General features: G+C 62.8%; 54 protein-coding genes and 1 tRNA gene (2 of these 55 cut by a window edge). 24 read left to right on the forward strand and 31 right to left on the reverse strand.

Annotated elements, in window-relative coordinates; all coding sequences use genetic code 11:
• A protein-coding gene (locus tag ACP15N_RS04455) for a pentapeptide repeat-containing protein (protein WP_425091010.1) crosses the window boundary here: on the forward strand, positions 1-236 show its end. It extends 1159 nt beyond the left edge of the window; only the last 236 of its 1395 coding nucleotides appear in the window; its start codon lies beyond the left edge, outside the window; the stop codon is at positions 234-236.
• 104 nt (positions 237-340) lie between these two features.
• On the opposite strand, the gene ACP15N_RS04460 is transcribed toward ACP15N_RS04455, so the two are convergent.
• Positions 341-1528, reverse strand: coding sequence for a CAP domain-containing protein (locus ACP15N_RS04460; RefSeq protein WP_425091011.1), 1188 nt, complete (start codon positions 1526-1528; stop codon positions 341-343).
• A gap of 210 nt (positions 1529-1738) precedes the next feature.
• On the opposite strand from ACP15N_RS04460, the gene serS reads away from it, so the two are divergent.
• Entirely contained in the window at positions 1739-3034 is a 1296-nt protein-coding gene (gene serS / locus ACP15N_RS04465) for a serine--tRNA ligase (protein ID WP_425091012.1), read from the forward strand.
• A 78-nt stretch (positions 3035-3112) separates the two neighbouring features.
• Here the strand turns inward: serS and ACP15N_RS04470 are convergent, their stop codons facing one another.
• Both ACP15N_RS04470 and ACP15N_RS04475 read right to left on the reverse strand, forming a co-directional pair.
• Positions 3113-4375 (reverse strand): PQQ-dependent sugar dehydrogenase, encoded by a 1263-nt coding sequence (locus ACP15N_RS04470; RefSeq protein WP_425091013.1) that lies wholly within the window; start codon positions 4373-4375, stop codon positions 3113-3115.
• A gap of 149 nt (positions 4376-4524) precedes the next feature.
• The gene (locus ACP15N_RS04475) at positions 4525-4833 is read right to left on the reverse strand and encodes a c-type cytochrome (RefSeq protein ID WP_425091014.1); all 309 of its coding nucleotides are present in this window, start codon (positions 4831-4833) and stop codon (positions 4525-4527) included.
• Positions 4834-4985: 152 nt separating this feature from the next.
• On the opposite strand from ACP15N_RS04475, the gene ACP15N_RS04480 reads away from it, so the two are divergent.
• Positions 4986-6374, forward strand: a complete 1389-nt coding sequence (locus tag ACP15N_RS04480) for a multicopper oxidase family protein (protein ID WP_425091015.1) — start codon at positions 4986-4988, stop codon at positions 6372-6374.
• 46 nt (positions 6375-6420) lie between these two features.
• Here the strand turns inward: ACP15N_RS04480 and ACP15N_RS04485 are convergent, their stop codons facing one another.
• The 5 genes from ACP15N_RS04485 to ACP15N_RS04505 all read right to left on the reverse strand — a co-directional run bounded on the left by ACP15N_RS04485 (position 6421) and on the right by ACP15N_RS04505 (position 10543).
• On the reverse strand, positions 6421-7608 hold the full coding sequence (locus ACP15N_RS04485) for a vWA domain-containing protein (RefSeq protein WP_425091016.1): 1188 nt from the start codon (positions 7606-7608) through the stop codon (positions 6421-6423).
• Positions 7609-7612: 4 nt separating this feature from the next.
• A complete protein-coding gene (locus tag ACP15N_RS04490) occupies positions 7613-7786 on the reverse strand; it encodes a hypothetical protein (RefSeq protein ID WP_425091017.1) in 174 nt (57 codons plus the stop codon).
• The gene (locus ACP15N_RS04495; protein WP_425091018.1) at positions 7786-9162 is read right to left on the reverse strand and encodes a DUF2927 domain-containing protein; all 1377 of its coding nucleotides are present in this window, start codon (positions 9160-9162) and stop codon (positions 7786-7788) included. The genes ACP15N_RS04490 and ACP15N_RS04495 overlap by 1 nt, the downstream gene beginning before the upstream one ends.
• Positions 9159-9617 carry an N-acetyltransferase family protein gene (locus ACP15N_RS04500; RefSeq protein ID WP_425091019.1) on the reverse strand — a complete coding sequence of 153 codons (459 nt, stop codon included), beginning with the start codon at positions 9615-9617 and terminating at the stop codon, positions 9159-9161. Before ACP15N_RS04500 ends, ACP15N_RS04495 begins: the two co-directional genes overlap by 4 nt.
• An 83-nt stretch (positions 9618-9700) precedes the next feature.
• The gene (locus tag ACP15N_RS04505) at positions 9701-10543 is read right to left on the reverse strand and encodes an AAA family ATPase (protein WP_425091020.1); all 843 of its coding nucleotides are present in this window, start codon (positions 10541-10543) and stop codon (positions 9701-9703) included.
• Positions 10544-10722: 179 nt separating this feature from the next.
• Here ACP15N_RS04505 and dksA point away from each other — a divergent pair, with 179 nt between their 5' ends.
• The 3 genes from dksA to ACP15N_RS04520 all read left to right on the forward strand — a co-directional run bounded on the left by dksA (position 10723) and on the right by ACP15N_RS04520 (position 13642).
• Complete coding sequence (gene dksA, locus ACP15N_RS04510) at positions 10723-11145, forward strand: RNA polymerase-binding protein DksA (protein ID WP_425091602.1); 423 nt, start codon at positions 10723-10725, stop codon at positions 11143-11145.
• A 112-nt stretch (positions 11146-11257) separates the two neighbouring features.
• Positions 11258-12427, forward strand: a complete 1170-nt coding sequence (locus ACP15N_RS04515) for an FAD-dependent monooxygenase (RefSeq protein WP_425091021.1) — start codon at positions 11258-11260, stop codon at positions 12425-12427.
• Positions 12428-12481: 54 nt separating this feature from the next.
• On the forward strand, positions 12482-13642 hold the full coding sequence (locus ACP15N_RS04520) for a WD40/YVTN/BNR-like repeat-containing protein (RefSeq protein ID WP_425091022.1): 1161 nt from the start codon (positions 12482-12484) through the stop codon (positions 13640-13642).
• Here the strand turns inward: ACP15N_RS04520 and xth are convergent.
• The 4 genes from xth to purM all read right to left on the reverse strand — a co-directional run bounded on the left by xth (position 13639) and on the right by purM (position 17434).
• Positions 13639-14418 (reverse strand): exodeoxyribonuclease III, encoded by a 780-nt coding sequence (gene xth / locus ACP15N_RS04525; RefSeq protein ID WP_425091023.1) that lies wholly within the window; start codon positions 14416-14418, stop codon positions 13639-13641. The genes ACP15N_RS04520 and xth overlap by 4 nt on opposite strands.
• A gap of 115 nt (positions 14419-14533) precedes the next feature.
• A complete protein-coding gene (rnd, locus tag ACP15N_RS04530; RefSeq protein WP_425091024.1) occupies positions 14534-15691 on the reverse strand; it encodes a ribonuclease D in 1158 nt (385 codons plus the stop codon).
• 91 nt (positions 15692-15782) lie between these two features.
• Complete coding sequence (gene purN, locus ACP15N_RS04535; RefSeq protein ID WP_425091025.1) at positions 15783-16388, reverse strand: phosphoribosylglycinamide formyltransferase; 606 nt, start codon at positions 16386-16388, stop codon at positions 15783-15785.
• Entirely contained in the window at positions 16385-17434 is a 1050-nt protein-coding gene (gene purM, locus ACP15N_RS04540) for a phosphoribosylformylglycinamidine cyclo-ligase (protein WP_425091026.1), read from the reverse strand. The genes purN and purM overlap by 4 nt, the downstream gene beginning before the upstream one ends.
• A gap of 125 nt (positions 17435-17559) precedes the next feature.
• Between purM and ACP15N_RS04545 the strand changes: the two genes are divergently transcribed.
• A tRNA-Ile gene (locus ACP15N_RS04545) sits at positions 17560-17636 on the forward strand.
• Between the two features lie 54 nt (positions 17637-17690).
• Here ACP15N_RS04545 and ACP15N_RS04550 read toward each other — a convergent pair.
• The 3 genes from ACP15N_RS04550 to ACP15N_RS04560 form a co-directional block, all read right to left on the reverse strand.
• Complete coding sequence (locus tag ACP15N_RS04550) at positions 17691-19490, reverse strand: ABC transporter ATP-binding protein (RefSeq protein WP_425091027.1); 1800 nt, start codon at positions 19488-19490, stop codon at positions 17691-17693.
• 556 nt (positions 19491-20046) lie between these two features.
• Positions 20047-21204: a BamA/TamA family outer membrane protein gene (locus tag ACP15N_RS04555; RefSeq protein WP_425091028.1), complete on the reverse strand. Its 1158-nt coding sequence runs from the start codon at positions 21202-21204 to the stop codon at positions 20047-20049.
• Between the two features lie 109 nt (positions 21205-21313).
• Entirely contained in the window at positions 21314-21613 is a 300-nt protein-coding gene (locus ACP15N_RS04560; protein ID WP_425091029.1) for a hypothetical protein, read from the reverse strand.
• A 225-nt stretch (positions 21614-21838) separates the two neighbouring features.
• Here ACP15N_RS04560 and phnC point away from each other — a divergent pair, with 225 nt between their 5' ends.
• From phnC to ACP15N_RS04585, 5 genes are all read left to right on the forward strand, one after another.
• Complete coding sequence (gene phnC, locus ACP15N_RS04565; protein WP_425091030.1) at positions 21839-22651, forward strand: phosphonate ABC transporter ATP-binding protein; 813 nt, start codon at positions 21839-21841, stop codon at positions 22649-22651.
• A gap of 58 nt (positions 22652-22709) precedes the next feature.
• Positions 22710-23618: a phosphonate ABC transporter substrate-binding protein gene (gene phnD / locus ACP15N_RS04570; RefSeq protein WP_425091031.1), complete on the forward strand. Its 909-nt coding sequence runs from the start codon at positions 22710-22712 to the stop codon at positions 23616-23618.
• Positions 23619-23681: 63 nt separating this feature from the next.
• Positions 23682-24560 carry a phosphonate ABC transporter, permease protein PhnE gene (gene phnE / locus ACP15N_RS04575; protein WP_425091032.1) on the forward strand — a complete coding sequence of 293 codons (879 nt, stop codon included), beginning with the start codon at positions 23682-23684 and terminating at the stop codon, positions 24558-24560.
• Positions 24557-25870, forward strand: a complete 1314-nt coding sequence (gene phnE, locus ACP15N_RS04580; protein WP_425091033.1) for a phosphonate ABC transporter, permease protein PhnE — start codon at positions 24557-24559, stop codon at positions 25868-25870. The genes phnE (ACP15N_RS04575) and phnE (ACP15N_RS04580) overlap by 4 nt, the downstream gene beginning before the upstream one ends.
• A gap of 1 nt (position 25871) precedes the next feature.
• A complete protein-coding gene (locus tag ACP15N_RS04585) occupies positions 25872-26489 on the forward strand; it encodes a chloramphenicol acetyltransferase (RefSeq protein ID WP_425091034.1) in 618 nt (205 codons plus the stop codon).
• Between the two features lie 3 nt (positions 26490-26492).
• Here the strand turns inward: ACP15N_RS04585 and phnF are convergent, their stop codons facing one another.
• Positions 26493-27224, reverse strand: coding sequence for a phosphonate metabolism transcriptional regulator PhnF (gene phnF, locus ACP15N_RS04590; protein ID WP_425091035.1), 732 nt, complete (start codon positions 27222-27224; stop codon positions 26493-26495).
• Between the two features lie 81 nt (positions 27225-27305).
• On the opposite strand from phnF, the gene phnG reads away from it, so the two are divergent.
• From phnG to ACP15N_RS04610, 4 genes are read left to right on the forward strand one after another with little or no spacing between them, the layout of a single operon-like run.
• Positions 27306-27761: a phosphonate C-P lyase system protein PhnG gene (gene phnG, locus ACP15N_RS04595; protein WP_425091036.1), complete on the forward strand. Its 456-nt coding sequence runs from the start codon at positions 27306-27308 to the stop codon at positions 27759-27761.
• Positions 27761-28336, forward strand: coding sequence for a phosphonate C-P lyase system protein PhnH (gene phnH / locus ACP15N_RS04600; RefSeq protein ID WP_425091037.1), 576 nt, complete (start codon positions 27761-27763; stop codon positions 28334-28336). Before phnG ends, phnH begins: the two co-directional genes overlap by 1 nt.
• Positions 28336-29427 carry a carbon-phosphorus lyase complex subunit PhnI gene (locus ACP15N_RS04605; RefSeq protein ID WP_425091038.1) on the forward strand — a complete coding sequence of 364 codons (1092 nt, stop codon included), beginning with the start codon at positions 28336-28338 and terminating at the stop codon, positions 29425-29427. The genes phnH and ACP15N_RS04605 overlap by 1 nt, the downstream gene beginning before the upstream one ends.
• The gene (locus ACP15N_RS04610) at positions 29424-30026 is read left to right on the forward strand and encodes an HAD family hydrolase (protein ID WP_425091039.1); all 603 of its coding nucleotides are present in this window, start codon (positions 29424-29426) and stop codon (positions 30024-30026) included. Before ACP15N_RS04605 ends, ACP15N_RS04610 begins: the two co-directional genes overlap by 4 nt.
• A 17-nt stretch (positions 30027-30043) precedes the next feature.
• Here ACP15N_RS04610 and ACP15N_RS04615 read toward each other — a convergent pair whose 3' ends face one another.
• Positions 30044-30268 (reverse strand): hypothetical protein, encoded by a 225-nt coding sequence (locus ACP15N_RS04615; protein ID WP_425091040.1) that lies wholly within the window; start codon positions 30266-30268, stop codon positions 30044-30046.
• Between the two features lie 77 nt (positions 30269-30345).
• Between ACP15N_RS04615 and ACP15N_RS04620 the strand changes: the two genes are divergently transcribed.
• The 4 genes from ACP15N_RS04620 to phnN are packed head-to-tail and all read left to right on the forward strand — an operon-like array spanning position 30346 to position 33212.
• A complete protein-coding gene (locus tag ACP15N_RS04620; protein ID WP_425091041.1) occupies positions 30346-31197 on the forward strand; it encodes an alpha-D-ribose 1-methylphosphonate 5-phosphate C-P-lyase PhnJ in 852 nt (283 codons plus the stop codon).
• Positions 31194-31970: a phosphonate C-P lyase system protein PhnK gene (gene phnK / locus ACP15N_RS04625; protein WP_425091042.1), complete on the forward strand. Its 777-nt coding sequence runs from the start codon at positions 31194-31196 to the stop codon at positions 31968-31970. Before ACP15N_RS04620 ends, phnK begins: the two co-directional genes overlap by 4 nt.
• Before the next feature lie 4 nt (positions 31971-31974).
• On the forward strand, positions 31975-32658 hold the full coding sequence (gene phnL / locus ACP15N_RS04630) for a phosphonate C-P lyase system protein PhnL (RefSeq protein ID WP_425091043.1): 684 nt from the start codon (positions 31975-31977) through the stop codon (positions 32656-32658).
• Positions 32655-33212: a phosphonate metabolism protein/1,5-bisphosphokinase (PRPP-forming) PhnN gene (gene phnN / locus ACP15N_RS04635; protein WP_425091044.1), complete on the forward strand. Its 558-nt coding sequence runs from the start codon at positions 32655-32657 to the stop codon at positions 33210-33212. Before phnL ends, phnN begins: the two co-directional genes overlap by 4 nt.
• Here phnN and ACP15N_RS04640 read toward each other — a convergent pair.
• Positions 33194-33865, reverse strand: coding sequence for a DUF1045 domain-containing protein (locus ACP15N_RS04640; protein ID WP_425091045.1), 672 nt, complete (start codon positions 33863-33865; stop codon positions 33194-33196). The two genes, phnN and ACP15N_RS04640, sit on opposite strands and share 19 nt — an antisense overlap.
• Here ACP15N_RS04640 and ACP15N_RS04645 point away from each other — a divergent pair.
• From ACP15N_RS04645 to ACP15N_RS04660, 4 genes are all read left to right on the forward strand, one after another.
• On the forward strand, positions 33864-35057 hold the full coding sequence (locus ACP15N_RS04645; protein ID WP_425091046.1) for an alpha-D-ribose 1-methylphosphonate 5-triphosphate diphosphatase: 1194 nt from the start codon (positions 33864-33866) through the stop codon (positions 35055-35057). The genes ACP15N_RS04640 and ACP15N_RS04645 overlap by 2 nt on opposite strands.
• A gap of 259 nt (positions 35058-35316) precedes the next feature.
• Complete coding sequence (locus ACP15N_RS04650; protein ID WP_425091047.1) at positions 35317-35832, forward strand: YHS domain-containing (seleno)protein; 516 nt, start codon at positions 35317-35319, stop codon at positions 35830-35832.
• A gap of 9 nt (positions 35833-35841) precedes the next feature.
• Positions 35842-36294: a rhodanese-like domain-containing protein gene (locus ACP15N_RS04655; protein WP_425091048.1), complete on the forward strand. Its 453-nt coding sequence runs from the start codon at positions 35842-35844 to the stop codon at positions 36292-36294.
• Between the two features lie 13 nt (positions 36295-36307).
• Entirely contained in the window at positions 36308-37156 is an 849-nt protein-coding gene (locus tag ACP15N_RS04660; RefSeq protein WP_425091049.1) for an alpha/beta hydrolase family esterase, read from the forward strand.
• 2 nt (positions 37157-37158) lie between these two features.
• Here the strand turns inward: ACP15N_RS04660 and mdoH are convergent, their stop codons facing one another.
• The 13 genes from mdoH to ACP15N_RS04725 all read right to left on the reverse strand — a co-directional run.
• Positions 37159-39045 (reverse strand): glucans biosynthesis glucosyltransferase MdoH, encoded by a 1887-nt coding sequence (gene mdoH, locus ACP15N_RS04665; protein ID WP_425091050.1) that lies wholly within the window; start codon positions 39043-39045, stop codon positions 37159-37161.
• Positions 39045-40571, reverse strand: a complete 1527-nt coding sequence (locus ACP15N_RS04670; RefSeq protein ID WP_425091051.1) for a glucan biosynthesis protein — start codon at positions 40569-40571, stop codon at positions 39045-39047. Before ACP15N_RS04670 ends, mdoH begins: the two co-directional genes overlap by 1 nt.
• Before the next feature lie 3 nt (positions 40572-40574).
• The gene (locus ACP15N_RS04675) at positions 40575-41777 is read right to left on the reverse strand and encodes an OpgC family protein (protein ID WP_425091052.1); all 1203 of its coding nucleotides are present in this window, start codon (positions 41775-41777) and stop codon (positions 40575-40577) included.
• Between the two features lie 21 nt (positions 41778-41798).
• Positions 41799-43160, reverse strand: coding sequence for a tetratricopeptide repeat protein (locus ACP15N_RS04680; protein WP_425091053.1), 1362 nt, complete (start codon positions 43158-43160; stop codon positions 41799-41801).
• A gap of 145 nt (positions 43161-43305) precedes the next feature.
• The gene (locus ACP15N_RS04685; protein WP_425091054.1) at positions 43306-44502 is read right to left on the reverse strand and encodes a CaiB/BaiF CoA transferase family protein; all 1197 of its coding nucleotides are present in this window, start codon (positions 44500-44502) and stop codon (positions 43306-43308) included.
• Positions 44489-46087: a thiamine pyrophosphate-binding protein gene (locus ACP15N_RS04690; RefSeq protein WP_425091055.1), complete on the reverse strand. Its 1599-nt coding sequence runs from the start codon at positions 46085-46087 to the stop codon at positions 44489-44491. The genes ACP15N_RS04685 and ACP15N_RS04690 overlap by 14 nt, the downstream gene beginning before the upstream one ends.
• Positions 46088-46199: 112 nt before the next feature.
• Positions 46200-47156 carry an L-histidine N(alpha)-methyltransferase gene (gene egtD / locus ACP15N_RS04695; RefSeq protein ID WP_425091056.1) on the reverse strand — a complete coding sequence of 319 codons (957 nt, stop codon included), beginning with the start codon at positions 47154-47156 and terminating at the stop codon, positions 46200-46202.
• A gap of 2 nt (positions 47157-47158) precedes the next feature.
• Complete coding sequence (gene egtB / locus ACP15N_RS04700; RefSeq protein WP_425091057.1) at positions 47159-48418, reverse strand: ergothioneine biosynthesis protein EgtB; 1260 nt, start codon at positions 48416-48418, stop codon at positions 47159-47161.
• 275 nt (positions 48419-48693) lie between these two features.
• The gene (locus ACP15N_RS04705; RefSeq protein WP_425091058.1) at positions 48694-49635 is read right to left on the reverse strand and encodes an AAA family ATPase; all 942 of its coding nucleotides are present in this window, start codon (positions 49633-49635) and stop codon (positions 48694-48696) included.
• A gap of 59 nt (positions 49636-49694) precedes the next feature.
• Positions 49695-50894, reverse strand: coding sequence for a hypothetical protein (locus ACP15N_RS04710; RefSeq protein WP_425091059.1), 1200 nt, complete (start codon positions 50892-50894; stop codon positions 49695-49697).
• 190 nt (positions 50895-51084) lie between these two features.
• Positions 51085-52128: a hypothetical protein gene (locus tag ACP15N_RS04715; protein ID WP_425091060.1), complete on the reverse strand. Its 1044-nt coding sequence runs from the start codon at positions 52126-52128 to the stop codon at positions 51085-51087.
• Between the two features lie 132 nt (positions 52129-52260).
• Positions 52261-56136, reverse strand: coding sequence for a CHAT domain-containing protein (locus ACP15N_RS04720; protein ID WP_425091061.1), 3876 nt, complete (start codon positions 56134-56136; stop codon positions 52261-52263).
• A gap of 68 nt (positions 56137-56204) precedes the next feature.
• Positions 56205-56314, reverse strand: partial view of an RNase A-like domain-containing protein gene (locus ACP15N_RS04725; RefSeq protein ID WP_425091062.1) — the 3' portion only. 508 nt of this gene lie beyond the right edge of the window; 110 of the gene's 618 nt are visible here — the last part of the coding sequence; its start codon lies beyond the right edge, outside the window; the stop codon is at positions 56205-56207.

Consider the following 56314-nt stretch of genomic DNA (forward strand, 5'->3'; position numbering starts at 1 on the left):
CCCGACAGATCGTTGATTTGTCAGATAGTAAGGGCTTGACACAAAAAGCGATCAATTCGGCTTTTGGGGTCAAGCAAGGAATAGGGCGGGTTATCCTACCGCCCAACTTAGTCCTTCCTGATCACTGGCACGTCGCTCGAGAGACGGACACGCCGGGCAATGAAGACTGGCAAGCGGCTCGCGATGCGTACAATAAATGGGCTGAAGATTTGCGTGATCTTGACGCTTTTGACTGAGTTGTCCTAGCGAAGCCGCCGCGCTGCTCGCTTGACTCTAGCATTCAGTTAACAAAACCAAAGCCACTCGACTTCGAGAACAATGTTCTGCAAAAAGATCGACATTATACAAGTAGGAGGTCAGCTTCCTCCTCCACATTCTCTTCCAAAACCACCTCTTCCACCGGCACCTCCGGCAGGGGCATCGCGCCCTCTTCCGGCGTCTCCACCACTGCCATCTCGGCCAGCGTGGCGGAGGCTGTTGTGGGGTCCACTGGGGCGGCGCTGGTCAGGGCGACGGCGCCGCCTTCATCCTCGATCACGTCGAGCTTCACGTTGTCGTCGCCGATGGTGATGTTGCTGGCGTAGGCGCTCTTCAGCCCGCCGCCCTCGAACGTCACGTGGTAGCTGCCGGGGGGCAGTGCCAGGGTGTAGCCGCCCGCGTCCCATGTGGAGGTGGTATAGGTGTCCGCGCCGTCATCGGCCGTGACCTTCACGCCGCCCAGCCCCTCGCCCATGTCATAGAAGTCATCCGCGTCGCCGTCCTTGATGACCACGCCGGTCAGGTAGTTAATGCCCCGGTCGCCGAACATCTGGGTGACGTGGGTCGATCCGTTCAGCCCCTGTTGCGAGCCGTAGTCATAGCCCACGCCGATCTCGGAATGGCTGGCGTTCATCAGGTTTTTCTGGTGGCCGTCAGACTCCCACAGGTTTTCGTGGTGTGCCTCCACCCGGGTCTGTGCGGCGGCCCCTGTCGGTTTGCTGCCCGACGCGATCCAGCCGATGTTCTCGCCCACGTAAGGTTCCCCATGACCAGCATCGACCGCCCGGTCGCCCGGCGTCTCCCCCGAGGGGTTGGTGTGGGCAAAGAAGTTGCGGTCGTCCATGTCCTGCGAGTGCGCGCGGGAGGCCGCACTGAGTTCCGGCGTGACGGCCAGCGGCTCTGCTGGGGCGGACGGGATACCCGAGGCCAGCGGTTCGTTCAGGCGCGCGACCTCCGCCTGCGGATCGATGCGCGCGCGGTTGATCAACTCGACGACGAGTTGTTCTTCCTCCGTCAGGCCCGCCCAGGACAAGGCGTAGGCATTCGGATCAGGAGCCGCAGCGGCGGGCGAGAAGGCGAGCGCGCTGACCGGTGTTGCCGTCAGCGCAGGAGACGGGGTCGCGCCACCCGTGGGTGCGAACGGTTGTGGACCGCCGGACGCGGCGCCGTCACCGTTGGCGGTGTCATCGTCGGAAGAAGAGGAAGAAGAGCCGCCGCCAGCAATCGCAGCAAAGCCGCCTGCCAGCAAAACAAGAACAATTTGAAACATCGTGTCGTCCTAACGATGCCCCCGAAAAGGTTAATGCCGCGTTTTGCAGCGCAAGTATACCCCCTGCGCCGGTGCATGCTGCGGCGTCGGCAAGGCTGTGCCGACAACAACTGCCGCGCAGGCCGCATTTTCCTGTGCCGCGCCCCTAGCCGCCTGTGCATTTCTAGGCCATACACCCTGCGCAACACGACCCGCCGCAAGAGGACCGACATGCACGATATTCGCCAGATCCGTGAGACCCCGGACGCGTTTGATGCGGCCCTGACCCGGCGCCCCGGGGTCGCCGCTGTATCCGCCGACATTCTAGCCGTTGACGCCGCGCGCCGGGCGAAGATTCTGGCGGCCGAGACCGCGCAGGCGGAGCAGAACAAGGCCTCCAAGGAGGTGGGAGCTGCCAAGGGGCGGGGCGATGAGGCGGAGTTCGAACGCCTGCGTGCGCTGGTGGCTGAGAAGAAGGCTGAGATCGCCCGCCTGAAGGACGAGGCGCAGGCCGAGGATGTCCGGCTGACGGACATGCTTATGGGGCTACCGAACCTGCCCTATGAGGACACACCGGAAGGAACGGACGAGGAGGACAACGTCGAGATCAAGCGCTGGGGCAGCCCGCGCAGTTTCGACTTTGCCCCCAAGGAGCATTACGAGTTGCCCTCCGTGTTGCCCGGCATGGATTTTGAGGTGGCTGCAAAGCTCTCGGGCGCCCGGTTCGTGGTTCTGCACGGCGCGGTCGCGCGGGTGCACCGGGCGCTGGCGCAGTTCATGATCGACACCCATGTCGAAGAAAATGGTCTTACCGAAACCTGGACGCCCGTTCTGGTGCGCGACGAGATGATGTATGGCACGGGGCAGTTGCCGAAATTCGGTGAGGACAGTTACCGCACCGAAGATGGCTGGTGGCTGGTGCCGACGGCCGAAGTGTCTTTGACCAACCTTGTGAACGGCGAGGTCGTGGACGCGGCCACCCTGCCCCGCCGATATGTTGCCCACACCCAGTGTTTCCGGTCCGAGGCCGGATCGGCCGGGCGCGACACGGCGGGCATGCTGCGCCAGCACCAGTTCGAGAAAGTGGAGATGGTCTCTATCACCCACCCGGATGAAAGCCGCGCGGAACTCGACCGGATGACGGGCTGCGCGGAGGGTATTCTGGAGGCGCTTGGCCTGCCCTACCGTACGGTTGTTCTGTGTACCGGCGACATGGGCTTTGGCGCGCGCCGCACCCACGACATCGAGGTTTGGCTGCCTGGTCAGGACACTTACCGTGAGATCAGTTCCGTGTCCGTGTGCGGAGACTTTCAGGCGCGCCGGATGAACGCGCGGTTCAAACCCGAAGGCAGCGGCAAGCCGGAGTTTGTGCACACGCTGAACGGGTCGGGCCTGGCCGTTGGGCGTTGCCTGATTGCAGTACTGGAAAACGGACAGGAGGCGGACGGATCCGTAACCTTGCCGGACGTCCTGCACCCTTACCTGCGCGGAAAAACGCGGATCGCTGCGGACGGCGCGCTGGTGTAACCCGCCCGCTGGTGGAACGGTCGGGGCCTACGACGTGAATGGGGACTGGCCGCGCAGCATGCGGCCAGCCTTTCGTGGTCAGGGTTCGAGCTTGTGGATCATGCCCTGATCAACGGCTGCATACAGCGCACCGTCTGGACCGAGCACAAGCGAGCGAAACCGGCCTGCCTCCATCGGAAGGGTCATTTCGGTAACGTCCACGACCTCGGTGCCCGCGTCGTTCAGCTCGATCACGTCAATGCGCTGGCCGATTGGTGTGCCCCCAAAGCCGATGCCCATGATGCCGACCACCATGTGGTTTTCCCACGCGCTCCATTCCGAGCCCGTCAGGAAGGCGGCCGAGGACGTCCCCTGCGACCAGCCGTTGTTGTCCCAGATGGGCGGCATGGCATCGGGATAGGTCGCCAGATCGGTCATCGGCATGAAGGCCGCGCGTTCGTAGCGGTCCATACCTTCCATCTGGTTGGGCGAGTAGCCGCAATAGTCATCCGGACATGCGCCACGACCGCCCACGTTCGGGCGCGGGTCCCATCCGGCATTCCCACCATTGACGAGCACCGTGATCTCGTCCGAATGCCACGGACCATGCTCTGCGGTGATCGGCGTGCCGGTGGACGGGTGGAAGGCGATGCCCTGCACGTTGCGATGCCCATAGGTGTAGATCCGCGGATCGAACCCGTCGGGCGGGCTGTTGCCCTCGGCCGCGTTGCCATCGCGGTCGATCCGCAGCACCTTGCCCGCGATGATCGTGGGGCTTTGCGGGCCTTCGCCAAAGTGCGTGTCTCCGGTGGTCAGGTAGATGAAGCCGTCAGGGCCGAACCGGACACGTCCGCCATTATGCGCGCCGGGCCCACCAAACGGATGGTCGGTTGCCTCGGGCTTGTACCGCACATCCTCAACGATATCGGTGCGGTCCCCCACACTGGCGAGATCTTCGCCGACCGTCATGCGCATGAGCCGGTTCGTGCCCGGCGCGGTCATGTTGGAGGTCGAATAGACATAGATCTGCCTGTTTTCGGCAAAGTCCGGGTCGACGGCAACGCCCTGCATGCCGGCCTGGCCTTCGCAGAACAGATCCTCCGCCGTGCTGGCGTAGTCATCCTCGGTTCCCTGCATGCCGAGCAGTTTGTTCACAGACCCGTCCGGCAACCGCACCGAGAGGCCCTTGCATTTTTCGGTATAGAACATCGTGCCGTCGGGCAGAAACGCCATGTCCCACGGGTTTTCGAGGTCCGACAGGACCAAGGTGTGCGTGAGGCTGGTGGTATTGGCAGCAAAGGCCGGTCCGGCAAGCGCTGCCATGGCCGTGCAAAGCGCGAACGCAGAAATGCGATCTTTCATAATAACTCCTCCCTGAGTCATTTGGCTCTTGGCCCGAGAGGAACGTTCTAAAATGAAATCAACTGGTAATTGGCCCTCTCGGGTGACGTAAAGGTAACGCGCTTTGGACGCGCTTCAACATCGAACGGCGCGTTGATCGCGGGCCCAGTTCAGGAACCGGCAAGGAAGGCCGCGATATTCGCGATGTCATCATCACTGAGGTCGGCGGCCATCGGGATCATCAGGGCGGAGTTCGGCCCGACTTTTTCTCCCGCGCGGTAGGTCTCCAGTCGATTGATGAGATAGCCTTGTTCCTTTCCAGCGAGGCCCGGATAGCTTGCCATGCCCTTTGCCGTGGGACCGTGGCAGTTGGCGCAGGTATCGCCGTACAGCTCCTGTCCAACGGTCACGTCCCCAGCCTGTGCCGCGCTGATAGCTGCCGCAAACGTGGCGCAGATCGCGAAATTCAAACGTGTCATCCTGTATCCTCCCGACGTCAAGCTAGCCCCGGCAGAAGCCTTGGCCAGAGATGACGCCCGTGCGGGATGACTTCCCCTAAAGCGAGAGCTAGGTTATCGCTTCAACCAGAGCAGCCCCCCGCTGACACGCCGCGCCAGAGGAGCGAACCACAATGCTGCGTTTGACCCGCCGCCATTTCGCCCAAACCTTGCTGGGCACCGCCGCCACGCTGTCTTGTCCGCATGGCACGCTTGCAAACACGGCACCTCTGCTCGTGGCGCGCCCGGGAACCGCACGCCTTGCACCCGAGGCTTATCCGGAAACCGAGATATGGGGGTATGGCGGAACATTGCCGGGGCCGCTCTTGCGCGTTAACCAGGGCGCTCGCGTAACCCAGCGGTTCGTCAACGAATTGCCTCAGGCCTCCAGCGTACATTGGCATGGCATCCGGATCGACAATGCCATGGACGGCGTGCCCGGCATGACACAGGAGGCCGTGTTGCCCGGGCAGGACTTTCTGTATGATTTCGAGGTGCCGGACGCGGGCACCTACTGGTACCATCCGCACAACCGCACCTACGAGCAGATGGCCCGGGGGATGTATGGCGCCCTGATCGTCGAAGAACGCGACGGCGGTCCGGAGGTCACCGATGACGAGGTGCTGCTGCTTGATGACTGGCGGCTGACGCCTGAGGCGCAGATCGCCGACGGGTTCGGCAACATGCATGACCGTGCCCATGCCGGAAGGATTGGCAACTGGATCACCATCAATGGCCGGGGTGACTGGACGCGTCCGGTGGCGCGCCATGCGCGTTTGCGTCTGCGGCTGGTCAACACGGCCAACGCCCGCGTCTTTGTGCTGGAGGCGCGCGGGTTCAATGGGTGGGTCGTCGCGCTGGATGGTATGCCGCTGGAGACGCCCCAGCCCCTGAGCCGCCTGACGCTGGCTCCGGCGCAGCGCGTGGACCTGCTGGTTGATGTCACCGCAGAGACGGGCGAAGAGGCAATGCTGGTAAGTTTCGAGCGCGACGGAGGTTATGCGATCGCGAGCTTCCCCGTGCGCGGGCGTGACGGGACAACCACGCGCCCGGCCCCGGCCGCCCTGCCAAGCAACCCGGTTCCCGCGCTCGGAGATCTGGCGCAAGCACGACGGATCGACCTCGTGATGGAGGGCGGCGCAATGGGCGGGTTGAACGGCGCCATGATGAACGGTCAGATGACTGGCATCAGGGATATGGCCGCAGCTGGGAATGCCTGGGCTTTCAATGGCATGACCGGAATGGGAGACGCGCCGTTGATCGAGGCTGGCCGTGGCGAGACGATCCGCATCCGGATGGTCAACGAGACCGCCTGGGGCCATGGCATGCACCTGCACGGGCATCATTTTCGGCAGGTCTTCGAGGACGGCACCACTGGGCCCTTGCGCGACACGTTGCTGGTCAACCGATCCGAAACGGCCGAGATCGCATTTGTCGCTGACAATCCCGGCGATTGGCTCTTGCACTGCCATATGCTGGAACACGCGGCCGCCGGCATGATGACCTGGCTGCGTGTGACCTAGCCAGAGGGCTGTTGGCCCAAGGCTGGCGCGGGTTCTGGAACGCCGGTCATCGTCCGAGGACGCGCATGCCGCGATCGATCCCTTCGAGCGTCATGGGCACCATGCGATCCGCACCGAACACCTCCTGAATCATCCCGATGGATTGAGTGTATTGCCAATGCTTTTCGGGCACCGGATTGAGCCACATGTGCTGTGGCCATTGATCGCGGGCGCGTGACAGCCAGACATGTCCGGCTTCGGCGTTCCAATGCTCGTTCGCGCCACCGGGATAGGCGATCTCGTACGGCGACATCGAGGCATCCCCGACGAAGATGCATTTGTAATCCGAGCCGTAGGTGTGCAGCACTTCCCAAGTCGGGATCTGCTCGGACCAGCGGCGGCGATTGTCGCGCCAGACGCCTTCGTAAAGACAGTTGTGGAAATAGTAGTATTCGAGGTGTTTGAACTCCGCACGCGCAGCGGAAAACAACTCTTCGACCATCTGGATGTGATCATCCATCGACCCGCCAACATCCAGGAGCAGCAGGACCTTGACCGCGTTGTGCCGTTCGGGTCGGGTTTTGACGTCCAGGTACCCCTGCTCGGCAGTGGAGCGGATGGTGTTGTCCAGATCCAGTTCCTCACGCGCGCCGGTGCGCGCCCATTGGCGCAGGCGCTTGAGCGCAACCTTGATGTTCCGTGTGCCCAGTTCGACGCTGTCGTCCAGGTTGCGAAACGCCCGCTTGTCCCAGACCTTTACGGCGCGGCGGTGACGGCTTTCGTCCTGTCCGATCCGCACGCCTTCGGGATTGTAGCCATAGGCGCCGAAGGGCGACGTTCCGGCTGTGCCGATCCACTTGTTGCCGCCCTGATGGCGCCCCTGCTGTTCCTTGAGCCGCTCCTTGAGAGTCTCCATCAGCTTGTCGAACCCCCCGAGCGCTTCGATTTCCGCACGCTCTTCGGGTGTCAGGTGCTTTTCGGCAAGCTTCTCCAGCCAGTCCCCCGGCAGATCAACCGCCTCCAGAACCTGTTCGACCCCGATGGCTTCGAGCCCTTGAAAGGCCGTGGAGAAAGCCCGGTCAAACCGGTCGAGATGCCGCTCATCCTTCACCAGGGCCGCGCGCGCAAGGTAGTAGAATGTGTCGACATCGTAGGTGGCAATCCCTTGTGCCACCCCGTCCAGAAACGTCAGGTGCTCGCGCAGGGTTACCGGGACACCGGCCTTTCGAAGCTCCGCAAAGAAAGGCAGGAACATGCGCTCAGCCCCCGGCGGCCATACGCTCGATCACAATGGTCGCGATCAGGCCCAGCACCGACCACAGGATTGCGAACGCCGCCGCATACTGGGCGATGTCCTTCTTCAGACCACCACGTTTTCTGGCCAGCCAGGCGCCCCACGCGCCGCCACCAACTGCCCCTGCTATAACCAGCATCAGCTCCCCTGCCCTTTGTTTTGCAGGCCCGGTGGCGGTAGCGAGGCGATCTCGGCCAGCCGCGCGCGCACCTGCGCGTCGTCGCCGATGCCATAACGTGCCCATCCCAGACTGTCGAGCCGCACCGCGGCCGCCTCATTGCGGCGGCCCATCAGATCGAGCGCTTCGGCTTTCATCATCAACAGCGTAGACAAAAGCGCCGCGTTTTCCGATTGCTGCACTGCGGGCAAGGCGGAGTTCACAAGCCTCAGGGCGGTCTCGGCCTGCCCCGTCGTCAACGCAAAAGCTGCAATCTGCATGGTAACGTGGGCTTGCTGAACTTCTGTTCCGGCGGCTTCGGTATAAAGCCCGCCTGCCTGAATGAAGGACGCGAACGACAGGTCAGGATCGGTCGACAACGACAACCGACCAAGCGCGAAATATGAAAACGCGAGCCGCCCGTCTGTGAAGCCGGCCTGCTCGGCAATCTCCACGGCATCCAACGCGCGACGCGCGCGTTGTCGCGACGGCGTTCCGGGACCAAGGGCGGCTTCGATCGCATTGATCCAGTCCCGCCGCGCATTGGAGGGCTGGGCCGGTCCGCGCTGCTGGCCGCTCCCGTTGAGGCGCGCCAGGATGCGCGGCAAACGCTCTTCCACCTGCTGTCGCGACATGCCCGAACGGAGTTCCGGCGCGTAGGTAATGCGCAACATCAGCATATCGAAACTGGTCAGAACCGGGTGGAAATTGTCATCGTTGAAGACGGTGTTCTGCAATCGGTAGAGGTCATTCAACGGCCCGAGGGCTTGCGCGACCTCTTCGTGCAGGCAGTCTCGTACCTCTTGCGGGCTCACGTCGTTGGGAATGAAAATCGCCGCCTGCGTCCGGGTTTCAAGCAATGTCCAATTGACCCGGTCAGACCGACGATAGCGCACGAACTCGCGCCAGCTTCCCACATTCGGCACAACGAAACAGGCCGCCTGCGGAACATAGCGTTGTATCTGGCGGCGTGGCATCGTCTCGATCACGATCTGGGGCGTTTCGCCCTGACCGGCGGGGGCGATGTCGATCCGGGCCTCGCGCTGCAAGCGGTCGATCAGCCGCGCCAGATCGGGGCGCAGTGTGGGTGGCGGCGTGCCGCGCACGGCGACGCGAACAGGCCCCTCGAACCGTGTGAACCGGTCCAGCTTGCGCCCCGACTCCATCTCGAAACTCAGCTCCAGGAAATCCGCCGCCAATTGGCTGTTGGACCCCAGAACCGGCCCGGGGCGGTAGCGCGAGAAGGTTTTCATTGGCGGCAGCTCGACCTGCTGCGGGGTGCGGCGGGCCGCGCCATCGGGCGGCGTTGCGCACCCGGCAAGGAGCGCCATCATACCGAGGGCAGCGATTACCCTCATGCTGCGGACCGCACGTATTTGATGAACGGAGTCACGGTCGCCACCTGATCGTAGAGCTGGCGCGCGCGGGTATTGAAATCCTGCGTCAGCCAGTAAACGGACGCGGCGTTGTCCCTGTCGGCCTGGGCATAAACCTCCGAAATCAGGCCGCGCGCCACACCCTTGCCGCGCGCGCCGGGGACGGTGAACAGGTCCTGCAGGTAGCACACGGGGTCAACATGCCATCCGTGCCGATGATAGATGAAATGCACCAGCCCAAGGGCAGTGTCGCCCTCCCACGCGATCCGCCCGTGATAGTCGGTGACGGCGGGATCCGTCAGCCGCGCGAACGAGGTCTCGTAGACCTCTTGCGGCAGCGTGGTCTCATAAAATTCGAGATACGCTGCCCACAGCGGCCGCCATTGACCAACATCCTGAGCTCGGATCGGGCGAATGGAAAGACTAAGCGGGCTCATAGGGTTACCATGGTCTGGACCTGCCGGTCTGGCAAGCCATCGGCAGCAAACAAACAGGTAAAATGGGCGCGATAATGGCGCGCCTAGCGCCGCTGCCCGCGTGCCATGAAGGCCAAACGCTCGAAAAGAGCGACATCCTGCTCATTCTTCAGAAGTGCGCCGTGCAGCTTGGGCAATGCATTGGCCCCGTCGCGTTTCAGATCTTCGGGCTTCAAATCCTCCGCCAGGAGCAGCTTCAGCCAGTCGAGCACTTCGGAGGTGGAGGGTTTCTTCTTGAGTCCCTGGGTCTCGCGGATCTCGTAGAACTGCGTCAGCGCCGTCGACAGAAGCGCGCCCTTGATGCCGGGATGGTGCACCTCGACGATCTTGCGCAGCGTCGCCTCATCCGGGAACGCGATATAGTGAAAGAAGCAGCGCCGCAGGAAGGCGTCAGGCAATTCCTTTTCGTTGTTCGATGTGATGATGACGATCGGGCGGTGTTTGGCGCGGATCGTCTCTCCGGTCTCGTAAACGAAGAATTCCATCTTATCGAGTTCCTGCAGCAGGTCGTTCGGAAACTCGATATCCGCCTTGTCGATCTCGTCGATCAACAGGACTACCTTGCCGTCGGCCTCGAATGCCTGCCAGAGCTTGCCCTTCTTGATGTAGTTGGAAATGTCATGGACGCGGTCTTCGCCAAGCTGACTGTCGCGCAGCCGAGAGACGGCATCGTATTCGTACAAACCCTGTTGCGCGCGTGTGGTGGACTTGACCGCCCATTCCAGCATCGGCAGGCCCAATGCGGCTGAAACCTGTCGCGCCAATTCCGTTTTCCCTGTTCCCGGCTCCCCCTTGACCAACAGGGGGCGTTCCAGCATTACAGCGGCATTGACCGCGACCTTCAGGTCATCGGTCGCAACGTAGTCTTTGGTGCCGTCAAAACGCATGAGGCGCGCCCTTTCACAAGTGTGTCTATGCGACGTTACACCAGCTTAGAAATCTGCCCGCAAGGCCCTATATATCCGTGACAACGTTGGGGAATTTCAGTATGGGAAACGACATGGGAGGGAGCCGGATGTCTGCGCTGAGCACGCAAGGCGAAACCGGCCTGCACGAGGGAGCAGACATGAAAGTCGAGACGTTTCTACCGGATGATTATCGCCCCGCCGAGGACGAGCCATTCATGAATGACAAGCAGACCGAGTATTTCCGTCGCAAGCTGCTGGCGTGGAAAACCGATCTGCTCGAAGACAGCCAGAGCACGATCAGCGAATTGCAAGGCGCGGCGCGGAACATCCCCGACGTTGCGGATCGCGCCAGCGAAGAGACGGACCGCGCGCTGGAATTGCGTACACGGGACCGTCAGCGCAAGCTGATCTCCAAGATCGACGCGGCGTTGCGCCGGATCGACGAGGGCGAATACGGCTATTGCGAAGCAACCGGCGAGCCGATCTCGCTCAAGCGTCTCGACGCCCGTCCGATTGCAACCCTGAGCCTCGAAGCGCAGGAACGGCACGAGCGCCGCGAAAAAGTTCATCGCGACGACTGAGCCCTCCGGGCGCGATGCAAAATCGCCACAACCAGTCCAACACCGGAGCCTCGCCTCCGGTGTTTTCGGTTTCTGACTTTGAACCCCGCGATATTGAGGGTACTCCCCAGATATGGTGTTGCTCGGGAGAGAGATAACAGTCCTTGGGGCTGGAATTGGGGGGCTGACCGCAGCGCTGTGCTTTGCTGCCCGCGGCGCACAGGTGCGGGTGCTTGAGCAGTCCGACGCCATCCGCGAGGTCGGTGCCGGCCTACAGATCAGCCCGAATGGCGCGCGTGTGCTGGCCGCGCTGGGGCTGTCGGACGCGCTGATATCCCGCGCGGTCAGGTCCGAAGCAGTTGTCTTACGGGACTATAGCGACGGCGAAGAAGTTCTGCGCATGCCGCTCGGCGCGGACCCGGGCTTCCACCTGATCCACCGCGCCGATCTGATCGACATGCTGGCCGCTGCCGCGCGGACTGCAGGGGTAGCCGTCGAGCTTGGGCGCAAGGTCGATCAGGTCGTTTTCAGCGACAGCGAGGCCGTGAGCCTGAGATTTGCAGACGGAACATGCGAACCCGTCTCCATGCTGGTTGGGGCGGATGGGCTGCATAGCCCTGTGCGGCGCGCGCTGGACAAGCCTGCACAGCCGTTTTTCACCGGTCAGGTTGCATGGCGCATGGTTCTGCCGCAAACCCAGTTCCCCGAGCCCTGCGCACAGGTGTTCATGGGACCGGGGCGCCACCTGGTCACCTATCCGTTGCGCGGCGGAACAGAGCGCAACATCGTCGCCGTCGAAGAGCGGGACCGCTGGACCGCCGAGGGCTGGAGCCACCGGGACGACCCGATGCGCGTGGCGCGCGCCTTTGCCGGATTTCCGCCGCGGGTGCGCGGCTGGCTGGAATCGGCCCGCGATGTGCATGTCTGGGGTCTTTTTCGCCACGAGGTCGCCCCCGTCTGGCACCGGGGCGCATCCGTGATCCTTGGTGATGCTGCCCATCCGACTCTGCCGTTCCTTGCGCAGGGGGCCAATTTGGCCATCGAAGATGCGTGGGTTCTGGCGTCGTGCATGAGTGACAGCGCCGACGACGCCGAAGCTTTCGCGCGCTATCAGGTGATGCGGCAGGCGCGCACGGCGCGCGCAGTGGCAGCGGCAAATGCCAACGCCAAAGCCTATCATCTTCCCGAAGGACCGGTTCGCACGATGGCGCATATCGCGCTGCGTATGCTCAACCGGACCTCGCCCACGATGCCCTTGCGCAAGTTCGACTGGCTCTACAACACCGATGTAACCGCCAGCTGACCGAGCATCGCCCGGATCTGTGGTATACTCGCCGCACAAACCGGGGAGAGCGATATGTCGGCTGGTGCAACAACGGTCTTGCTGGGGACAACGAAGGGCGCCTTCTTTCTGGAACGGGTGCACGCAGAGGCGACCTGGACAGTCGCTGGTCCGTTCTGCGACGGCTGGACGATCAACCACATGACGAGCGACCCAAAGACAGGGCGCATCTGGGCCGCAGGTGGCGGCGCGTGGGAGGGGGCGGGTGTCTGGCGCTCGGACGATCACGGGGCCCACTGGCAGGTCGCACGGCTGACCGACGGCCAGCGCGACACCTGGGCCGCAAACGACCCCGATTTTGCCGAGATGATCGGTTGGACCGACACCCCCAAGCCATTCGGCAGCGCGTTCGAACAGATATGGAGCTTGCACCATGCGCATGGCGCGCTTTTCGCGGGCACGAAACCGGCGCGCTTGTTGCGCAGCAAAGACGACGGGCAGACCTGGGCGGAGGTTGAAAGCCTCGCAAATCATCCCTCCGCGGATTCATGGAATGCCGGCGCTGCGGGCCTGACCTTGCACACGATCGTGACCCATCCCCGGGACCCGGACCGGATGTGGATCGGCATCTCGGCTGCGGGCGTTTTTGCCACCGAGGACGGTGGGGCCAGCTGGACCCGACGCAACCGGTTGTCCAATGCGACGGCCTGCGCTGGCCAAGATCATCCCGCCGCACCCGCGCATGGAGAAATCGGGCACTGCGTACACAACATGGTACGCGCGCCCGGGACGGAGGATGTGCTGTACCAGCAGAACCACCATGGCGTATGGCGGTCCGACTCGGGTGGGCGCAGTTGGGATGACATCACGCTCGGGTTGCCGAGCACCTTCGGGTTTCCGATCCTCGTGCATCCGCAGGACCCAAATTGTATCTGGACCATCCCTCTGAACGGCGACAGCGCGGGGCGGTACCCGCCAAATGCGGCCGCCGCGGTCTGGCGGTCGATCGACTGCGGCGCAAACTGGGAGGCCTGCCGCAACGGGCTGCCACAGGAGGCGTGTTTCTTTACCGTGTTGCGCCAGGCCATGGCGCATGATGAAGCTAACCCTCTCGGGATCTATTTCGGCACCAATTCAGGATCCGTGTTCGCGAGCTTCGATATGGGTTGCACTTGGTCCGAGATCGCCCGTCACCTGCCGACAATCCTGTCGGTGGAAACGCTTTCGCGCGCCTAGGCTGCGAGGTCGACCCAGACGGGCACGTGGTCAGACGGCTTGTCGCCGCCACGGACCGCAGCATCGATCTGGCACGCGCGCAGCAGGTCTGCGCATTCAGGCGTCATCAGAAAATGATCAATCCGGATGCCATCGTTTTTCTGCCAGGCGCCTGCCTGATAGTCCCAGAATGAATAGTGTCCCGGGCCCTGGGTGCGAGCGCGAAACGCCTCGGTAAACCCAAGGTTCAGGATCTCGCGATAGGCCTGTCGGGAAGCAGGCAGCGCAAGCGCGTCCTGTTGCCAGACCTCGGGCCGCGCGGCGTCTTCATCCTGCGGGATGATGTTGTAATCCCCGGCCATCAGTGCGGGTTCCTCGGTTGCCAGCAACTCTGCGGCACGGGCCTTGAGCCGGGTCATCCATGCGAGTTTGTAGTCGTATTTCGGACCGGGCGCCGGGTTGCCATTGGGCAGGTAGAGACCACATACCCGGATCGGCACGTCGCCCATGACCGTGGCCTCGATCCAGCGGGCCTGCTCATCCTCCGCATCTCCGGGCAGGCCGCGTGCCACGTCTTCAAGCGGGAGCTTCGACAGGATCGCGACCCCGTTGAAGCTTTTCTGTCCGTGAGTTTCCACGGCATACCCCATATCCTCGAACAGCTCGCGCGGGAAGGCGGCATCGATGGACTTGATTTCCTGAAGCAGGACGACATCAGGCTCCGCCGCTTTCAACCATTCGGGCAGTGCGTTGATGCGAGCCTTTATTCCGTTGATATTGAACGTTGCAATTTTCATCTGACCCCCCGGGCGGAACGCATCAAAGACAACCAAAGCGCCGCGACCTTGTCTATCCGACAGGGGGACTTTTGTGCCTGTGGCAGGGATATTTTTAGGCTTGAAGGGGTAAGGGTCACAATTCCACGATGCGAACGGAGCGACCTTCCGTACCCAGCGCGATCTTGCCGTCGCAGAGGCGCAGCGCATCCTGTCCGAAGACTTTCGCGCGCCACCCCCGCAAGGCGGTTCCGTCCCGCTTGCCGGAGGCAATTTCATCCAGTTCGGAGGCCGTTGCGATCATTTTCTGCGCGACGCCGGCGTCTTCGGACTTGGCCTTCAGCAGTACCCTGAGCAGATCGGCGAGCGCTGAATTGACCTGAAGCTTGTCACGTGCGTTGTCCACGCGCGGGTGATCTTCTGGGGGCATCGCCTTGGCTTCTGCAATCGCGGCAAGGATGCCATCTGCGATTTCGCCCTTACGCGCCTCGCGCAGCAACAGACGCGATTTGCCCAGATCGTGAATCGAGGCGGGCTTGGTCGAGGCCAACTCAAGCAAGGCGTCGTCCTTGAACACCCGGTTGCGCGGCATGTTGCGGGTCTGGGCATGGATTTCGCGGAACCGGGCAAGGGTTTTGACGGCGGCAAGGAACTTTCCGGAGCTCGTTCTGGTCTTGACCCGGCGCCACGCGTCATCAGGTTCGACCACGTAGGTACCAGGGGTCAGCAGAACTTCGAGTTCCTCTTCGACCCAGCCTCGCCGTTCAGTCCGGTCAATCTCGGCTGCAAGATGCTCGTAGATCACGCGCAGATGGGTCACATCCGCCAGTGCATAGGTTTTCTGCGCCTTGGAAAGGGGCCGGCGCGACCAGTCCGTGAACCGCGAGGTCTTGTCGAGGCTCGACTTGGCGATCTTGCGCACCAGCGTCTCGTATCCGACCTGTTCTCCGAAGCCGCAGACCATCGCCGCCACCTGCGTATCGAACAGCGGGCGCGGCAACACATCGTAATCGATGAAGAAAATCTCAAGATCCTGGCGCGCGGCGTGAAACACCTTGGTCACATCCGGGTTCCGGAAAAGCGCGATCAGCGGGTCGAGGGATACCCCCTCGGAGAGCGGGTCAATCAGAACCGCGCTGTCTTCGCCTTCGCCGGGATAGGCCACCTGCACAAGGCACAGCTTGGCGTAATAGGTCCGCTCCCTCAGGAACTCGGTATCGACGGTGATGTAGGGGTGGTCTGCTGCCCTGGCGCAAAAAGCAGCCAGGTCCTGGGTCGTTGTGATGACATTCATGGATCGACAGGTTGCTTTCTGTTCTTGTTACTCTGCTGCCCCGCGCGTTTGGTGTAGCCCGTTTCGAAACAGAAAAACAGGGGGGCCGTCGTCACCGAACGCTTGTATCGAGAAAAACGGGGTCTCGATGACCTTGGGCAAACCGCCGTAGCACCCGCGGGTAGAGAATGTGCTCCTGGGTCAGGACCCGAGCGGCAAGCGTGTCGGGCGTGTCGTCCTTCAGGACAGGGACGCGCGCCTGGCCGAGGATCGGCCCGTCATCAAGTGCGGGGGTGACTTCGTGGACGGTGCACCCATGCTCTGCATCGCCGGCCTCAAGCGCGCGCGCATGGGTGTGAAGGCCTTTGTATTTCGGCAAGAGCGAGGGGTGGATGTTGAGCATCTTTCCTTCCCATTTCCGCACGAAACCTTCGGTGAGCACCCGCATGAAGCCAGCAAGGCAGACGATGTCGGGCGCGGCAGCGTCAAGATGGCGGGACAAGGCTGCCTCGAACGCGGCGCGGTCCTTGCCATGGGGACGATGATCGACCGCGGCAGTGGCCAGACCCAGCGCGGCCGCCCGCGCCAGCCCACCAGCGCCCGGGTCGTTGGAGGCGACAAGGACCGGACGCGCGGGATGATCGCCTGTCATGCTTTCAACAAGCTTGAGCATGTTGGACCCGCCACCGGACAACAGGATGGCGACCCGTTTCGTCACGCAAGCGCTCCAGAATAGCGCACGCCCTCGCCTGCGGTCACTTCACCAAGCCGCGATACGGTTTCTCCGGCTTCGGTCAAGAGTTGCGCCAAAGCATCCGCCCGGGAGGGGTCCACAACCAGCACCATACCGATCCCGGAGTTGAAGGTCTTGAGCATTTCGTCCTGCGCCAGTCCACCCGCTGCTCCCAGCCAGCTGAACACCGGCGGCAAGGTCCAGGCGCCCAGATCGATCTCCGCCCCCAATCCATCGGGAAGGACACGGGGCAGGTTTTCGGTAAGCCCGCCGCCGGTTATGTGCGCCAAGCCGTGCACACCGCCTGCGCGCACCGCCGCAAGCGCCTGTTTGACGTAGAGTCGCGTCGGGGCCAAGAGGGCCGCACCGAGTGTGATTTCGGGCGCAAACGGCGCGGGCGCATCCCACCCAAGCCCCGTCATTTCAACGATCTTGCGCACGAGGGAATAGCCGTTGGAATGTACGCCGTCCGACGCCAGACCAAGCAGCACATCGCCTTCGGCCACACCTGCCGGCAGATCCGCGCCGCGCTCCATCGCGCCGACTGCGAAACCCGCCAGATCGAAATCACCACCCGCGTACATGCCCGGCATCTCGGCAGTCTCTCCCCCGATCAGTGCGCACCCCGAGGCTTCACATCCCTTCGCAATGCCGGTGATGATCGCCGTGGCGTCATCGAGATCGAGCTTGCCGGTTGCGAAATAGTCCAGAAAGAACAGCGGTTCCGCCCCCTGGCAAACCAGGTCGTTGACGCACATGGCGACCAGATCGATCCCGATCGTATCGAAATGACCGGTGTCGATGGCGATGCGCAGTTTGGTGCCCACACCGTCTGTTGCCGCAACAAGAATCGGATCGCTGTATCCGGCATCCTTGAGGTCGAAAAGCGCCCCGAAACCGCCAAGACCGGCCATGACCCCTGATCTTGCGGTCGCCTTCGCCGCGGGCTTGATCCGGTCAACCAAAGTGTTGCCCGCGTCGATATCGACGCCTGCTTCGGCATAGGTCAGACCGTTTTTCTGCGTGCTCATCGGGACCTCCGGACCTGCGATTGCGGGCCTGCTAGCAGGATGCACCGGCGCTGTCCACGAGGCTTTGTCGCGCGCCACCCAGAGTGCTTGACCGGGGCGATGGGTCTGGTATCGAAGAACGTGGCGGGCCTGTAGCTCAATTGGTTAGAGCAGAGCGCTCATAACGCTTTGGTTGCGGGTTCAAGTCCTGCCGGGCCTACCAATCCGAATCCCAGCCGGGTTTCCCGCTTACCCCGGTGAACCCTCCTGCCCGCGCCTATTCGCTGGCGATGGAATACCCTTCAAATTGATGGTCGAACAGGGTCTTGAAGACACCTTTCTTGGCCAACAACTCGCGCGCAGTTCCGCTTTCTGTCAATTGCCCGTCCTTCAGGACATGAATGCAGTCCGCCTCCAACACGGTCGCGAGGCGGTGGGCAATCACGATCGTCGTGGTGTTTTTCGTAAGCCGCGCCAGCGCTTCCTTCACGAGGGCTTCCGAAGATGCGTCAAGCGCGCTGGTCGCTTCGTCCAGAAGAAGGATGCTGCTTTTTCGCAGCATCGCGCGCGCGATGGACAGCCGCTGCTTCTGCCCGCCGGACAGGAACGATCCGTCTTCCCCGACCTCCGTGTCGTAGCCATTCGGGAGCTTGAGAATGAAATCGTGGGCATTTGCCGCGCGAGCTGCTTCGAACACTTCTTCGTCCGTGGCGTCGGGTCGGCTGAAGCGAATGTTCTCCATAACCGTGTTCGAGAACAGGAACGTATCCTGTCCAACAAACGAGATGCGCTCCCGGATCGACTCGAATGTCGTCTTGGACAGGTCCTGTCCGTCGATGGTCACGGTGCCTTCGGTGGGATCATAGAGCCGCATGATCAGATTGAAGATGGTGGATTTTCCCCCGCCCGAGGGGCCGACAAGCGCGGTCATGCTGCCCGGCTCGAAGGTAAGATCGAGGCCATTCAGAACTGTCGTATCGTCCCTGTACCCGAAGCTGACATTCTCCAGCGCCACGCGCCCGGGTCCAGGTTCAAGCGGCTTGGACCCGGGGGCCTCCACCAGGAGTTCTTCGTAGTCGAGCAACTCGAACATCAAACGGACCATCACCATAGCGGCCTCGATGGACACTCGCATGCGGGACAGGCGTTTCGCGGGCTCGTAGGCCATCAAAAGCGCCGTGACGAATGACATCAGCTGGCCAGCGGTGGGAGGCTCTCCGCCCATCAGGTTGAGTGCGCTCAACGCCACAACCGCCGCGATCGCAAACCCGGCCAGGGTTTCCATCAGCGGGCTGGTAATCGCCTCAAGGCGCACGATGGAGTTGGCCCGGGCTTCGACGGCTTTGACCGCCACGCGCATCCGGTCGGTCATTTTTTCCTCAAGCGCGAAGGCTTTGATAATCTGGATGCCGCGCGACGTTTCCTGAACCACCTTGATGATCTCGGTAAGCGACATCATCTCCTGCTTCATGATCTCGCGCACGCGCTTGAGAAGTGACCGGACCCCCAGAATGGCAAGGGGACCTATGATCAGGCAGATCAACGACAGGGTCGGTTGCTGGTAAAACATCACCGCAACCAAACCGATCAGTGTGAGCGTGTCGCGCACGAAGGACGTTACGATAATGTCCATTACGGTGCGCGCGCCCATCGCCCCGTTGGTCAAGCGCATCAACAAATCCGACGAAGCGCTCAGGTTGAAAAATGAGACACCGTGCCGGATCAGCTTGTTGAACAGCTTTTCCTGCATATGGGCCACAATTCGGTTCCCGGCGCGCGCCATGAACACAAGCTGGGTGTAGGTCGCCAAACCTTTGACGACAAAGACCGTCATGACCGCGAGCGCGACGAGGTAGATCTGCGTGCGATTCTCGTACGCTGTCATCGCATCGACGATTTCTTCCATGAGGTAGGCAGTCAGGGCGGTCGTGCTTGCGACAACGACCATCGCCACCATCGCGATCCCGTAATTCTTGCGCTGCGACTTGAGATTTTCGCGCAAAAGGCGCGCGAGCAATGCACCGGTTCCGTTTTCAGCGCCTTCGCTGGCGGCCAGTCTGTTGAGCAGGGCTTTCATTCCGGATCAATCCAAATCATCAGGTCGCGCAAGAGATACACGGGGCGTGTGCGCTGGTGTTGCATGCTTTCTGCCCTGCGCCGCGCCCCGATGCACCTTCATCGACGGTATGTACGAATAAGGACGGCGGCGGCGTGTTTGCGTTCCGAATACCTCAGGGGCGTCTTGTGCTGCAACAGGATCGCCATATGAGCAGGTCAGAAGAGGATTACAAGACACATCGCAAGAACGCGCCGTGGCATTTGCACCCGGTCAGCCGATTGGCGCCATACGAACAAACACTGGCGTGTGAACGACACAGTTTGGCGCGATGGCGCAAACGTCCCGCCGCGGTTCCGGGTACGAATGCATCGTCCGGCACGCCATCACAGTTGTCGGTCGCTCAGCGGGTCGCTTTGTCTGCCCGTGTCCACTCCGCGTGAACAGATGACGCAGCGCCGATACATCCGCACTTGCGGCGCGTCATCTTCCGGGTCTTGTCGTCGCATTGACGCTCAGGGGCCCGTGGCCTCGTCAGCAGCCCCCCACTCACCTGCCTGACGAGGCCGCGCAGACCTCAGAAGCGCTGGCCGACGGAGATGTACAAAAGCTCCTCCCCCAGGTCGTTTCGACTGACATCCACGGCAAGGTCGACGGGAAACGACTGCGAAACGCGGTATCGCACCCCCAGGCCGCCGGCGACGTTACTGCCATTGTCGCGCAAGGCATCGTAAGTGGCGCCGCTCCAGCCCGTACCGGCGAAGGCGACACCACCGATGCGCTTTGTAAACCGTTGCCGCACCTCGACCTGAAACGACAGCATGCGGTCGTTCAGGAACCGGGTGCCATTGAACCCGCGAAAGTTGTCGGTAATCCCGATGGAGCATTTGTCGAAGAAAGGTGTGTCTTCGGATGCGCCGCAGGTTGCCGCGCGCCCCGCAAGAACGGTCTGTTCAGTCAGTGGGTAATACCCATCAAGCCGAAGGATCGCGCGTTCATATCGGCGTTCATCGGCGTTCAGCACGACCGCCTGCATCACCTCGCCATACAGACGCCTGCCCCGTGTGGGGTAGTCCGTGTCATCACGCAGGTCCCAATCCGCGGTCAGACTGAAATTGACCAGTTCCAGATTGGCCTCTGGCAGCAGTTCATCCGGGAGAGACCCCGGAGCCCCGAAATCGAGCGTCACGTCGGTATCGAGGTAGCGAATATTTCCGCCGAAGGACAAATTGGGGGTCACGCCGTAGGCCAGTCCGACATTCGCGATGTCCCCGGCCTGGCGTAGCGGGATATCGGCAACGCCAGAGATCAGATCGTAGCGCAGGTCGGCGGAGCCGAAGGCAATGTCCAGAAGCCATTTGTTCTCGTTAAACGCCACACTCGCGGCTGCAAGGTATGCCTCGGACCCTTTCTCGGACCTCAGCGCGCCGATCCCGAAGAAGGACGTCCGTGCCCCCGGTGACAGCTTGAACAGATAGCCGCCGCCGATCGCAAGGCCGCTGCCGACAGCCGGGCTGGAGAACGGGACGGGTACGGCGATGAAGTTTCCATCTCGTAGTCCGAGCGCTTCCTCCGGGTTTTCGGATGTTTGCTTGACGGGGCTTGTCACCCAATCCGACGTCTGGGCGCGCAGCGGATGCATCGGCATCGCTGCAAGAACCAGCGTAAGGAAGATCGCAAGGCGTGACAGGGGCAAGGCGTGGCGTCCGGACAGAGTGTGGACCGGGTATGCCACGGGCGGGGCTGCGTATCCATACCAGCGCCGGCCAGGTCGATTTCGTTGCTGGTTTCAGGTCACACAGACAGGACAGGTGCGGCGCCGTGGCCTGATCAAACCGATATCCTCAGGAGGGATCACCAACCGGCTGAAGCGTTTCCCAGTTTTCCCCCATCGCAACCACGCAAGCCGTCCCGTTAGCGTATTGCTGAACGAGCGTCCAGGCTCCGGTGCGCGGTTGAACCCACACCTCCATCAGGGTTTCTGCCCCGCGCAGGCCCCGTCCCCGCCGGGTCGCTCCGGGTTCGGACAGGAACCGATCTTCGAGCCGCGCACGGTCGTCGCAGAACACCTCTGCAATCCGCGCGTTGCCCGGATGCGGCAAGGCAAGCAAAAGTGCCGAAAGGATCATGAACCTAAATGCCATGTGCGCAGGCTATCATGACAGGATCGTTTTGTAACGATTTTATGAAGCCTACGAATGGGTAAACTGTAACGTTTTTACAGACCTGTCGTTTTGGCGGTCAGAGAGCGGCAAACCAGACGCCCTGCGTCACAAATCTGTTGCTGGTATTTCACAGATTTGAAGCAAAACTGTTTAATGGATGTTGAATTCGCACCCTAGTTCCCACCGAGACCACAGGGGGTGTGCATGCTTGCGATTGACGCGCTGACAAAGCAGTTCGGCACGAAAACGGCTGTAGAAAATGTAACATTTTCAGTAGACAAGCCAAAGATGATCGGCATCATCGGGCGCTCGGGTGCGGGCAAGTCGACGCTCCTTCGGATGCTGAACCGCCTCAGCGACGCGACCAGCGGCTCGATTGTTTTCGAGGATCAGGAAATCACGCGCCTGCGCGGGGCCGCACGCCGGTCATGGCAGGCGCGCTGCGCGATGATCTTTCAACAGTTCAACCTGGTACCACGCATGGACGTGGTGTCCAATGTGCTGCACGGCACGTTGAACAGGCGCTCCACGCTGGCCACGATGTTCAACCTCTATCCGCAGGCGGACATTCATCACGCCATTGCGCTGCTGGACCGGCTGGGAATCGTGGAACATGCCGCCAAACGCGCCGAGGCGTTATCCGGTGGCCAGCAGCAACGCGTGGCCATCGCCCGCGCCCTGATGCAAGACCCGCAGATCATCCTTGCGGATGAACCCATCGCTTCGCTTGACCCGATGAACGCCCAGATCGTGATGGAGGCGCTGCGCCGCATTCACGAGGAAGACGGGCGTATGGTGATCGCCAACCTGCACACGCTTGATACCGCCCGCAAGTATTGCGACCGGGTCATCGGAATGCGGGATGGGCGCATCGTCTTCGATGGCACGCCCGAGCAACTGACAACCGGTGTCGCGCGCGACATTTATGGCGCGGGCGCGGATTTTTCCGAAGCTGCGACATCCACGGAAATCGAAACGCTGGACAGGCAGGCCGCAAAAGCCGCCGTGAATGCCTGAGCCAGTCCCATGCCTGCCTCAGGCGGGCCCCTTCCTCTCTGCATCTATGGAGACCTTGATGAAAAAGACCCTTGCACTCGCGCTTGCAGCCACAACGGCGCTGTCGGGCGCGGCCTTCGCCGAAGGCATCACCGAATTCCGCATCGGCATTCTGGGCGGCGAGAACGCACAGGACCGCCTGAACAGCTACACCTGCCTTCAGGAATATACCGAAGAAGCGCTCGGCGTCGAAACCAAGCTGTTTGCACCGGCCGACTACAACGGCGTGATCCAGGGCCTGCTGGGCGGCACGATCGACATGGCGTGGCTTGGGCCGTCGTCCTATGCAGCGACCTACCTGCAAGACCCCGACGCGGTCGAGCCGGTACTGATCAAGGTGAACATGGACGGCTCCATCGGGTATCACTCGATCGGCTTCGCCCGCGCCGACAGCGGCGTAACCTCGCTTGAAGATATGCAGGGCAAGGTGTTCGGCTTTGGCGACCCGAACTCGACCTCCGGCTATCTGATCCCGTCCATCGAGATCCCCGAAATCACCGGCGCGACGATGGAGTCCGGCGACTATTTCGGCGAGGTCAAGTTTACCGGCGGCCATGAGCAGACGATCGTCGCGGTGTTCAACGGCGATATCGACGCGGGCGTGACCTGGGCTGACGGCCAGGGCAACTGGGAAGACGGCTACAACTCCGGCGCGTTGCGCAAGGCGGTGGATGCGGGCCTCGTGGACATGAACGAGATGGTCCAGATCTGGAAATCCAAGGTCATCCCCGAAGGTCCGATCGTCCTGCGCAAGGCGTTGCCGGACGATGTGCGGGCGACCATGACCAAGCTGGTCGATGAGCTGCACGAAAACGATCAGGACTGTGCCTACGGCGTGGCGGCAGGCGAAACGCTTGGCTTCCAACCGGTCACGCACGAGACCTACACCTCGATCGTCGAAGCGCGCAAAGCCAAGATCGGCGGCTAAGGCGACAGACACACGAAACCGGCGGTCCTTCGGGCCGCCGGTTTTTTGATGCAGGGGCAAAGCATGGCAGACGCATCCATACATGACAGCGCGCCACAAAGCGTGGACCGTGTTCAGGCGGGCTACATGGCGCAGGTCCAGCGCCGACGTCTGTATGGCGGGCTCACGCTGGTAATTTTCGTCTTGCTCATGGTCTCTGGCTTTACCATCGCCGATGACCGCAACGCCGGCGGCTTCTGGGACGGGCTGCATCAAATCGGCGACTACCCGTCCGAGGTCGTGAAGGAAGCGTGGGAGAAACGCGCCGACCTGCCAGGCCTGCTGGCGAAATTCTTTCCGGCCCTGGTCGAGACGATCAACATCGCCGCCGTCTCGACGTTGATCGGCGGCATCCTCGGTCTGGTCTTGTCTCTTTTGTCCACGCGCGGCCTGGCGCGGTGGCCGCGACTGATCCCGGTTTTTCGTCGCGTGATGGACATCATGCGCGCCGTACCCGAAATCGTTATTGCACTCGTGCTGATTTTCGTGATGGGCGGCGGGCCTGTTCCCGCGATGATCGCCATCGCGATCCACACGGCCGGAGCGCTCGGAAAGCTGTTTTCGGAAGTGGCCGAGAACGCGGATCTCAAGCCGGTCGAGGGGCTATCGTCCACCGGGGCGACTTGGATGCAGCGTATGTGGCTCGCGGTGCTGCCGCAGGTCGCACCGAACTACCTCAGCTACACATTGCTACGGTTCGAAATCAACATCCGCGCTTCCGCCATCCTCGGCTTCGTGGGGGCGGGCGGCCTCGGGTACGAGTTGCGCAACGCCATGGCCTGGGGACCTGGCCGGTTCGACGAAGCGGCGGCCATCTTCATCCTGCTCTTTGGCACGATCGTGTTCTTCGATCAGGTCTCAAGCCGCTATCGCAATCGCCTGACCGAAGGACATGCCGCATGAGCCCGCAAGATCTGAGCCTGCACATGGACACTGCCGACCGCCTGTTCCGGCGCAAGCGTTTGCGCGCGCTGGCAGTTCCGGCGGTGATTGTGGCTTATCTGGTTTATGTCTTTTTCGCCTTCGACATCCCCGGCCTGAGCAAACGCGCGAACTGGGATAATGCGGTGATCCTGGCCTCCGACAGCTGGTCCTACAAAACCCACGTCACCCGCACCAACCGGACGGGCGAGATTGCCTACGCGGTCGAAGGCGAGCGCAAGGGCGCGTATCCCGAGGGCATGCGCCCGGACTGGGTCTCTGGCGATGATGTTGTCACCGTCGATCTGGGTCGCGACACGATTGTACGGCTGTTGCCGGAAAACCGCACCGAGATCGAGGTGCCCGGGTTCGGGCTGATCACCGCGCAAGCGGAGGGGCGGCAGGTCACTACGAACCTGGGCACGGACATCCCGGATTGGATCAACGCGTCCGACCGCCGGGTGACGGTCACGACGCCCGAGGGTCGGATCACCATGACCGGATCCCGCACGGAGGTGTTCAACTACTTCCCCGGCTGGGAGTTGTTCTGGTTCACGTTCGACAGCCCCTATTACGGTCACGGTGTATTCGAAATTCTGTTCGGTCCCCAGATCGATCCAACCCGAGGCAACGTTGTGGGCGCGATCTCGGATTGGTGGAACAACGCGATGTGGCGGCACAGGGACGTGGCCTGGGCGATTGGCGAAACCATATTGATGGCATTCCTCGGCACGTTCGGCGCCGCGATCATCGCGCTTCCTCTGGCCTTTCTGGCCGCCAAGAACTTTGCCCCGCTCGCGCTTGTGCGCAGCCTGACCCGGCGCCTGTTCGATTTCGTGCGCGGCGTGGATGCGCTGATCTGGACGGTGGTGCTGGCCCGGGCCTTCGGGCCCGGCCCGTTGACTGGCGCGCTGGCGATCCTGATCACGGATGCGGGCACCTTCGGCAAGATCTTCTCCGAAGCGTTGGAGAACGTGGATGACAAACAGATTGAGGGGGTCGCCTCCACCGGGGCCAAACCGCTCCAGCGCTATCGGTTCGGGGTCATCCCGCAGATCGTTCCCGTGCTTCTTGCACAGGTTCTTTACTTTCTGGAATCAAACACCCGCTCTGCCACGATTATCGGGGCAATCACCGGTGGTGGGATCGGGCTGATGCTGACCCAGGCGATCCAGACGCAGAAGGACTGGGAAGAGGTCGCCTATTACATCATCCTCGTGATCGTAATGGTCATGCTCATGGACTGGTTTTCGGGCTGGTTGCGTGGGCGTCTGATTGGACGCAAGGACTGAGATGGCACGACTGAAGGCCGATGCACCGTTTGTGCATCCTGATTGCGAGATAACGAACTCAACCTTCGGTGCCTTCACCGAGGTCCATCGCGGCGCGCGGATCCTGAACAGCCAGTTCGACGATTACGCCTATTGCGACCGCTATGCCGATATCGCGAACGCCTATATCGGCAAGTTCGCCAATATCGCGAGCTTCAGCAGGATCGGGGCGACGGATCATCCATTGCACACGGCAGCGTGCCACCATTTCCTGTATCGGTCTGGCGATTACTGGGACGATGCGGAAACCGACCCGGACTTCATGGCACATCGCGCATCCCGCCGGGCACATGTCGGAAACGACACCTGGATCGGCCATGGCGCGATGATCAAGCCAGAGGTCAGACTGGGTCATGGCGCGGTTGTCGCGGCAGGGGCAGTGGTGACCAAGGACGTCGCGCCCTACACCATCGTGGCCGGGACACCCGCAGCGCCGATGCGTGACCGGTTGCCAGCTGACCTTGCCGAGAGGGTGATTGCGCTGGCGTGGTGGGACTGGGATCACGCCCGATTGCGTGCAGCCCTGATGGATTTTCGGGCACTCAAGGTCGAGGCTTTCCTTGAGAAATACGGCGGCTAGGCGCTAGACCTCCAGTGTCAGCGTGACCCGGTCTCCGGCAAACCAGGTGCGCCCGAACTCCACCGGCCGCCCGTCCGGATCGGCGTTCACCCCACTCGAACGCAGCAAGGGTGCGCCTTCGGTCACGTGAAGATGCAGCGCCTGCGTTGCATCCGCCGCAACCGCGGTCAACCGCGTGCTCAGCCGCGTGTAGTCGGCAACGCCAACCTCCGCCAGGGCGCGCGTCACGCTCCGGTGATCGGCAAGGGCGGCTTCGATGCCGATCAACCGGCCCACCGGGAAGAGGCTTTGAAACAAGGCAATCGGCTGCTCGTCTGCGAAAGACAAACCATGGTAGGCGCAAACCGCGTCGCCCGTCGCAAGGTCCAGAGCCGCCGCCTCCCCTTGCGTGGCCGCGCGCGTCTCGATGTGCAGGACGCGCTTTTCAGGGCGGCGCCCTGCGGCGAGCAGGTTCTCGTGAAACCGGACCCTGCGCCCGATCGGGTATTCGGTGGGTCGGGCCATGACGAACACGCCGGCCCCCCGTCGCGCACGCACCAGGCCTTCGTCGGCCAGGGCAGACAGGGCGTGCCGCACAGTGTGGCGGTTTACACCGAAGCGTGTCGCGAGCGCCGCTTCGGTCGGCAGCTTGGCACCAGTGGTGTACCGCCCTTCTGAGATGTCACCGCGCAGCGCTGTGGCGATGGCTTGCCATATCGGTGTCCTGCGCGGCGATTTTCGGCTCTTGTCACTCAATCTTCACAAATCTCCCGGTGCGCATGACGCCGTATCTGCTAAGATAAGTATAGTTGTATAGTATATGCAGAAGTTGTCGAGATGAAAGACACACAGCCCGACACAGACGACCGCAGAACGTGGATGAGTCTGATGGCCAAGGCCCCGCAAGGGCGCGTGGCCGCGTGCTTTGACGCTGTCGGGGTGCAGCCCGCATTCTCATGGCTGCGCCGCCCCGAGATAGGCAGTGTGATGGTGCAGGGACGCGCGGGAGGCACTGGCGCGGCCTTCAACCTTGGCGAGATCACGGTGACTCGGTGTGCGGTTCGTTTGGCGACCGGCGAAGTTGGCCATGCCTATCTGCAAGGGCGGCGCAAGCAAGACGCCGAAGCAGCGGCCTTGATTGACGCGCTGATGCAAACCGACAGCGCGCCGCAGATGCGCGCCGCCGTTCTCGGCCCGCTGCGAGAGGAACGCGACGCCGCTCGCGCCACGCGCGCGGCCAAGGCCGCAGCAACGAAGGTCGATTTCTTCACCATGGTGCGGGGAGAGGATTGATGCCAACGCAGACCGGCACCACGGCCCTTGGCGGTGGCTTCAGCGATCCAGCCCGTCAGTCAGCACACGCATTTCGCGCGTTGATGGAGGCGATGGCCCGTACCGGCACCATCCACGCAGTCCCTGGCGCGACGCCTCCCGCTCCCCTGTCCGGGGCCGCAGGTATTGCCATTCTGACCCTGTGCGACATCGACACGCCCTTGTACCTCGCCGGTGCCGCGGATTGCACAGCGGTGCGGGACTGGGTTGCCTTCCAGACCGGGGCGCCGATCTGCGCGCCCGGCGATGCGGCGTTTGCCTTGGGCACTTGGCGCGATCTTGGCCCGTGCGACAAGTATCCCGTCGGAACCGCACAATACCCCGACCGCTCGACGACTTTGATCGTGGAGGTGCCGACCCTTACGCCGTCCGGCTCCACATTGCGCGGCCCGGGCATTCAACACATGGCGCAGCTGTCACTCCCTGAGACCGCGGCGTTTCAGGCCAACCGCGCGCTGTTCCCTCGGGGCCTCGATTTCCTGTTCACCTGTGGGGACCATCTGGCCGCCCTGCCCCGCACGACGGAGGTGCGCTGATGTATGTCGCGGTCAAGGGCGGCGCGCGCGCCATCGAGAATGCCCATGCATGGCTGGCCGAGGAGCGGCGCGGAGACACATCCGTTGCCGAACTGTCCGTGCCGCAAATCCGCGAACAACTCAGCCTTGCCGTGAACCGGGTCATGGCCGAAGGTTCGCTCCATGATCCGGACCTTGCGGCACTTGCGATCAAGCAGGCGCGTGGCGACCTGATCGAGGCGATCTTTCTGATCCGCGCCTATCGCACGACCTTGCCGCGGTTTGGGTCATCCGCTCCGTTGGACACCGGCGCCATGCAGTGTGACCGGCGGGTTTCGGCTACGTTCAAGGATGTTCCCGGCGGTCAGATCCTTGGGCCGACCTTTGACTACACGCATCGCCTGTTGGACTTCAAACTGGCCGCCGACGGCGGTGATGTGCCGGAGGCGGACACGCGCACCGCAGCTCCCGGGCCGGTGCCTCGTGTGACCGGTTTTCTGAACGACGAGGGCCTGATCGAGGACGCTCCCTGCGACCCGACCACACCACCGGACCTGACCCGGGAGCCGCTGGCGATGCCAGCCGACCGCGCCCTGCGCCTGCAAGCCCTGGCCCGCGCGGACGAGGGGTTCACGCTGGGTCTGGCCTACTCCACCCAACGCGGTTACGCGCGCAACCATGCCTTCGTAGGAGAATTGCGGATCGGCACGGTCGCGGTGGAAATGGAGATCCCCGAGCTCGGCTTTGCCATCGAGATTTCCGAGATCACTGTCACGGAGTGCGAAACCGTCAACCAGTTCAAGGGGTCCAAAACAGAGCCACCTCAATTCACGCGCGGCTACGGGCTGGTCTTCGGGCAGACGGAACGCAAGGCCATTTCCATGGCGTTGGTCGATCGCGCGATGCGCTGGGAAGAACTCGGGGAGGACTTCGTGGGCGCACCCGCGCAGGATACGGAGTTCGTGCTGTACCACGCCGACAATATTCAGGCGACGGGGTTCCTTGAGCATATCAAACTGCCCCACTACGTCGATTTCCAATCCGAACTTGAGCTTGTGCGCACCTTGAGACGCGGGGCGCACGCGCACCAGATGCCGGAGGCCGCGGAATGAGTGCGCGCGCCGTCGTATTCGATATCGGTGGGGTGCTGGTCGACTGGAAACCGCATCTGGCCTGGATGGACACGTTCGACTCCCGCGCGGCGGTTGAGGCATTCATGGACCGGGTCGCGTTCAAGGAGCGCAATGCCCGCGCCGACGGCGGTGCACGGTTTTCCGATCTTGCGGCCGAGGTCGACGATCCGCAGGACCGCAAGTATCTGTCGGAATACGTCGCGCGCTTCACCCGCACGGTTCAGGACAGGATCGAGGGGACATGGGACCTGCTGGACCGCCTGAGGGATCGGGGGGTTGAAACCCACGCCATTACCAACTGGTCAGCCGAGACGTGGCCCGAAGGGCTGAGGGCCCAACCACGCCTTGCCGACGTGTTCGGGGTGACAGTCGTTTCGGGGCAGTTGGGCATCATGAAGCCCGATGCGCAGATCTTTCACACCCTGTGTGACCGCGCCGGGTTGTCTGCGGACGCGTGTGTGTTCATCGACGACGGGATGCACAACGTCAAAGGCGCGATGGCCGCAGGCATGGATGGCATCCATTTCACCGGGGCCAGTGCGCTGGAAAGTGACCTGCGTGACAGGGGGGTGCTATGATCGCCGAAGCAGCGCGGTCAGTCGCCGCCTCCCCCATCTCCACCGCCGCAGTCGCCGCCACCCGCTCCTCCGCCGCAGTCGCCGTCCCCGCCGTTGCCGAGAACGGTGTCACTGATAACGCCCGACCGTGCCTCCAGCCAGCACCCCAAGACGCTTTCAGGCCAGATCGCCACGACTGCAGATCGGCAGAGCAAGACCGCAAAGACGAGCAAGGCGCCGTAGATGATCCATTCGATAGTCACGTGCAGAAGTCCTTCTTGCGTACCGACCCGGATCACATCGCAACAAACAATGGCCTGGATACGGCAGAGGCAAGACAATGAGCGACTACAACTTCGCCTATCTGGATGAGCAGACCAAACGCATGATCCGGCGCGCGATCCTCAAGGGGCTCGCCATCCCCGGCTACCAGGTGCCGTTCGCCTCTCGCGAAATGCCGATGCCGTATGGGTGGGGCACCGGAGGCGTTCAGGTCTCGGCGGCGGTTCTGACACCTCAGGACACGATGAAGGTGATCGACCAGGGCGCGGATGACACGACCAATGCGGTCTCCATCCGCCAATTCTTCGAGAAAACCGCGGGCGTAGCGACGACAACACACACGACCGAGGCCAGCGTGATCCAGACGCGGCACCGGATCCCCGAGACCGACCTGACCAAGGGACAGATCCTTGTCTATCAGGTCCCTATTCCGGAACCCCTGCGGTTCCTAGAGCCACGCGAAAGCGAAACGCGCAAGATGCATGAACTCGAGGAATACGGGCTGATGCACGTCAAACTCTATGAGGATATCGCCCGGCATGGGCATATCGCGACCTCGTACGCGTATCCGGTCCGGGTGGAGGGGCGCTATGTCATGGACCCCTCTCCGATCCCGAAGTTCGACAACCCCAAGCTGGGTGCATGTGCCGCGATCCAGTTGTTTGGCGCGGGACGGGAGCAGCGGATTTACGCGCTGCCCCCCTACACCGAGGTTGTCAGCCTTGATTTCGAAGATCATCCGTTCGACGCCTCCAAAGCTGATCACCCGTGCGGTCTGTGCGGAGCCGAGGACAGCTATCTGGACGAGGTGATCATGGATGATGCAGGCGCGCGGATGTTTGTCTGCTCTGACACCGATTTCTGCGAGGGCAGACGCGCGGCAGGTCACGCCGGAAAGGACGCAGCATGACCGACACGCCCTTGCTTTCCGTGACCGGGATCACCAAGCGCTACGGCGCTCATGTCGGCTGCGCCGATGTCGCGTTCGACCTTTTCCCCGGTGAGGTCATGGGGATCGTGGGCGAGAGCGGGTCAGGCAAGTCCACGCTTCTGAACTGTTTGGCCGGGCACCTAACCCCGGACGCAGGCAAGGTTGTGTTCGACACCCGTGCCGATGGCCCGCGTGATACCTTGGCCATGTCCGAACCCGAACGCCGTATGCTGGGGCGCACCGACTGGGCCTTCGTCCACCAGCACGCCCGCGACGGGCTGCGCATGGGGGTCAGCGCCGGTGGCAATGTCGGCGAGAGGCTGATGGCCGTGGGCGCACGAAATTACGGCGGCATCCGCGCGCAGGCCACCGATTGGCTGGGTCGGGTGGAAATTGACCCGTCGCGCATTGACGACCGTCCGACCACGTTTTCCGGAGGCATGCAGCAACGCTTGCAGATTGCGCGAAATCTCGTGACCGGACCACGGCTCGTATTCATGGACGAACCGACCGGGGGGCTCGATGTCAGCGTGCAGGCGCGGCTTCTGGATTTGCTGCGGGGGCTGGTGCGCGATATGGGTCTGTCGGCGATTATCGTCACCCACGATCTGGCCGTTGTGCGGCTGCTGGCGGACCGGCTGATGGTGATGAAGGACGGCCATGTGGTGGAATCCGGGCTGACCGATCAGGTGCTCGATGATCCGCAACACGGGTACACGCAACTGCTCGTCAGCTCCGTTTTGCAGGTGTAAGGCGATGATAAATCTCAAGAATGTGTCAAAAACGTTCACACTGCACACGCAGGGCGCTGCCCTCATCGAGGTGCTATCCAACTTGAGTTTGTCTGTCGCGCCAGGGGAATGTGTTGCGCTGACCGGCACATCCGGGGCTGGAAAATCCACCCTGATGCGGATGATCTATGGCAACTATCGCGCACAGGGCGGCGAAATCCGCATCGACACGACAGACCTCGTGCAAGCGGCTCCGCGTGACGTCATCCGCATCCGGCGCGACACACTCGGCTATGTCAGCCAGTTCCTGCGGGTGGTTCCGCGCGTGGCCGCGCGCGATGTGGTGGCCGAACCGCTCCTGATGCTGGGCACACCGTCAGAGGAGGCCCGGGCGCGAGCGGACGCGCTTTTGACCCAGCTCAACATTCCCGAACCACTCTGGCAGCTATCGCCCACCACGTTCTCGGGCGGCGAGCAGCAACGCGTGAATATCGCACGCGGCTTTGCATATCCCTACCCCGCGCTGTTGCTGGACGAACCAACGGCCAGCCTCGATGCCGTCAACCGCGAGGTTGTCCTGACGTTGATAGAGGCCGCCAAGCTGCGCGGAAGCGCGATCATCGGAATCTTCCATGATGAGGCGGCACGTGCCCGCGTCTGTGACCGGGAAATCGACGTGGCCCGCTTTGCCCCGGCGCAGGCCGCATGAGCATGACCTCATCTCCCGGGCGCCTGATCGCCGTTGTCGGACCGTCCGGCGTCGGCAAGGACAGCGTGATGGCGGGGCTGGCAGCCTCAGATCCGGGGCTGCAACGTGTGCGCCGCGTGATTACACGGGACGCCGATCAGGGTGGGGAGGACCACACCCCCATGACAGCAGAGGCGTTCGAAGCCGCCGCCGGGCGAGGTGCGTTTTGCCTGCATTGGTCCGCGCATGGCTTGCGATACGGTTTGCCAGCACAGGTTCTTCGGGATGTGAACGCAGGCGCCGACCTGCTCGCCAATTGTTCGCGCGGAGCGCTGACAGAGGCCGCGTCGGTGTTTCCGCGCATGGTGGTTCTGCATATCACCGCTGATCCCAAGGTACTCGCGCAGCGTCTTGCTGACCGGGGACGCGAAAACGCGGCGGATATCGAAAGGCGCCTTGCGCGTGCAACCGATGCCATTCCGGGCGGGCTGATCATCATCACAGTTCGCAATGATGGCGCCCTCGAAGACACGGTCGCGGCGGCGCACACGGCCCTTCAGCCGGTCAGGGCATAACGTTGAATACGTTCGAACATACCGTCGGGTCTTTCGCCGACCAGCGCAATCTCGTCCATGACAAAGGGCGCGGGCAAAGGCGGAAGCGCGTCTGCGACCACCTCCTGCCACCGGCGCGCAGTGCCATCGGGCAACGTGCCGGTCAGCGTCAGGTGGAAGCGAAATGCATCCATCACGTAAGGGTACCCCCAACGGGTCAACATCGCTTCTTGCAGCGGCGACAGGCGCGCGCGCCGACGGCGGGCCAGCTCGGCCATCGTTGGCGGCGCACGAAAGGTATCAAGGTCCGACACACAGGCAGCCGCGACGCGCCCGATCTCCGATGCGTCCCCGATCGGCGTCAGCGCCAGAAATCGCCCCAGACGAGACAACGCCAGCCCATCGCAGCGCGCCGGAGCCGTGCGTTCAGCCAGCGCCGCCACCGCATCTTCCAATTGCGCAGCCTCGACACCGCCGCACACTCGAAACGGGGGCTTCAATGTGCCATGAAACCCGTACTTGCGCGGTGTCGCGGTCACGTCACCGATCCCGCCCACATCTGGCTGCGCCACGCTTCGGCCCGCGCAGACATCCCAGCCCAACCACGCTGCCCCGAAAGACGCCAAGGTCTTGTCGGTGGGCAAGTAATAGATCGCGAAACGAGTAAATGACATGAATTCTCCCTTCGTTCCCGGCGCTGTCGCAGATGCAGATGACACGCGCGTGTCACATGCGCTGTGCCTCGCCAATGCGCGTCTGATCCTGTCGGGCAGGGTATTGCATGGGCGGCTGACCATTGAAAACGGCTTGATTTCAGAGATTTCAGAGGGCGACCGCGTCCCGGCTGGCGCAGTGGATTGCGACGGCGATCACCTCATGCCGGGATTGGTGGAGTTGCACACAGACAATCTGGAACGGCATTTGGAGCCGCGCCCGGATGTGGACTGGCCGCATACCTCTGCCCTGCTGGCACATGATGCGGAATTGGCCTCTACCGGGATCACGACGGTATTCGACGCGCTGCGCGTCGGATCGATCCATGGCGGCAAGACCCGGTATGACGCCTATGCCAGAAAGGTCACCAACGAGTTGCTGTCATTGCGGGCACAAGGCGGGTTCAAGATCAGCCATTTTCTGCACCTTCGCGCCGAGGTGTGCTCTGAAACCTTGATGCAGGAACTGGCCGATTTCACGCCGGAGGACCGCGTCGGAATCGTCAGTCTGATGGATCACACCCCGGGCCAGAGGCAGTTCCGCGACCTGTCCGCGCTCAAGACCTACCTGCAAAAGAAACGCAGCCTGACCGAGGCGGAGTTCGCCGAGCACGTCGCACGACTGAAGGACTTGCAGGTCAGATACGGCGCGCAGCACGAAGCCGGTGCCGTAACAGAAGCAACCAGACTGGGCGCCGTTCTGGCCAGCCACGATGACACGACCACGGAACAGGTCGAAGTTTCGCACCGCAACGGCGCGCGTTTTGCCGAATTCCCAACCACGGTTCAGGCCGCAGAGGCCTGCGCCGCGCGCGGTATCGCGGTGATGATGGGGGCACCCAACATCATCCGGGGCGGGTCGCATTCCGGCAACGTCTCGGCGGCGGAACTGGCCGAGGGCGGACTTCTGGACATCATCTCGTCGGATTACGTGCCTTCCGCGTTGTTGTTGTCGGCCTTTCGCCTTGCGGATCTGTGGAACGATCTTCCCCGGGCTGTGGCCTGTGTTACATCGAACCCGGCGGCGGCGGCGGGTCTGTCTGAACGCGGACGGCTGGAGGTGGGATTGCGCGGTGACGTGATCCGTGTGGGGCAAATCGCACAAACACCGGTCTTGCACGGCGTCTGGAGTCAGGGGCAACGCGTGGCCTAGGCACTCCCCGTGTTTCAGTTTGCGCCGCGCTCCCCCGTATTTGTGCAGGGGGAAGCCCTGAACATTCAGGGGCCTGAAATCCGCGAAAACCGATCCGTGACGCTGTATTGTCGGTACTTTTCAAGTCGATCGTCACGTCCGGACACGCCTGCGACACAATGACACCAGAACACCAAAAGTCACACACGCGAGAGGGGGGGATGCTCCATCGCCGGCGCGAAAGTAAGTTGGCGTCACCAACCCCCATAAGGTCCCTGACATGAAAAAACTTCTTCTCTCCGCCGCGTTTTCGCTGGTCGCCGCCACCGCTTTTGCAGGCCCGCAGTTTGTCGATGACACCGGCTTTGCCGTCTCCGGCTACGACGTGGTCGCGTATTTTGACTTGCCGCAATCCGAGGTCGGCTCCCCCCAGCCAGAGGCTGTCCCGGGCCTGAGCTCCATTACCGCAGAGCATAACGGGGCGACATTCGCCTTTTCTACCGTGGCGAACCGCGACGCGTTTGTGGCCGATCCGGAGCGCTACGTGCCCGCATTCGACGGCCACTGTGCCTACGGGGTGGCCAAGGGCGGCAAGGTTCCGGGCAACCCGAACCTGTGGCGCATCGTCGATGACACGCTGTATCTGAACGTCACCAAGAACGTTGTGACCTTCTGGGAAGAAGACATCCCCGGCAACATCACGCTGGCAGATGGCAACTGGGTCGATCTTGAAGATGATGCAGCCCATCAGGGCCCGATCCCGCAGTTCACCTCCCCTGCCCCGGTGACCAACTAGGGCCCGCAGATGGCCCTGATCTCACGGCGCGCGATCCTGGCAGGTGTCGGGATCGCGGCGGCAGGCGCCGTCGCATACACCGCCGTGCGTGCACCCGGGTCTGACCGCACCTTGATGACCCCCCCCGAGGCGCTGGAGGCAGCACGTCGGGGGGATATCCTGTTGGTGGATATTCGTCGCCCGGACGAATGGGAAGAAACCGGTCTTGCCGAAGGGGCGATCCCGATCGACATGCGCCGCGAGGACTTTGCCGACGCGCTCGCCCATGCGCGCGCCGCATCAAACCGTCCGGTCGCCCTGATCTGCGCGCGTGGCGTGCGCTCCCGCCGGTTGACGGCCGTGTTGACCGATGCCGATATCGGACCGATCATCGACATACCCGAAGGCATGCTCGGGTCGCTGGCCGGACCGGGCTGGCTCAAGCGCAACCTGCCGGTCCAACCCTGGACCGGAGAAACATGAAGGCTCTGCCCCCATGACAACCTCCGTTCTGGCCACGCTGACCCTCGTGGCGTTTTGGGCGCTTGCAACGGGCACGTCTGCGTTGGCCTGTTCAGCGACGACCCCCTGCTCTGTTGCGGAGGGCGAGTATTACATTGCGATGCCCGAGGGGACGGAAGGCCCGGTGCCCGCGGTTGTGTTCATCCATGGGTGGGGCAGCAGCGGCCCGGCGGTGCTGCGCAACGCGAAACTGGCCCAACAAATTCTCGACCGTGGCTACGCGCTGATCGCACCGGATGGCCTGAAACGGCAACGTGGCAACGGGGGCGCATGGTCGTTTCACCCCGACCGCGCACAACGCCGCGACGAGGTTGCGTTCATTACCGCCGTCAGGGCGGATGCCGTCGCCAGTCATGGCATCGACCCGGACCGCGTGCTTCTTTCCGGATTCTCGATCGGTGGCTCGATGACGGCCTACCTGGCCTGCGCAACGCCCGAGGCCTTCTCGGCCTACGCACCGCTCGGGGGCAATTTCTGGCGTCCGCACCCCGTGGACTGCGCCGGACCGGTTCGGATGCTGCACACCCATGGCTGGACCGACGGCACCGTCCCGCTGGAAGGTCGGATCCTGCGCCCCTCGGACGGAGCCGGAGCCGAGCAACTGGCGCAAGGCGATGTGTTCCATGCGCTCCGCATCTGGCGCGAAACCAATGGATGCGACCAGTTGAAAGCCGACAGCTTTGTCACCGAAGGCCCGTATCTGCGCCGCAAGTGGGAACGGTGCACCCCTGGCTCCGCCCTCGAATTCGCGTTGTTCCCGGGCGGGCATGTCATTCCCGGTGACTGGGCGAGCATGGCCCTGGACTGGTACGAGGGGCTCTAGCCCTACTCCGCTGCGACGGGCTGCGGCACCTCCGGCGCCAAAAGCATATCCCGGAGGATCGCGCGTTCCACCCGGGCCCGACGCACCACGCGCGGTTCGCGCAGGCTCTGCGGGCTATCCAGCCGGAAAGGCTGCATCCCGCGCCCGGCAATACGCACGCCACTCAGACGCGACAACAGGGTCGCAAGCGCAAGGCTCAGCGCGATTGGCACCAGCCAAAGCGACACCGCACCCATGGCAATCCCGGCCAGCATGGTCAGACCGATGAGCGTCTCGACGACATGAAAGCGGAAGGTTTCTGACCACCCGTACCCGGCCCCGGCCCGGTTCTGCGGCTTCCAGGACATCGACTTGCCCAGCACCGCGTGGACCACCGCGATGGTTTGCTGCACCATCAGAACCGGTGCGTAGATGATCGAGCACAGGATCTCGAACAGCGCGGTGCCCGCGAACCTGCCCCAGCCGCCGTAATCGGCGCGGGTGCGCGGGCGCAGACCCAGCGCAATCGTGGCGGTGATCTTGGGCATCAGCAGCATCGCGTAAATGAACAGGAGGCAAACCAGCCCATCGACACGCGCCTCCGTCGGCCATACGGGGTAGAGCGGATTTGTGGCGTTGAAATAGCTGACCGGATGGTCCGGCATGGCCCCGAGCAACGACCAGATCATGATCAGGACGAACCACGCAGGTGACAGAAGGAAGGCCACCGCGCCCTGCAAAAGGTGAAACCGGCTGACCGGATGAAATCCACGCGCCGCCAAGAGCCGCAAGTGCTGCATGTTACCCTGACACCAGCGCCTGTCGCGGATCGCATAGTCGATCAGGGTTTGGGGCGTTTCTTCGAACGACCCGCCCGCGCGCGGCAGGAAATGCACGGCCCAGCCCGCCCTGCGCAACATGCCCGCCTCAACGAAATCGTGGCTCAGGATAAGATCCCGTCGCCCCTTGCGCCCGCGCAAGTAGGGCAGCCGGGCGCTGTCGGCAAAGGCGCGCGTGCGGATGATGGCGTTATGCCCCCAGTAATTGCCTTCGGTCTGCGACCAGACCGACAAACCTTCGGCCAACAGCCAGCCGTAGACCGCATTGGAAAACTGCTGCATCCGCCCGAACAGGGTTTCTGCGCCAATCAGCGACGGAAAGCTCTGGATCAGACCGGCCTCGGGATGGGCGGCCAGTTCGTGGCACAGTTGGCGGATCGCCGCGCCACTCATCAGGCTATCGGCATCCAGCACCACCATCGCCTCGAACGCAGCCCCCCAGTTGGTGATCCAGTCAGTCAGGTTCCCAACCTTCTTGTCGGTGTTCTGCGCGCGCCTGCGGTAGAACACCTCGATCCCCGGCGGGCTTTTGGCACGCAACGCTTCAAACGCGCGTCTTTCCTGCTCGGCGATCTCAGGGACGCGCGTGTCGCTCAGGATGAACAGGGTAAACTTGTCCTTGCGCGGGCCTTGCGCCAATTCGCCGAGCATGGCGGCTGCATTGCCGAAGACATCCCATGGCACCTCGTTGTAGATCGGAACCAACAGGGCCACACTTTGCGCCGGTCCACGCGCACGGCTGTGCCGGGTCACGCACGGGGCCAGCGCGCGCCGGGTCAACCCGAGCGTGGCCGTGCTGACCGACAGGGACACCCAGATGAATGTCAAGGCAACCAGCGCGACCACCAATGCCTCCAACGCCGTGACCCCGCCACTGGCCAGCCAGCTTTGGATCGCCAGGCTGAGCCAAAGCGTCATCGCCACCGCAGGACCGAATGCCGCGAGTCGCCACGCGTGGTCGCCGGGACGGCGCTTGCGTGGCACCGATTGCGGTACCGGGACGCGGCTGAACATCTGCTCGGCCATCGGCAAGGGCGCAAGCGGGGGCATCCGGTGCAGGGACGCATCCATCAGACGGTCCACCGATAGAGCCATAATTCGCTGAGCGGGGCGCCATTGAGCCGCAACTCGGCCCGGAACTCGATCAGTCCAGCCTCGCCGGGGATGAACCGAAACGCCAGTCGAGGGCCGCCCGTTTCAGGGTTGCGCTGAAGGATGCCCGCGTCCAGTTCCCCCGCGCTGGAACGGATGTGATGCTCTATGAGGCTCAAATCCTCCGGAACATCCGGGCCGTCGGCAAAATCTATCGCCACGATGATCCCCTCGGCAAACGCCTTGCCGATCCGCGTGTTGATCACCTGAAGGCCGGTGCCGAATGCACTGTCATCACCCCAGGTCAGGCGATAGCGCAACCGGTGTTCAGACCCCGCCCGGATCGGGTTATCAGGACGCCAGTACGCGACGATGTTGTCGTAGGTTTCGGTCGGGGTCGGGATCTCGATCAGGGTGACGGCCCCCGGCCCCCAATCCTCGGCAGGTTCGACCCACAGACCCGGACGGCGGTGATAAAGCGCGAAAAGGTCGGCAAAATCGCTGAACTTGCGCGCCCTCTGCATGAGTCCGAACCCGCGCGGGTTGTCATCGCGAAATGCGCTGATCTGCAAGGTCTTGGGGTTCGCAAGCGGGCGCCAGATCGTTTCTCCGGCGCCGTTGAGGATGAGCAATCCGTCACTGTCGTGCACCGCGGGCCGAAAGTCCGAAAAAGCGTCGCGGTTGGTTTCGTCAAACTGGAACATGGAGGTCAGCGGTGCAATCCCGACATGGGACATGTCCACACGCGGGATCAGCGTTGCCTCGACCTCCATCTCCAAAGGCTGACCGGGCCGGATCGCAAACCGGTAGGCTCCGGCGCAGCTTGGGCTGTCCATCAAGGCGTGCAGGATGAAGGTATCGTCCTCAGTCGCGGGATGCTCCAGCCAGAAGGCCCGAAACACCGGAAACTCCTCGCCCTTGGGTTCTGCGGTATCAATCGCAAGTCCGCGTGCAGAGATACCGTAAATGTCGCCCGTCCCGATCGCGCGGAAGTAGGATGCGCCCTGAAAGACGGCAAACTCCTGATGGATGCCGGGAGTTTCGATCTCGGCGCGCAGCCGCAAACCGGAATATCCCAACGTGTCATCAATGGGCAGGTCGGGAAACTTGTCGGTCTTGTCGAACACGGCCATGTCAAACAGCACCGGGCGCGCGGTACCGCCGTCGATCACGGAGACGTCGACCGGATGAGGGTAATAAAGCCCAGGCGCGAACATGTCGACCTTGAGCGGCGCACCGGGTTCATCCGCCCACAACGCGTTGCGCCCATCGAACCAGATGGAGACGTAGTCTTCATAGGTGATATCCGTCCACGCATCCGGGATGCGGTCCCGCAGGCGGTACGGCCGCGCGGCCAGCTTGCGCGCCTGTGCCAGAACATCTGTGGGATCAAAGGGAACGACATCTCCCAATTGCAGACCGGGTTCCGCATGCGTGGCATCCAGAGACACGGCAGGGCTTGCAGCCAGCGCAAGCAGGCCGGTCAAAACCTCTCGTCTGATCATGGGTCAGGCCCTTTTCTTCCATGGCTGGGATTTGAACCAGCCCGCCCCGTAGGCCACGGCAATCACCAGAAAAATGCCGAACGCGTTGACCCAGAACATGCTGAAGTGATTGCGCCCGACCACGTCCAGCAACACCCCCAGCAAACGCGCCAGAAACATCGAGCCGATGAAGACGGCAAGCGATTGCTGGCCGACCTTCATGATCACGGCCAGAACGACAGTCCAGCTTCGGGCAAGAAAACCGGGGCCACCACTTGGCTGGATACGCGCGCCCTTGGGCCCCACAAGCACCCATGCAACATAGGCGGTCGCCAGAAAATGGATGTAGCGCAGGATGCCGAAATCGGTCTTCTGGATCAGGACACCCCACTCGCGCCGCCATTCCAGAAAAACCGGGAATGCGTTGAACAGGCGAAAATAGGCAAATGGCAGGCTGATCACGATCACCGCGACCGCGATCCAGAACAGGCGGCGGTCCACGGGCGGGGCGGGAATCCAGCCGGACATGAACGCGAACCCGGTAAAGAAGATCAGCTGCCACCCCAGTGGGTTGAAGAACCAGCCCCGATCGGACCACGGCTCTGCCGGAAAGTTCCAGTCCAGGACGTTTGCACACAGCCAGATCGACACGGACGCGAGAACCACCAGCCCGACATGCACCCGCGACAGGGCCACCATCATCGGCATCATGGCAAGGATCACCAGATACATCGGCAAGATGTCAAAGTAATTGGGCACGTAGGTAAGGGTCAGCAGACCCACGAGGTTTTGCTCGGTATTCTCGAAGAACGGATGCAGGTTGAGTTGAGCAATATAATCACGCCCTTCGGGAAAGGCCGCGTTCAACGCGACCATCGTCGCCGCCGTGGCCACGAACAGCGCGACATGAGCCCAGTAGACCTGCCAACACCGGTAGGCCACGCGGGCTGAGCCCATCGGCAATCCGCGATCGCGGAAGACCCGTCCGAAGGCGATGGCCGACGCCATACCCGAACAGAACACGAAGGTTTCGGTGGCGTCCGAGAAGCCAAATCGGGCGGGAATCCACAGCGTCAGCCAGTTGCCGGGAATATGCGCGATCAGGATGATGAACATCGCGATGCCGCGAAAGAAATCCAGGCGCGGATCACGGGTGCCTGCGACCGGCATCGTCTTGGGTACGGCCTTCGTCTTCGACGATGCCGACATTGGGTCTGCTAGTGACATTTACCTGTGGCCACCCTTTACTTACTCTGCCGCGACGGAGGCCCGTAGGCTCCAGGCCTCGTCGATCTTGTTGAGGCGTGTCTCTGCGAACGCATCGACTGCACCCTTGCGCTGCGCGATCCGTTTCTCGAGCAAGGCGCGCGTGGCAGACAGAGCGCCCGCACGCAACCCAGCCTCGATCGTGACACGCTCGAACACGTCCCGTTGCGCATGGCTGCCACCCATCGCGCTGAACCGGGGATGCACCGAATGCAGGTGCGCGAAGGCCGCCTTGTACCGCCCGTCCGAGAACGCAGAGAGCCCTTGGGACACCGCCACGCCGGGCTCGGACATGACGCGCGCGGCCTCTGTCGCACCGCGGGCATCCTGCGCGATGCGCGCGGTTAGCCGCGCCGCGGCATCTTCGCGTTTATCGCCGGTCAGAGCCAGCATGTAATGAAGATCCGCGAAGGTCAGGCATCCATCCGCCGAGCGGGTTTCCGCCAGATCGGCCAGTTCGGCCCATCTGTCGCCGATATCGATCCCTTCGAGCTCCAAGCGAACCAGAAGCGAACTTGCATTGGAAAAATCGCGGTAGTCGTCTGTCTTGTCGCTCCGGATCTTGTCATCATAGAGCGCCAGAACCGTCGACACATCGCCTTCGTCGAGATGCAGCAAAGCCTTGTGCCACCAGACATGAAAACGGAAATTGTTGCAGTGGTCCCAAGCGGCGTGGTTGCTGTCGATCAGGGCGATACCGTTGGCGGTGCGGTGGGTCATGTCATACACATGGGCCACAGCATGCAGACCCCAGGCATCATCGGGGGCATATGCCAGTCCTTCGAGACCCAGCTTCTCGGCAGCGTCATAGGCGCCGGTTTCCTCCATCGCGAAGGCGAGGCATCCCAGCACGTATCCGCGCAGGGGATGATCAGGGCCGTGCGCCGGCAGCACGGCTTCGACAGAACTGCGCATACCTGCGGCGTCCCCGAGGATGAAACGGATACCATGGGACAGTTTCATACTGATCGTGTCGGCCCGGTTCAGGCGCAACGCTGCCTCCATCCGTTCGATGGCGCTGGAGGGGACCCCGTCAAGCCAGTCCTGCAAGGCTGCACACCACAGACGTTCGCGCGCCGTCGGCGCACCGGCCGCAAGCGCCGCCTGGGCGGTCGCGCTGGCTTCTTTTGCAACCGGGACCATTTCCCGGCGTGCCAACATCAGGGCCGACAGACCCTTGAGCGCATGCCCCATGGCAAACCCCGGCTCAAGCTCAAGCAATCTGCCAAGATGCACCGGGGCACTTTGACCATGTGCCAGAACACCCAGTACCACGCCGTTCCATTCCGAAAGCGCCTTCGGATTGGTCAGACTGACCTCGCTCGTGCAGATATCTGTAAACATGGATGGTCCTTGTGCCAGGCGAAACGTCAACGCCGCTTGACACTTTCTTAGCCAATCCAGCGGCGTCGCGCACATCACGGGCCCGCTACCGCGCGGGATCGTGAACGGATCATCACGATGGCGTGGCCGATCTTGCCAGAACTGCCTATTTCTTGTGCGCCTTTAGAATTGTATCCAGCCGCTCAGTATCTTGGCCGAAACGCGGCGGGGCGGCACGCATCTGCACCGGGGTTTTTGAGAATTTCAGTGGATTGCCCAAGAGTTGCACCGACCCCGCGCTTGTCTGGGGGTGCGGCACCTCAACCACGCCGCCGCGGGCCGCAGCCTGATCACTGCCCAACGCATCGGCGACAGAATGGATCGGCCCGGCTGGCACGCCCGCAGCCTGTAATATTTCGAGGGCCGCATCCCGGGTGACACGGGACAATGTTTCAGAAACAGCCTTGCTCAACGCCCCCCGGTTGGCGATCCGTTTGGGGTTTGTTTCATAGTCCGGGGTTTCGGCGAGGTCCGGCCTGTCGAACGCCTTGCAAAAGGCCCGGAACTGGCGGTCGTTGCCAACGGCCAGAATGATATGGCCATCGGACGTGGCGAAGACATCGTAAGGCACGATGTTGGGATGCGCATTGCCGCGCCGAGCAGGCTCCTGCCCGGAGGTCAGGAAATTGGTACCTTCGTTGATCAGCCACGCCATCTGTGCATCGACCAGCGCCAGATCGATGTGCTGGCCCTCACCGGTCGCATCACGGTGGCGCAAGGCGGCCAGAATGCCGATGGTGGCGTACATGCCGCACATCACATCCGCGATGCCCACGCCGACCTTCATCGGCGGCCCCTCCGGCGCGCCGGTCAGCGACATGATCCCGCCATAGCCCTGTGCCATCAGGTCGTACCCGGCACGGTCGCGGTTCGGCCCGGTTTGCCCGAACCCGGAGATCGAACAGTAGACGAGGGCAGGATGCGCAGCACACAACGTCGCATGATCAAGCCCGTATTTGACCAGGCCGCCGGGTTTGTAATTCTCGATCACGACGTCGGCCTGTGCGGCGATGGACCGGACCAGTGCCTGCCCCTCCGGCGTCGAAAGATCGGCCCCGACGGAATACTTGTTGCGATTGGCGGCCATGAAGTACGCGCTCAGGTCGCTCTGCCCATCCGGCGTCTCGGCGTAGGGTGGACCCCAACTGCGGGTGTCATCGCCTCCGGTCTTGGGGTTTTCGATCTTGATCACCGTTGCGCCGAGATCACCCAGAAGCTGTGTCGCCGTCGGCCCGGCGAGAATACGCGACAGGTCCAGAACCAACAGTCCGTCCAACGCCCCTGCCATCTCAGAATGCCCCATCGTAGGATTGGCGATCTACCTCTGCGGCAATAACCGTGAACGTATCTGAGGTCAGTGCCGCGTCGAGCGCTGCCTCAAGTTCTGCCTTTGAGGCAACCGTGTGCCCTTGCCCGCCAAACGCCCGCGCAATTCCGGCGAAATCGGCGCGCCCGAAATCGACGCCCCGGTTCTTCATCTGGCGCTGGCGTTGCTTGAGCTCGATCAGGGCAAGCGAGGCATCGACGAACACGACAAAAACCGTCCGCAGGCCCAACTCGGCGGCGGTGGCCAGTTCGCCTGCAACCATCAGGAACCCGGCATCGCCCGAGAACGAGACGATGGTCCGGTCCGGCTCAACGATCTGCGCGCCCATGGCCAAAGGAACAGCGCAGCCCATGGTACACAGCCCGGACGATTGGGTCAGCGCGCGCGGAAACCCGCAGTGCCACATCTGAGACAGCAAGATGCGGTGCGCACCGCTGTCAGCGGTCGCCAACGTGTCCGCTGGCATTCGAGCCTGACAGGTCGCGATGACCTGCGCCGGCCCCCATGCCTCTGGGCTCGGGAACGCCGCCGCCAGTGCCTCCTTGGTACGCGCGATCTGGCCATCCGCCCAGACCGGGTGCCCGGCCTCGGGCAAGACGGCCGCAACCGAGGCCGCGCAATCGCCGATGATATTCAGCGTGGACTGGTGCATGTAGTGATGGTTCGGCGCAGCGGTGATGTCGATCACGGTCTGACGCACTGGGTCCCACGGGTTCTGCCAGCCCACGCGCATCTCGATCGGATCGTAGCCAATCGCCAGGATCACATCGGCCTGCGCCAGCACCGGCAGAAGGATCTTGTCCGCCTTGGGCGACAGCCCTGCGCCGCCAAGGGCAAGCGCGTGATCTTCGGGGATCAGGCCCTTGGCCTTGTAGGTCGTGATCACCGGCGCCCCCAAGCGTTCGGCAGCCGACCGGACGGACAGAGCCCCGGCGTCCGACAAGGCATCCAGCCCGGCAAGGATCACCGGGCGCTGTGCCTGTGCCAGCGCGGCCCTTGCAGCGCCAAGTTCAGGACCCGACGGCGCCATGGCGACGGCGGGACGGCGCAGAATACCTTCGCCAGACGCCTCCGCATCCGCGACGGATATCGGTACATCGATATGCACCGGCCCGGGGCGACCCTCGGTGGCGATGCCGATGGCCTTGTCAGCGATCACATGCGCGGCCCCGGCGCTCAAGGTAAAGGTTGCCTTGGTGATCGGCCTGAAAACCTGTGGTTGATCAAGCACCTGATGGGTGTAGACCTGTGCCACCTCGGCATCGACGCACCCCGTCAGGACAAGCATGGGAACCCGGTCCTGGTGGGCGTTCTCAACCACGTTGATGCCGTTCAGTGCGCCCGGCCCGACCGTGGCCACCAGAATGCCGGGCGCACCGGTGCGATGATACGTCCCTTCGGCCATGAAACCGGCGGCATTCTCATGCTTGCACAAGACGAAGGCGATCCCGGCATCCTCGAGCGCGTCGACGAGCGTCAGGACCTCTCCCCCCGGCATGCCGAAAGCCCAACGGCACCCAGCCTCGAAAAGCCGCTTGGCCAAAACATCTGCCGCCCGCATCACACGCACTCCGTCTTTGTGTTCGACTTCGTCAAATTCCGTCTGTGTGATGGTGCATGGCGCGGGTGCGCACAATGCACGTCCGCGTGTTGGCCTTGCAACATTTTCCGGCTCAGTCGGCAGGTTCCAGCACCGCAATGGAAAAAAGATCTTCGGGGTCAGACAGCATCTGCGCAACGCGCCAGCCAGAGGCTTTGCCGAGTTCAGACAGGCTTTGCGCGGTGTACTTGCGGGACATGCTCACGCTGATCCGTTCCCCTGCAACGAAGTCGATCGCCACTCCTGACAGGGAAACGGTTTGCGCCGCCCGGGCCACCAGCGACATCTCGATCCGGGCCGCGGCTGCATTCCACATGGCCTCATACGCAAAGGCCGACAGGTCGAAGTTCGCCCCGGCTTCTGCGTTCAGGCGTACGAGGATATTGCCGATGAACCGGGCCGTGACCCCTGCGGCATCGTCATAGGCCGGCACCAGCATGGCTGGGTCCTTGACCAGATCGACGCCCAGAACAAAGGCTTTGATGCCGGGCCATGCGCGTGCACGAGACAAGAGCGCGATCGCCTCGTGTGCGGTGATGTTGCCAATCGTGGATCCGGGAAAGAACCCTACCTTGGGCAGTGCGTCGATAGTGTCCGGCAACGCAACGTCCGCGGCGAAATCCCCGACCACGGGTTGCACCGAAAGCGCCGGGTAGCGATCGCGCAGAGCATCGGCCGTGGCGTGCAGAAAATCCGCCGAGATATCGATCGGAACGTAGGCCGCCATGTGCGGCCCGGCATCCAGCAGGATCCGGGTCTTGACGCTTGCCCCGGATCCGAACTCCACCAGCGCGCCACCCTCCGGCACCAGACCCGCCAACGCCGTTGCATGCTGCCGGAGGATGCCAACCTCGGTCCGGGTCAGATAGTATTCCGGCAAAGAGGTGATCTGTTCAAACAGGGCACTGCCGGCCGGATCATAAAGCCATTTCGGATTGAGCGATTTGCGCGGTGCGCGCAATCCCGCAAGCGCGTCGCGCACCAGCGCACGCGGGGCGGTGGCCGATGTCAGGTTCATGGAAACACCCATGATCAGACATCCCTCGCCAATCGCAGGCCCATCATCTGCCAGCGTTGGTGCGGGTAGAAGAAGGTGCGATACGTCGCGCGCATCTGGTCCCGCGGCGTGGCGCAGGATCCGCCGCGCAAGACGCGCTGATTGACCATGAACTTGCCGTTGTACTCGCCGAGCGCGCCTGCGGGTGCGATAAAGCCGGGATAGGGCGCGAAATCCGATGCCGTCCATTCCCAGACATCGCCCCACACCCCGTCGCCGGGCAGCGGCCGAAGCGCGCCTGTCGCGCTCGCGTCCCCCATGAGGTTGCCGTGGATCTCGCGGTCTCGAAAGGCGACCTCATGTTCTGCTTCGGTCGGCAGTCTTGCCCCCGACCAGCGCGCAAACGCATCTGCCTCGTAGTAGCTGACATGGACGACAGGCGCTTCGAGCGCGACGGGCTGCGGGCCTCGCAGGGTGTAGGTCCACCATTCACCGTCCTGCTGCCACCAATAGAGCGGATGCGCCCAGCCCTCACGCTCTGCCACGGCGTGACCTTCCATCAACCAGTGGCGCGGATCGGCGTAGCCGCCATCCTCCATGAACGCGATCCAGTCGCGGTTGGTGACGGGGCGATCACCGATTTCGAACGGGCGCAGAACAACCTGATGGCGGGGGCGTTCGCAATCGTAGGCAAACGCGCGTCCCGCGTGGCCGATTTCGACCAGACCACCCGCGTGGCGCGTGAACCCTTGCGGGACTTCCCGGGTCACGGGCAATGGCTCGGGGTCCTTGTAGACCGGCAGCAGCGGGTTGAAGCTCAGCCCATGCAGCAAATCCGTAACCAGCAATTCCTGATGCTGCATTTCGTGGTGGCACCCCAATTCCACGAGGGCTGCGATGTCATCAGCATCCGCGCGTCCAGCAGACATCAGAGCGGCCAACGCATCCTCGACAAAGGATCGGTAGGCCCGCACCGCATCCCCACCCGGGCGCGAGACGAGACCACGTTTGTCCCGCGCGTGACGTGGCCCGGCCTGCGTGTAGTAGGAATTGAACAGGTACGCGAAACGATCGTCGGGGGAGGCGTAGTCCGGTACGCGCGGTTTGAGGATGAACTCCTCGAAAAACCACGTGGTATGGGCGAGATGCCACTTGACCGGAGAGGCGTCCTCCATGCTTTGCAGCATGGTATCCTCGGGGCTCAGGGGCGCGACCAGCGCGTCGGTGCGCAGGCGGGTCCGCTCAAAGAGCGACAGGGCGTCAAGCGGCGGGAGGGGCGCTGGCAGCGGGCTCATGTCACACGCGTCCCTGCGGTGACAATCTGCGCCGGAGCGCCGGTGCGGTCAATCGACCTGAATACGTCATGAAAACCTCTTTCCGGGGATGGCCAGCTTGCTGCGTCGCCGCGGTTGCCTGCAAGCCCTGACCAGTCTCTTTCGATCAAGGCCTCGTGAGGGAAACCGCTGTCGGCATAAAACAGCCGGTACGTAACAAGAGAACGGCGCTCAGCGCAGTTTTCGCAGAAAACGGACGACCGGTGCGCGGCCCCTGCCCGCGCACCGGTCAAGACCTAGCTGGACATGAACCCCGGATTGACGCGCAAGGCTTCGGCAAACCTGTCAATCAGAACGGATCGCGCCCTTCTGGGTGACAGATGCGCAGGAAGGTCGACGGGATCACCCAACGCCCCGATCACCTTTGCGACGGTCTTGGGCGGCAGCTTCAATATCTCGGCGATCGCGCAGACATATCCCTCCGCTGCCTGGGCTTGGTTTCCCAAGCTCACAACACCGACAAATTCCGTCAGTTCGAAACACGTCAAACGATCCAGAAAACTGTTTGGCAGCGACTCCAGAGAGTTTGCGGTGAATATCCAACTCACCTCGCTGAAATCAACGTCCACACCAAGGAACTCGTCAAACAGGCCACAGGAGGTGGACGTCTCCAGAAACGGCAGCATCGCGTCCACCCAACTGCCCCGCGCCGGATCGCTGGCATGCTTGTCGATCTCGTCGAGGATGATGACCGGATTGCTTCGACCCGTGCGCGCCATGATCTGGGCGGGCAACGCCGGCAGGCCCGTCGTGTAACCAGGGGATGTTCCCAACAAAGTGCGCGGATCGTTCTTGCCCGAGACAGACAAGACTTGGGAGGCAAGTCCGGCCTGATCTGCCAGCAGCCGGGCAAGAGTGGTTTTGCCCACGCCTGTCGGACCATGCAGAAGCACCGGCGAGAGCGTGAAGGCCTCTGCCTTGCAGAAGCTCGCGAGGCAGGCGCGGTTCGCGGCCCATCGAATAACCTCTTTCGCATTTGGTGCCCTGGCCGACAATGCAGCCTCGTAGGCTTCGGCATCCGGGGGCGGTGTCTGCCCGACACCTTTCCACAAGGCATTCACGGATTTGATCTTGCGGTCGCTTGCGGCCTCTCCTCGGAAAGGGACGGAACCGGCGACGATCTTTGCGCCGTATGGGGTGGTTTCGGCGGTTTCGCCGACGCTCTGGGACTCATACATGGCGATGGCTCCTTTCTCCGAAGACAGCGGTCCCGACGGGATCGGGACCGCGTGTCGTCTCAGCTTTTGGCGAAGGAAATGAAGACTGCCTCACCGACCTGAATGACAGGTGTTCGCAGACGGTCATCGGCTTCGGTGCGGATCCCGACAGTAATGCCGCCACCGCCATCTCTGGACCCGACGATTTGCAATTGCCCCCGGGTGACCGGCACGGCGACCTTCAAGGCCCGCTTGCGCAGTGGCACCTCATAGGACACATCGCCTGATACGATCAGCACATGGTCGCCATCCTCGGAATCCGTATCGTGCAGCCAGACGGTCTGCATCACGACCTCGCCAATCTCGACGCCTTTCATCAGCTTCAACTTCTCGGCGTTCGGCAGGTTCAGGCCGGCGATCTTCTTGAGTTGCTCGGGCGAGGATGCCGAAGGGGCAACCAGCGCCAGCCGGGCATCGACCATCGCGGGTCGCGTGACAGCCGCGTCCAGCGTGAACTCCTTGGCATTGCTGGCATCCCGCTTGGCTGCGCGGTCAAAGCAGTGCGGCAGGTTGGGTGAGAAGGTCGCAAGCTGGCCGCCATAGCCGGACACCAGAAGCGACAGGGCCCGCTCGACACCATTGCGATGGGTCGGCATCTTGACCCAGGCCTCGTCGGTCGAACAGAAATGCACCTGCATACCGCCCAGCGCCGCACCGCCCGAAGGTTGACCATAAGGCGACAATCCGGCATCGAGGGTGAAGTGAGCGTCGTTCGGGTAGCCATGCGCCATGGTGAATTCAACCGCTTTCGGGTCATGCAGCCGCGGGCTGCCAACGACCACCACGACAGGATCGTCAGACGCCATGTAACGCAGTTGATCAAGCACCTCCGGGAATGCCGTCTGCATGCTTGGAACCGTGATGTCTGCACGCTGGTACGTCTTGACAGAGGCGACGAGATGGTCCCGGAGCGCGCTGGCGGTGGGCTTTAGGAACTTTTTCTTGTGACCGGCGCTGCGGGCGATCAACTCACCTTTTTCATCATTTGGGATAGCCACCTGCGCGATTTCGTTCTGCGCGGGTCCGTCATAAAGCGTTACGGTGTCTCCGGGTTGCAGGGCCATCATGGCGGAAGCGATCTGCCGACCGACCGCTTCGGCGACATCTTCCGGATAAGCGTTGCTGAGAACGAATATCTGAGAACTCGCCTTGGCCTCAAGCGGCGCGGACAGGCTCAGCGCCACGGCTGCGGAACGGGCGAAGGTGCTGGGTCGAAACATTGGACTACTCCTTTGTCGGGTTTCTGCTTCGGGATCAGGATGCGCGACGCGGGCGTAGGGCTCCAGAAAACCAAACTTGATCAAAGTCTTGGGCGGCTGGAATAAATGGGACTTAAATCGGCAATCGCCCCATCCGACGCGAAAACGGCCCGGAGGACCCGGGCCGTTCACGCGGTTTTGCAGGAGGGCGTCAGGCGAGTTGGATGAACCTCGTTTCGGCTTCGGCCATGTAGGCATCCCGCTGCCGTTGCAAATGGGCGATGCGGGCGTGGGCCTCTTCCACTGTTTTTTCGCGGATCGATTGGGTGTCCGACAAAACCGCCTCGAACCCGGCACGCTCCCTCGCAAGATCATCCAGCCGGGCTTCGAGCGGTTTGATCAGGTTTTCGGTCAGCGTGTAATCCTCGCAAATCCGAACATCGCGCACGCGGCCCTTTTCCGTGCGTGTCCGCAACACAGCGCGGATGCCAAGCGCCGCAGAGAACAGCACATCCGACAGCACGTGGGTCAGCAGCAAGGCAGTCCCCAGTGCGGAGGTCGGAAACAGGGTTTCCATCAGGCTGGACTCTTCCTCATCCATGGAGAAAAGCGCCTCTTCGGTGCCTTCGAGCCCGATGAACAGCCAGCCGGTCAGCAGCGCCCAGACCACAAAGGATGTGACCGCCAGAAGCACGATACGTTTTCCGATGCGCCGCAGCTTGTCGAGATCCGGTTCGAAGGCCACGAACGCGGCGATCCCGGTTGCCGCCAAGACCACCGGAAAGGCGTAACCGATCGACCGCAGCCAGGAGCCACTCAGTTCCAGGCTAAAGGTCGAACCCTTGACGAAGGCCGCCACGACGTAGACCGCCATGACGAGCGCTGCGATGCTCAGCAGCAGTTCGAAGCCGGCCTTGATCCGGTCCCCAACGGGCAGACGGTAGACTTTCACGCCGGAGCATTCATAGCGCACTTCGTAGCGCAAATACGTCTTGAGCAACTCCAGCATCGGCGTCAGTTTTTCGGTGGTGCGTGCCTCGTCCCGCTTGATCCGGTCTATATGGCTCTGTGCCTCGGCAGCGGCTGCATTGGTGGCCACACTGGCCAGTCCTTCCGCGATCCGACCCGCCGCGATCTTGGGATCGGGTGCCGACAGAGCGGGCTTGAGGTCCGCATCCGTCAGGACCGGCGCGCACAGGTTCCTCCGCAAGCGATCGGCGAGCCCTGCAGGTTCTGGCAGTGAATGCACGTTCATGGCGATCTCCTTTTTCAACATGGTCCCATGCTCCGAGAAACGCCTGATTTTCGGAAGAAAACGAAATTCCAAGAAATGAAGTGGCGACGTGAATTAAAGGTAAAGAAATCCCTAACGGAGAATTCAGGCGCGTTAGAGGTCTGCGGGCGCAACACCGATGGCGACATAGGCTGCCCAGTAAAATGGATGGCGGTCCAGGACCAGGACGTCCTCTGTCGCAGCACCATCGCCGGAGTTTCGCATCGTCGGCTCCGCTGCGCGCGCGATGGGCACAGGAACCGCTGCAGGGTCCGGCGACCGCACGATCAACGCTTTGGGCGAAGCTGGCTCTGCCCCGGTTTCCAGAATGAACCGCAGCGCCGCATCGCCGCCCAGAGCGGCGGCCAACTGTGAGCGCGCCAGCGCCAGCGGCATCGCGTATTTCGCTGGACCCAGATGCAGGATCAGCGCGGCGTTCAAAACAAGGGCCGTGGCGGTTGGCGTCACGGGAAACAAGGTCGAGACGACCATAGGCACCCGAAGGGACAAGGCATAGGCGAACCCATTGAACTCATCCGGCAGAGACAGCCCAACAGGAGCTGTCTCGCATGCCCCAAGCACGCAGACGCGCAAGCTCGAAAGGTCGGCAGCACACTCCTCCATGCGCGACAGGGTCATCATATCACCCGGCCACGCTGCTGATGCGGCCTCTTCCGAAGCCAATGGGCCGGCCATCAAAAGACCAGAGCCGCTGCCGCGGTCCCGATCCCAGCCGCCGTGGCAAAAAAAGACCGCGTGGGACGCGCCCGAGATTTCGGCGCAAACGGCTGGGATGGTCGCATCGCGCTGCGCAAGCTCCACCCTCTGGTTCGGAGAAAACAGTGACCATCCCGGCGCCTCCCATCCATCTTGCATCTTCGGGCGTCCATCCGACCCAAGCCGCCGGGTCAGGCGCCATGTGCCATCCACAAGCGCATAGGTCCGCGCGACGGCCAGATCTTCGGTCGGGTCAGAGACGGCGAGCAACCGCTGTGTGCCTGTTTTTCGATGCTCGGCCATGCGTGTCGCATCCAACCAGGCAGCCGGGCTCTGGGCATAGGCGACGGCCCAATCGGCCAGAAACGGGCGCGCGCCCGACCCGGGCGCAGGTTTGGCGGCCCCAAGCGGCAGGCCGGCCAACCTGCCGGGCGGCACAAGGACAACTGACCCGCGTACCACCCCGGGCAAGAGTTCCCCGACTGCGCGCTGCAACGGCCCCATCAGAATGTCCCAAAGATCGCAAAGCAATACGTCAAGCGCTGCCATGAACGCACTCGCACCGGGCTGTGCCGGATCCCAAAGCTGTTGCGTGGTATCCGCGAAGGTCGTGGCATAGACATCCATCCACCCCGCACCAGGCGTATCCAACAGGCGCTCCACGGCCTGCCGGGTCAATCCGGGCAACTCGAGAAACCGCGCGCACGGCCCATCTGCGGGGTTGGCCGCAAGCAATACCCCCCCGCCGGTTTCAGACAGAAGCGGCACTGCCAATGCGGTATCTTCCGCTAGGGACGACGCGAGCGCATCGAGACCGTCCAATGCCTGCGCCGTCGTGCCGTCAGCATGCTGAACCAAGGCGGCTTCAAGCGCGACTTGTCTTTGCTTGAGGGTGTCCAGCGCGCTGTCATACTCTCGGGATACGTTTCCAGTGTCTTTCCCGGTCGTTTCGCGCATGCGGTCCAGCGCCTGCACCTGCGTACGCGCAGAAAGCATCTCGTCCCGGAGCTCGGAAATGGCGTCTCCGGCGCGTCTGAGAGAAATGTCGCGCGTGGCGCGGATCGAGCGCCCCTGCCCGACCGCCGCGAATGCTCCGGAAAGGTCACCCCGGCGCGCGCGCAGCACGGCAAGGCGATCACCCACCCCCGAAAGCGCCCGAAGGGCAGTTTCCTGCCCGTCGGTGTCCGGCAGCGAAATCACAAGGCGGTTGCCCTGGTCCAGCAGCTGTCGCAGAGCGCCCTCAGCCGCGCTGTGACCAGCGACGAAAAGTGCATGGCAGTGCACTTCGGCGGCGTTCAGCCATCTGCGCGGGTCCAAAAGGACATCATAGGTCTGCATTGCGCGCGCAGCAGCATCAACGGCACGCTGCAAAAGCCGGTCGGACGCGGACAGACCATTCTCTGCCTGCCAGACCAGCAATTCGGCCAGCGCCACCAGCGGATCAAACGCACGCACGGCATCCTCGGGCGCTGCGAAAACATCGAGCGCGATCTCGTAAAGCTCTGCTGCACGGCGCGCGTCAGGACCGTCCACGGCCACCGGCGCGTGCCGGTCCGGCGGCAAGCGTTTGGCGCGCTGCGCGTAGGCCATGCCGCAGTTGAACGAGAAAGAGGCAATGGGCGACGCATCCTGCGGCATCTGCAATTGCGCCAGACGCTGCTCAAGAAGTGAGATCGCGGCATCCAGGTCGCTGAGTTGCGCGGCACCCGTCTGGTGCTGAGCCCTGGTCAAAAGCGCGCCCGCCTTCTCTGCCTCGATTTCGGACACCATGGCGCTATCCGTGTCGCGATCAAACGGCGCGGCGGCTTTTTCATAGTAGTCAATGGCGCGGGTCAGATCTGCGCGCGCCTGTGCCCCGCTGGTGTTTTCGCCACGTTCGAACCAGGCGGTCGCTAGGTTGCGTGCAACGCGCGCCGCGCCGAATGTGTCTCCAAGCTCCTGCTTCGTTTCGTAGGCTTCGCCGAAAACGGCCAGCGCCTTGTCGAACATCTTGAGTGCTTCATAGCCGATCTCGCTCTCGGCCATGCTACTGAGCACAATCGCCTGATCCATGAGGCAATCGGCATGTTCCCCGCGCGCGCCGAGTCGAATCCAGATTTTTTCGGCCTCCCGATGCGCGGCATGTGCAACTTCCAGATCCTGACGCGCCGGCGTGCCTGCCTTGCGGCGCGACATCGACCAGAAGGCGTTCGCGCGATGGGTCCATGCCCGCGCAAGATCGCCTTCGTTTCCCGGGGTGCGAAACGTCTCGATCGCTTGCGCACAAAGCGCGGCCGCGGCCTCGAAGTCCTGCAATCCGCCCTGCGCGGTCCGCGTGCGCCCTCGGTGCGACAGGACCACCGATTGGTTCACCATCGCCTTGACCCGCGCGCCGCGATGTTCGTCTCCGCCCCAGATCTCGCGCAGGTCCTCGAAGCTTTCGATAGCCGCGGTCAGCGACGCGTCGCGCAGAGCGCCATCTTCGTGTTGCGCCTTGGTGAACAGCGTCACGGCCAGACTGAAGCGCGCGTTTGCCGCAATCTGCAGGTGCTCATGCCGCTTCGCCAGACGAACGGTTTCTTCGAAAAGCGCAATGGCTTGCGTCATGGCCGCATCGGCAGCCGCGCCACTGGTGCGCGAGGCTCTTTGCTGGAAACACGAGGCGAGGTTGCTCTGTACCAGGATATGGTCGCGGGTATGTGTCTCGATTTTCCACGTGACGAGCAGTTCTTCATAGGCGGCGACGGCCTCGTCAATGTCCTTGGGTGCGTCCTGCGACATGCCGCTTGCTGCACGGTCCACGCGCAAACCTGCCTCCAGAAACCGCGCATCCGCCAACAGGGCCGGCACGTCCGCGCTTTCCGCGACGCCGTTGCACAGGCCGATTGCCTCGGCCCAGAGGTCCGTTGCCTGCGCTGGCGGTGATGTTTGGGCCAGGTGTTTCATCTGTGTCGCGCGTGCCAGTTGCAAAACGCCGAGGCGCGCGCCCGTGACCACGTCCGACCACCCGGCAGAGGCGTCCAGCAGGGCGGCAGGGTCCATGTCGAAGGACTGGTCTTTTGGCCAGATAAGCGCGTTGACCTGCTCCGGATCCGCCCCGGGAGCCTTCACAGACAGCTCAAGCGCAGTGGACACAGTGACCAACCGCCTTTGCCCGGCCTCGTCCCGGGTCGTCAGCCCCTCTCGCAGCAGATCATCGCGTGCGCTTCGGCGTTCAGCCTCCGTCAGAGATACCAGGAAAACCGGCACATCCTTCTCGGGTCGCTCAAGGATACGCGCAATAAAATCAGACACAAATACCCTCAGGATCACCGCCGCCTTGTCCAGCCTTACCCGATTTGCACTGGCAGGTCAGCCGAAACTCAGCGGCGGCCACGGGGTGGTGGCATTACGCGCCGGAACTCGCCCCCGATACGTCCAGCCGGTGTTCCGCGAAACGTCTTGAGCTGCTTGGCTGTGGACCGGGCCACAA

The sequence above is a fragment of the Tropicimonas sp. S265A genome (genome assembly GCF_049800835.1).
Lineage (GTDB): Bacteria > Pseudomonadota > Alphaproteobacteria > Rhodobacterales > Rhodobacteraceae > Dinoroseobacter.

Excerpts from the sequence above, each read along its gene's own strand:
- ACP15N_RS04710 (WP_425091059.1), bottom strand. The coding sequence starts at position 50,894 with ATGTTTCGACCCAGCACCTTCGCCCGTTCCGCAGCCGTGGCGCTGAGC.
- ACP15N_RS04520 (WP_425091022.1), top strand. The coding sequence starts at position 12,482 with ATGTCGGCTGGTGCAACAACGGTCTTGCTGGGGACAACGAAGGGCGCC.
- ACP15N_RS04480 (WP_425091015.1), top strand. The coding sequence starts at position 4,986 with ATGCTGCGTTTGACCCGCCGCCATTTCGCCCAAACCTTGCTGGGCACC.
- phnK (WP_425091042.1), top strand. The coding sequence starts at position 31,194 with ATGACCGACACGCCCTTGCTTTCCGTGACCGGGATCACCAAGCGCTAC.
- xth (WP_425091023.1), bottom strand. The coding sequence starts at position 14,418 with ATGAAAATTGCAACGTTCAATATCAACGGAATAAAGGCTCGCATCAAC.
- phnG (WP_425091036.1), top strand. The coding sequence starts at position 27,306 with ATGAAAGACACACAGCCCGACACAGACGACCGCAGAACGTGGATGAGT.
- ACP15N_RS04680 (WP_425091053.1), bottom strand. The coding sequence starts at position 43,160 with ATGTTTACAGATATCTGCACGAGCGAGGTCAGTCTGACCAATCCGAAG.
- ACP15N_RS04460 (WP_425091011.1), bottom strand. The coding sequence starts at position 1,528 with ATGTTTCAAATTGTTCTTGTTTTGCTGGCAGGCGGCTTTGCTGCGATT.
- ACP15N_RS04690 (WP_425091055.1), bottom strand. The coding sequence starts at position 46,087 with ATGCGGGCGGCAGATGTTTTGGCCAAGCGGCTTTTCGAGGCTGGGTGC.
- egtB (WP_425091057.1), bottom strand. The coding sequence starts at position 48,418 with ATGAGCCCGCTGCCAGCGCCCCTCCCGCCGCTTGACGCCCTGTCGCTC.
- phnD (WP_425091031.1), top strand. The coding sequence starts at position 22,710 with ATGAAAAAGACCCTTGCACTCGCGCTTGCAGCCACAACGGCGCTGTCG.
- egtD (WP_425091056.1), bottom strand. The coding sequence starts at position 47,156 with ATGGGTGTTTCCATGAACCTGACATCGGCCACCGCCCCGCGTGCGCTG.
- dksA (WP_425091602.1), top strand. The coding sequence starts at position 10,723 with ATGAAAGTCGAGACGTTTCTACCGGATGATTATCGCCCCGCCGAGGAC.
- ACP15N_RS04485 (WP_425091016.1), bottom strand. The coding sequence starts at position 7,608 with ATGTTCCTGCCTTTCTTTGCGGAGCTTCGAAAGGCCGGTGTCCCGGTA.
- phnH (WP_425091037.1), top strand. The coding sequence starts at position 27,761 with ATGCCAACGCAGACCGGCACCACGGCCCTTGGCGGTGGCTTCAGCGAT.
- ACP15N_RS04470 (WP_425091013.1), bottom strand. The coding sequence starts at position 4,375 with ATGAAAGATCGCATTTCTGCGTTCGCGCTTTGCACGGCCATGGCAGCG.
- ACP15N_RS04490 (WP_425091017.1), bottom strand. The coding sequence starts at position 7,786 with ATGCTGGTTATAGCAGGGGCAGTTGGTGGCGGCGCGTGGGGCGCCTGG.
- ACP15N_RS04475 (WP_425091014.1), bottom strand. The coding sequence starts at position 4,833 with ATGACACGTTTGAATTTCGCGATCTGCGCCACGTTTGCGGCAGCTATC.
- phnN (WP_425091044.1), top strand. The coding sequence starts at position 32,655 with ATGAGCATGACCTCATCTCCCGGGCGCCTGATCGCCGTTGTCGGACCG.
- ACP15N_RS04645 (WP_425091046.1), top strand. The coding sequence starts at position 33,864 with ATGAATTCTCCCTTCGTTCCCGGCGCTGTCGCAGATGCAGATGACACG.
- ACP15N_RS04505 (WP_425091020.1), bottom strand. The coding sequence starts at position 10,543 with ATGCGTTTTGACGGCACCAAAGACTACGTTGCGACCGATGACCTGAAG.
- phnL (WP_425091043.1), top strand. The coding sequence starts at position 31,975 with ATGATAAATCTCAAGAATGTGTCAAAAACGTTCACACTGCACACGCAG.
- ACP15N_RS04655 (WP_425091048.1), top strand. The coding sequence starts at position 35,842 with ATGGCCCTGATCTCACGGCGCGCGATCCTGGCAGGTGTCGGGATCGCG.
- ACP15N_RS04670 (WP_425091051.1), bottom strand. The coding sequence starts at position 40,571 with ATGATCAGACGAGAGGTTTTGACCGGCCTGCTTGCGCTGGCTGCAAGC.
- ACP15N_RS04640 (WP_425091045.1), bottom strand. The coding sequence starts at position 33,865 with ATGTCATTTACTCGTTTCGCGATCTATTACTTGCCCACCGACAAGACC.
- ACP15N_RS04515 (WP_425091021.1), top strand. The coding sequence starts at position 11,258 with ATGGTGTTGCTCGGGAGAGAGATAACAGTCCTTGGGGCTGGAATTGGG.
- ACP15N_RS04705 (WP_425091058.1), bottom strand. The coding sequence starts at position 49,635 with ATGTATGAGTCCCAGAGCGTCGGCGAAACCGCCGAAACCACCCCATAC.
- ACP15N_RS04650 (WP_425091047.1), top strand. The coding sequence starts at position 35,317 with ATGAAAAAACTTCTTCTCTCCGCCGCGTTTTCGCTGGTCGCCGCCACC.
- ACP15N_RS04550 (WP_425091027.1), bottom strand. The coding sequence starts at position 19,490 with ATGAAAGCCCTGCTCAACAGACTGGCCGCCAGCGAAGGCGCTGAAAAC.
- purM (WP_425091026.1), bottom strand. The coding sequence starts at position 17,434 with ATGAGCACGCAGAAAAACGGTCTGACCTATGCCGAAGCAGGCGTCGAT.
- phnC (WP_425091030.1), top strand. The coding sequence starts at position 21,839 with ATGCTTGCGATTGACGCGCTGACAAAGCAGTTCGGCACGAAAACGGCT.
- ACP15N_RS04500 (WP_425091019.1), bottom strand. The coding sequence starts at position 9,617 with ATGAGCCCGCTTAGTCTTTCCATTCGCCCGATCCGAGCTCAGGATGTT.
- ACP15N_RS04620 (WP_425091041.1), top strand. The coding sequence starts at position 30,346 with ATGAGCGACTACAACTTCGCCTATCTGGATGAGCAGACCAAACGCATG.
- ACP15N_RS04560 (WP_425091029.1), bottom strand. The coding sequence starts at position 21,613 with ATGGCATTTAGGTTCATGATCCTTTCGGCACTTTTGCTTGCCTTGCCG.
- phnE (WP_425091032.1), top strand. The coding sequence starts at position 23,682 with ATGGCAGACGCATCCATACATGACAGCGCGCCACAAAGCGTGGACCGT.
- serS (WP_425091012.1), top strand. The coding sequence starts at position 1,739 with ATGCACGATATTCGCCAGATCCGTGAGACCCCGGACGCGTTTGATGCG.
- ACP15N_RS04605 (WP_425091038.1), top strand. The coding sequence starts at position 28,336 with ATGTATGTCGCGGTCAAGGGCGGCGCGCGCGCCATCGAGAATGCCCAT.
- ACP15N_RS04495 (WP_425091018.1), bottom strand. The coding sequence starts at position 9,162 with ATGAGGGTAATCGCTGCCCTCGGTATGATGGCGCTCCTTGCCGGGTGC.
- mdoH (WP_425091050.1), bottom strand. The coding sequence starts at position 39,045 with ATGGATGCGTCCCTGCACCGGATGCCCCCGCTTGCGCCCTTGCCGATG.
- ACP15N_RS04715 (WP_425091060.1), bottom strand. The coding sequence starts at position 52,128 with ATGAACGTGCATTCACTGCCAGAACCTGCAGGGCTCGCCGATCGCTTG.
- ACP15N_RS04675 (WP_425091052.1), bottom strand. The coding sequence starts at position 41,777 with ATGTCACTAGCAGACCCAATGTCGGCATCGTCGAAGACGAAGGCCGTA.
- ACP15N_RS04585 (WP_425091034.1), top strand. The coding sequence starts at position 25,872 with ATGGCACGACTGAAGGCCGATGCACCGTTTGTGCATCCTGATTGCGAG.
- ACP15N_RS04685 (WP_425091054.1), bottom strand. The coding sequence starts at position 44,502 with ATGGGGCATTCTGAGATGGCAGGGGCGTTGGACGGACTGTTGGTTCTG.
- phnE (WP_425091033.1), top strand. The coding sequence starts at position 24,557 with ATGAGCCCGCAAGATCTGAGCCTGCACATGGACACTGCCGACCGCCTG.
- ACP15N_RS04610 (WP_425091039.1), top strand. The coding sequence starts at position 29,424 with ATGAGTGCGCGCGCCGTCGTATTCGATATCGGTGGGGTGCTGGTCGAC.
- rnd (WP_425091024.1), bottom strand. The coding sequence starts at position 15,691 with ATGAATGTCATCACAACGACCCAGGACCTGGCTGCTTTTTGCGCCAGG.
- ACP15N_RS04660 (WP_425091049.1), top strand. The coding sequence starts at position 36,308 with ATGACAACCTCCGTTCTGGCCACGCTGACCCTCGTGGCGTTTTGGGCG.